Origin of the sequence: Bradyrhizobium sp. DN3 (assembly GCF_041357655.1) — a bacterium.
In the GTDB taxonomy this organism is placed as follows: Bacteria; Pseudomonadota; Alphaproteobacteria; order Rhizobiales; family Xanthobacteraceae; genus Bradyrhizobium.
In genome coordinates, this window is record NZ_JAULLN010000038.1 from 1 (window position 1) to 55,569 (window position 55,569).

The 55,569-nt window shown below is 64.8% G+C and carries 49 protein-coding genes, 1 other RNA gene and 1 pseudogene; 25 read left to right on the forward strand and 26 right to left on the reverse strand.

From position 1 onward, the window contains the following. Window positions 1–49: 49 nt before the first annotated feature. Window positions 50–892 (reverse strand): protein-disulfide reductase DsbD domain-containing protein, encoded by an 843-nt coding sequence (locus tag AAE027_RS35305; protein ID WP_370990517.1) that lies wholly within the window; start codon window positions 890–892, stop codon window positions 50–52. A gap of 141 nt (window positions 893–1,033) precedes the next feature. On the opposite strand from AAE027_RS35305, the gene AAE027_RS35310 reads away from it, so the two are divergent. Continuing rightward, on the forward strand, window positions 1,034–1,678 hold the full coding sequence (locus AAE027_RS35310; protein ID WP_091881355.1) for a YqgE/AlgH family protein: 645 nt from the start codon (window positions 1,034–1,036) through the stop codon (window positions 1,676–1,678). Between the two features lie 173 nt (window positions 1,679–1,851). Here AAE027_RS35310 and AAE027_RS35315 read toward each other — a convergent pair whose 3' ends face one another. After that, window positions 1,852–2,739 (reverse strand): TauD/TfdA dioxygenase family protein, encoded by an 888-nt coding sequence (locus AAE027_RS35315; protein ID WP_370990518.1) that lies wholly within the window; start codon window positions 2,737–2,739, stop codon window positions 1,852–1,854. Window positions 2,740–2,836: 97 nt separating this feature from the next. Then, window positions 2,837–3,616 carry an SDR family NAD(P)-dependent oxidoreductase gene (locus AAE027_RS35320; protein ID WP_370990519.1) on the reverse strand — a complete coding sequence of 260 codons (780 nt, stop codon included), beginning with the start codon at window positions 3,614–3,616 and terminating at the stop codon, window positions 2,837–2,839. Window positions 3,617–3,712: 96 nt separating this feature from the next. On the opposite strand from AAE027_RS35320, the gene AAE027_RS35325 reads away from it, so the two are divergent. Together AAE027_RS35325 and AAE027_RS35330 are read left to right on the forward strand one after the other, a co-directional pair. Beyond that, window positions 3,713–4,447 carry an SDR family NAD(P)-dependent oxidoreductase gene (locus AAE027_RS35325; RefSeq protein ID WP_370990520.1) on the forward strand — a complete coding sequence of 245 codons (735 nt, stop codon included), beginning with the start codon at window positions 3,713–3,715 and terminating at the stop codon, window positions 4,445–4,447. A 152-nt stretch (window positions 4,448–4,599) separates the two neighbouring features. Beyond that, window positions 4,600–4,974: a CsbD family protein gene (locus AAE027_RS35330; RefSeq protein ID WP_091881369.1), complete on the forward strand. Its 375-nt coding sequence runs from the start codon at window positions 4,600–4,602 to the stop codon at window positions 4,972–4,974. Between the two features lie 70 nt (window positions 4,975–5,044). On the opposite strand, the gene AAE027_RS35335 is transcribed toward AAE027_RS35330, so the two are convergent. Both AAE027_RS35335 and AAE027_RS35340 read right to left on the reverse strand, forming a co-directional pair. Continuing rightward, window positions 5,045–6,742, reverse strand: a complete 1,698-nt coding sequence (locus tag AAE027_RS35335) for an SGNH/GDSL hydrolase family protein (RefSeq protein ID WP_370990521.1) — start codon at window positions 6,740–6,742, stop codon at window positions 5,045–5,047. A 169-nt stretch (window positions 6,743–6,911) separates the two neighbouring features. Beyond that, the gene (locus AAE027_RS35340; RefSeq protein WP_370990553.1) at window positions 6,912–8,297 is read right to left on the reverse strand and encodes a lytic murein transglycosylase; all 1,386 of its coding nucleotides are present in this window, start codon (window positions 8,295–8,297) and stop codon (window positions 6,912–6,914) included. Between the two features lie 200 nt (window positions 8,298–8,497). On the opposite strand from AAE027_RS35340, the gene AAE027_RS35345 reads away from it, so the two are divergent. Beyond that, a complete protein-coding gene (locus AAE027_RS35345) occupies window positions 8,498–9,373 on the forward strand; it encodes a UTP--glucose-1-phosphate uridylyltransferase (RefSeq protein WP_091881382.1) in 876 nt (291 codons plus the stop codon). 202 nt (window positions 9,374–9,575) lie between these two features. On the opposite strand, the gene AAE027_RS35350 is transcribed toward AAE027_RS35345, so the two are convergent. Next, window positions 9,576–11,072 (reverse strand): sensor domain-containing diguanylate cyclase, encoded by a 1,497-nt coding sequence (locus AAE027_RS35350; RefSeq protein WP_370990522.1) that lies wholly within the window; start codon window positions 11,070–11,072, stop codon window positions 9,576–9,578. Between the two features lie 142 nt (window positions 11,073–11,214). Between AAE027_RS35350 and AAE027_RS35355 the strand changes: the two genes are divergently transcribed. Further along, window positions 11,215–11,478: a DUF7662 domain-containing protein gene (locus tag AAE027_RS35355; RefSeq protein ID WP_370990523.1), complete on the forward strand. Its 264-nt coding sequence runs from the start codon at window positions 11,215–11,217 to the stop codon at window positions 11,476–11,478. Window positions 11,479–11,661: 183 nt separating this feature from the next. Here the strand turns inward: AAE027_RS35355 and AAE027_RS35360 are convergent, their stop codons facing one another. Beyond that, window positions 11,662–14,538, reverse strand: coding sequence for an EAL domain-containing protein (locus AAE027_RS35360; protein WP_176945377.1), 2,877 nt, complete (start codon window positions 14,536–14,538; stop codon window positions 11,662–11,664). A 140-nt stretch (window positions 14,539–14,678) separates the two neighbouring features. After that, window positions 14,679–15,677 (reverse strand): NAD(P)H-quinone oxidoreductase, encoded by a 999-nt coding sequence (locus AAE027_RS35365; protein ID WP_370990524.1) that lies wholly within the window; start codon window positions 15,675–15,677, stop codon window positions 14,679–14,681. Window positions 15,678–15,787: 110 nt separating this feature from the next. Between AAE027_RS35365 and AAE027_RS35370 the strand changes: the two genes are divergently transcribed. Further along, window positions 15,788–15,979 carry a DUF1192 domain-containing protein gene (locus tag AAE027_RS35370; RefSeq protein ID WP_128945104.1) on the forward strand — a complete coding sequence of 64 codons (192 nt, stop codon included), beginning with the start codon at window positions 15,788–15,790 and terminating at the stop codon, window positions 15,977–15,979. 508 nt (window positions 15,980–16,487) lie between these two features. Further along, window positions 16,488–16,997, forward strand: a complete 510-nt coding sequence (gene rcdA / locus AAE027_RS35375) for a protease adaptor protein RcdA (protein ID WP_091881399.1) — start codon at window positions 16,488–16,490, stop codon at window positions 16,995–16,997. 163 nt (window positions 16,998–17,160) lie between these two features. Here rcdA and rpmE read toward each other — a convergent pair whose 3' ends face one another. Continuing rightward, entirely contained in the window at window positions 17,161–17,388 is a 228-nt protein-coding gene (gene rpmE, locus AAE027_RS35380) for a 50S ribosomal protein L31 (RefSeq protein WP_025034016.1), read from the reverse strand. Window positions 17,389–17,585: 197 nt separating this feature from the next. Between rpmE and AAE027_RS35385 the strand changes: the two genes are divergently transcribed. Continuing rightward, on the forward strand, window positions 17,586–19,445 hold the full coding sequence (locus tag AAE027_RS35385) for an ABC transporter ATP-binding protein/permease (protein WP_370990525.1): 1,860 nt from the start codon (window positions 17,586–17,588) through the stop codon (window positions 19,443–19,445). 194 nt (window positions 19,446–19,639) lie between these two features. Here AAE027_RS35385 and AAE027_RS35390 read toward each other — a convergent pair whose 3' ends face one another. The 4 genes from AAE027_RS35390 to AAE027_RS35405 all read right to left on the reverse strand — a co-directional run bounded on the left by AAE027_RS35390 (window position 19,640) and on the right by AAE027_RS35405 (window position 22,573). Next, window positions 19,640–19,846 (reverse strand): hypothetical protein, encoded by a 207-nt coding sequence (locus AAE027_RS35390; RefSeq protein ID WP_370990526.1) that lies wholly within the window; start codon window positions 19,844–19,846, stop codon window positions 19,640–19,642. A 79-nt stretch (window positions 19,847–19,925) separates the two neighbouring features. Next, window positions 19,926–20,372: a GNAT family N-acetyltransferase gene (locus tag AAE027_RS35395; protein WP_370990527.1), complete on the reverse strand. Its 447-nt coding sequence runs from the start codon at window positions 20,370–20,372 to the stop codon at window positions 19,926–19,928. Continuing rightward, complete coding sequence (locus AAE027_RS35400; protein ID WP_370990528.1) at window positions 20,372–21,400, reverse strand: peptidoglycan -binding protein; 1,029 nt, start codon at window positions 21,398–21,400, stop codon at window positions 20,372–20,374. Before AAE027_RS35400 ends, AAE027_RS35395 begins: the two co-directional genes overlap by 1 nt. Before the next feature lie 156 nt (window positions 21,401–21,556). Further along, complete coding sequence (locus AAE027_RS35405) at window positions 21,557–22,573, reverse strand: flagellar motor protein MotA (protein WP_370990529.1); 1,017 nt, start codon at window positions 22,571–22,573, stop codon at window positions 21,557–21,559. 165 nt (window positions 22,574–22,738) lie between these two features. On the opposite strand from AAE027_RS35405, the gene AAE027_RS35410 reads away from it, so the two are divergent. From AAE027_RS35410 to AAE027_RS35420, 3 genes are all read left to right on the forward strand, one after another. Then, the gene (locus tag AAE027_RS35410; protein WP_370990530.1) at window positions 22,739–23,767 is read left to right on the forward strand and encodes an SAM-dependent methyltransferase; all 1,029 of its coding nucleotides are present in this window, start codon (window positions 22,739–22,741) and stop codon (window positions 23,765–23,767) included. A gap of 231 nt (window positions 23,768–23,998) precedes the next feature. Beyond that, on the forward strand, window positions 23,999–25,192 hold the full coding sequence (locus AAE027_RS35415) for an efflux RND transporter periplasmic adaptor subunit (RefSeq protein WP_370990531.1): 1,194 nt from the start codon (window positions 23,999–24,001) through the stop codon (window positions 25,190–25,192). Window positions 25,193–25,198: 6 nt separating this feature from the next. Beyond that, window positions 25,199–28,354, forward strand: a complete 3,156-nt coding sequence (locus AAE027_RS35420) for a multidrug efflux RND transporter permease subunit (protein ID WP_370990532.1) — start codon at window positions 25,199–25,201, stop codon at window positions 28,352–28,354. 155 nt (window positions 28,355–28,509) lie between these two features. Here AAE027_RS35420 and AAE027_RS35425 read toward each other — a convergent pair whose 3' ends face one another. The 8 genes from AAE027_RS35425 to tkt all read right to left on the reverse strand — a co-directional run bounded on the left by AAE027_RS35425 (window position 28,510) and on the right by tkt (window position 38,146). Beyond that, complete coding sequence (locus AAE027_RS35425; RefSeq protein WP_370990533.1) at window positions 28,510–29,301, reverse strand: inositol monophosphatase family protein; 792 nt, start codon at window positions 29,299–29,301, stop codon at window positions 28,510–28,512. A gap of 85 nt (window positions 29,302–29,386) precedes the next feature. Next, window positions 29,387–30,469 (reverse strand): HcpA family protein, encoded by a 1,083-nt coding sequence (locus AAE027_RS35430; RefSeq protein ID WP_370990534.1) that lies wholly within the window; start codon window positions 30,467–30,469, stop codon window positions 29,387–29,389. An 8-nt stretch (window positions 30,470–30,477) separates the two neighbouring features. After that, the gene (locus AAE027_RS35435; RefSeq protein ID WP_370990535.1) at window positions 30,478–31,152 is read right to left on the reverse strand and encodes a thiamine phosphate synthase; all 675 of its coding nucleotides are present in this window, start codon (window positions 31,150–31,152) and stop codon (window positions 30,478–30,480) included. A gap of 3 nt (window positions 31,153–31,155) precedes the next feature. Further along, window positions 31,156–32,181, reverse strand: a complete 1,026-nt coding sequence (locus tag AAE027_RS35440; protein WP_370990536.1) for a class I fructose-bisphosphate aldolase — start codon at window positions 32,179–32,181, stop codon at window positions 31,156–31,158. A gap of 309 nt (window positions 32,182–32,490) precedes the next feature. Further along, window positions 32,491–33,558 (reverse strand): class II fructose-bisphosphate aldolase, encoded by a 1,068-nt coding sequence (gene fba / locus AAE027_RS35445; RefSeq protein ID WP_370990537.1) that lies wholly within the window; start codon window positions 33,556–33,558, stop codon window positions 32,491–32,493. Window positions 33,559–33,614: 56 nt separating this feature from the next. Then, a complete protein-coding gene (locus AAE027_RS35450) occupies window positions 33,615–34,808 on the reverse strand; it encodes a phosphoglycerate kinase (RefSeq protein WP_370990538.1) in 1,194 nt (397 codons plus the stop codon). 167 nt (window positions 34,809–34,975) lie between these two features. Further along, window positions 34,976–35,983, reverse strand: coding sequence for a type I glyceraldehyde-3-phosphate dehydrogenase (gap, locus tag AAE027_RS35455; RefSeq protein WP_128936571.1), 1,008 nt, complete (start codon window positions 35,981–35,983; stop codon window positions 34,976–34,978). A gap of 147 nt (window positions 35,984–36,130) precedes the next feature. Continuing rightward, the gene (tkt, locus tag AAE027_RS35460; protein WP_370990539.1) at window positions 36,131–38,146 is read right to left on the reverse strand and encodes a transketolase; all 2,016 of its coding nucleotides are present in this window, start codon (window positions 38,144–38,146) and stop codon (window positions 36,131–36,133) included. A gap of 299 nt (window positions 38,147–38,445) precedes the next feature. Between tkt and AAE027_RS35465 the strand changes: the two genes are divergently transcribed. The 7 genes from AAE027_RS35465 (at window position 38,446) to AAE027_RS35495 (ending at window position 43,714) form a co-directional block, all read left to right on the forward strand. Next, on the forward strand, window positions 38,446–38,766 hold the full coding sequence (locus AAE027_RS35465; protein WP_014439722.1) for a DUF4164 domain-containing protein: 321 nt from the start codon (window positions 38,446–38,448) through the stop codon (window positions 38,764–38,766). Then, window positions 38,763–39,146 (forward strand): cell division protein ZapA, encoded by a 384-nt coding sequence (locus AAE027_RS35470; RefSeq protein ID WP_370990540.1) that lies wholly within the window; start codon window positions 38,763–38,765, stop codon window positions 39,144–39,146. Before AAE027_RS35465 ends, AAE027_RS35470 begins: the two co-directional genes overlap by 4 nt. 278 nt (window positions 39,147–39,424) lie before the next feature. Then, window positions 39,425–39,585, forward strand: a non-coding RNA gene (gene ssrS, locus AAE027_RS35475) — 6S RNA. Window positions 39,586–39,752: 167 nt separating this feature from the next. Continuing rightward, window positions 39,753–40,349 (forward strand): 5-formyltetrahydrofolate cyclo-ligase, encoded by a 597-nt coding sequence (locus AAE027_RS35480; protein WP_370990541.1) that lies wholly within the window; start codon window positions 39,753–39,755, stop codon window positions 40,347–40,349. Then, entirely contained in the window at window positions 40,327–41,151 is an 825-nt protein-coding gene (locus AAE027_RS35485) for a TIGR00282 family metallophosphoesterase (protein WP_370990542.1), read from the forward strand. Before AAE027_RS35480 ends, AAE027_RS35485 begins: the two co-directional genes overlap by 23 nt. A gap of 358 nt (window positions 41,152–41,509) precedes the next feature. Then, window positions 41,510–43,111 carry a hypothetical protein gene (locus tag AAE027_RS35490; RefSeq protein WP_370990543.1) on the forward strand — a complete coding sequence of 534 codons (1,602 nt, stop codon included), beginning with the start codon at window positions 41,510–41,512 and terminating at the stop codon, window positions 43,109–43,111. A gap of 39 nt (window positions 43,112–43,150) precedes the next feature. Further along, on the forward strand, window positions 43,151–43,714 hold the full coding sequence (locus tag AAE027_RS35495) for a hypothetical protein (protein WP_370990544.1): 564 nt from the start codon (window positions 43,151–43,153) through the stop codon (window positions 43,712–43,714). Between the two features lie 347 nt (window positions 43,715–44,061). On the opposite strand, the gene AAE027_RS35500 is transcribed toward AAE027_RS35495, so the two are convergent. Further along, window positions 44,062–45,486: a methyl-accepting chemotaxis protein gene (locus tag AAE027_RS35500; protein WP_370990545.1), complete on the reverse strand. Its 1,425-nt coding sequence runs from the start codon at window positions 45,484–45,486 to the stop codon at window positions 44,062–44,064. A gap of 188 nt (window positions 45,487–45,674) precedes the next feature. Then, entirely contained in the window at window positions 45,675–47,423 is a 1,749-nt protein-coding gene (locus AAE027_RS35505; RefSeq protein ID WP_370990546.1) for a methyl-accepting chemotaxis protein, read from the reverse strand. Between the two features lie 223 nt (window positions 47,424–47,646). Between AAE027_RS35505 and AAE027_RS35510 the strand changes: the two genes are divergently transcribed. The 7 genes and pseudogenes from AAE027_RS35510 to AAE027_RS35540 all read left to right on the forward strand — a co-directional run. After that, window positions 47,647–48,393: a YebC/PmpR family DNA-binding transcriptional regulator gene (locus AAE027_RS35510; protein ID WP_091881484.1), complete on the forward strand. Its 747-nt coding sequence runs from the start codon at window positions 47,647–47,649 to the stop codon at window positions 48,391–48,393. A 238-nt stretch (window positions 48,394–48,631) separates the two neighbouring features. Then, complete coding sequence (gene ruvC / locus AAE027_RS35515; protein ID WP_370990547.1) at window positions 48,632–49,159, forward strand: crossover junction endodeoxyribonuclease RuvC; 528 nt, start codon at window positions 48,632–48,634, stop codon at window positions 49,157–49,159. Further along, window positions 49,156–49,773, forward strand: coding sequence for a Holliday junction branch migration protein RuvA (ruvA, locus tag AAE027_RS35520; RefSeq protein WP_370990548.1), 618 nt, complete (start codon window positions 49,156–49,158; stop codon window positions 49,771–49,773). Before ruvC ends, ruvA begins: the two co-directional genes overlap by 4 nt. 155 nt (window positions 49,774–49,928) lie before the next feature. Continuing rightward, window positions 49,929–50,963 (forward strand): Holliday junction branch migration DNA helicase RuvB, encoded by a 1,035-nt coding sequence (ruvB, locus tag AAE027_RS35525; protein WP_370990554.1) that lies wholly within the window; start codon window positions 49,929–49,931, stop codon window positions 50,961–50,963. A 199-nt stretch (window positions 50,964–51,162) separates the two neighbouring features. Beyond that, window positions 51,163–51,351: a DUF6869 domain-containing protein gene (locus AAE027_RS35530; RefSeq protein WP_370990549.1), complete on the forward strand. Its 189-nt coding sequence runs from the start codon at window positions 51,163–51,165 to the stop codon at window positions 51,349–51,351. A 105-nt stretch (window positions 51,352–51,456) separates the two neighbouring features. Continuing rightward, window positions 51,457–52,377 carry a metallophosphoesterase gene (locus AAE027_RS35535; protein WP_370990550.1) on the forward strand — a complete coding sequence of 307 codons (921 nt, stop codon included), beginning with the start codon at window positions 51,457–51,459 and terminating at the stop codon, window positions 52,375–52,377. Between the two features lie 131 nt (window positions 52,378–52,508). Beyond that, window positions 52,509–52,598: pseudogene (locus AAE027_RS35540) on the forward strand (acyl-CoA thioester hydrolase); the annotation flags it as partial. Here the strand turns inward: AAE027_RS35540 and AAE027_RS35545 are convergent. From AAE027_RS35545 to AAE027_RS35555, 3 genes are all read right to left on the reverse strand, one after another. Further along, window positions 52,571–54,274 (reverse strand): recombinase family protein, encoded by a 1,704-nt coding sequence (locus AAE027_RS35545; RefSeq protein ID WP_370990551.1) that lies wholly within the window; start codon window positions 54,272–54,274, stop codon window positions 52,571–52,573. The pseudogene AAE027_RS35540 and the gene AAE027_RS35545 overlap by 28 nt on opposite strands. After that, entirely contained in the window at window positions 54,271–54,459 is a 189-nt protein-coding gene (locus AAE027_RS35550) for a hypothetical protein (RefSeq protein ID WP_130216364.1), read from the reverse strand. The genes AAE027_RS35545 and AAE027_RS35550 overlap by 4 nt, the downstream gene beginning before the upstream one ends. Window positions 54,460–55,032: 573 nt before the next feature. Then, the coding region (locus AAE027_RS35555) for a TCP-1/cpn60 chaperonin family protein (protein WP_479714260.1) at window positions 55,033–55,569 on the reverse strand (537 nt) is incomplete at its 5' end.

Here is a 55,569-nt window from a genome sequence, read left to right on the forward strand (position 1 = left end):
GTGGGCGCCCGCGCGCCGTCCACCAGGGCCCCCCGGGGGGGGCACGCCGCTACTCCAAATTCGTATTGAACTCGTACGACTTGTCCGGCCCGATCAGCGTGAACTTCAGCGCCGCACCGTCGGGCTTGGCGCCCGGCGGCAGCCCCTCGAGCTCGAAGGAGAATCGCTTTACATCTGCCGGGCTGGGCTGGACCGGGGCCGGAATCGGCAGCGCCCAATCGGGCGTCGGCCCTTCCACGAACAGATTGACGTTGCGCGCGTCCGCCGGCGCGACCACGTCGACGACCACCTTGGTGGCGCCGTCACGCTTGACGTCGCGGATGGTGAGCGGGTTGGGGTCGCCGATATTGGCGGGTTTGGGGACGGTGTCGAGCGCTGCGCGCAGATTGGCGTCCTCGGTTGAGGCGACGCTGTTGAAGCCAAGCTCGGCGCGGGCCTCGACGGGGATGCAGAGCTTCTCGCACACGGCATAGTTGATCTCGGCGCGCAAGGTCACCGGCTTGTCGGCGGCCTTGGCGACGATGCGCAGGGGCAGCACGATCTGGTCGCGATAGCCGATCGAATGACCGCCCGCGCCGTCGTCGAACTTCAGCGGCGCCGGCCACATGACCGTCACCGCCTCGACATTGTCCGACTTGGAGAAGTCGAACCGCGGCGGAACGCCGGAGTCGCCGGGCGTACGCCAGTAGGTCTTCCAGCCTGGCTGGAGCTGGAAGGCGATACCGCCAAGCAGGACGGCGCCGCTGCGTGACCCCGCGACCAGCCGCACTGCGGAATGTCCGTCGCGTTGCCAGGGCGAAGCGTCGTCGGCACGGGCTGCGATGGCCAGCGACGACGCAAGCAGGGTTGTCGCGACGCCAATCGCCGCACGCAAGGGAACTATGCTGGACATGGCACGTCTTTACAGGGTGGCCCCGGGGCAAACCATTGAATTGCTTGTGATGGATGCATCTGAATCAAGTCTCTGCAAGCCTTGATTTGACAGCCGTCGGGCCCGACATCAGGATAGGAATTGAACCCGGAGTGCTTCACCATGGCTCCTACAGGCAAAAGGACGGGCGAGAGCACCCGCAGCGCAGGCCCCGCGCTCCCCAATTCGGCCGGCTATCTCGACGGCCGGCTCCTGATTGCGATGCCCGTGATGGGCGATCCCCGTTTCGAGCGCTCCGTGATCTATCTCTGTGCCCATTCTGCCGAAGGCGCGATGGGCATCATCGTCAATCACCCCGCCGGCTCCATCGACTTCCCCGAGCTCCTGATGCAGCTCGGCATCATCAAGAAGGGCGAGCACATCAAGCTGCCGGAAAATGCCGAAAGCATGAAAGTGCTGCGCGGCGGCCCGGTCGACACCGGGCGTGGCTTCGTGCTGCATTCCAGCGACTTCTACATTGAGAACGCGACGCTGCGGATCGACGAGGGCGTGTGCCTCACCGCGACCGTCGACATCCTGCGCGCGATCGCCAACGGCTCCGGCCCCAAGCACGCCATCCTCGCGCTCGGCTATGCCGGCTGGGCGCCGGGTCAGCTCGAGACCGAGATCCAGAGCAATGGCTGGCTGCATTGCGACGCCGACACTGACTTGATCTTCGGCGACGACGTCGACGACAAATACAACCGCGCCTTGCAGAAGATCGGCATCGATCCCGGCATGCTCTCCAACGAGGCCGGGCACGCGTAGCTTGGCGCGGCATCCTCGCGGTGTCGCGCCTCATCCTCCGCTGTCATGCCCCGGCTTGACCTGGCTTGACCGGGGCATCCAGTACGCCGCGGCGTATCGGCTCTATCACAACCATCTCGGTGTACTGGATCGCCCGGTCAAGCCGGGCGATGACACCGGTTGCGGAGTAGATCCTACTCCGCCGCCTGCTGCTGCACCGTCGGCTCGGTGCCGGCCACCGTCGCGCGGCGCATGTCGCGCGGTTGCGACTGGTCGTAGCGGCGGACGCGGTGCATGGTCTGGCGGTTGTCCCACATCACGAGATCATGCAGCTTCCATTTGTGGACGTAGACGAACTCTGCTTGCGTCGCGTGCTCGTTCAGATCGCGCAGCAGCAGCCGGCCCTCCGGCACGCTCATGCCGACGATCTTGCCGGCATGCGATGAGAGATACAGCGATTTGCGGCGATGCACGGGGTGCGTGCGCACCAGACGCTGCAGCACCGGCTTGAACATCTCCTTCTCGTCGTCGGTATATTCGGTGAAGCCGAGCGATCCGCGCGAATACATCAGCGAGTGCTCGCAGACGAGGTCCTCGATCTCCGCCTTGGTCTCGTCGTCGAGCGCGTCATAGGCGGCGCGCATGTCGGCGAATTCGGTGTTGCCGCCCTTCGGGTTCACCACGCGCGCGGACAGCAGCGAGAACTTTGCCGGAATCGGGCGGAACGAGCTGTCGGAATGCCACAGGCAATTGCCGAGGTTGAACAGATGCGCGCGGCTGTCCTTCGCCAGCGGCTTGCCGTCCTTGCCGAGATTCGAGACATCGTTCAGCCCGGACTGCAGCCGATAGTCCTTCTCCTTGGTAACGGTGCCGCCGCGCGCATCCTCGCGCTGGCCGAAATTCAGCGCGAACGCCATCTGCTGCTCGTCGGTGATGTCCTGATCGTGGAAGACCAGCACCGCGTATTTGTCCATGGCGGATTCGACCTCGCGCGCCTCCTCCGGCGTGAGCGGCTTTCGCAGGTCGAGGCCCGACACCTCACCGACGAAATGCTTCTGAAGCTGCCGGATGGCGATCGTCATGGCGTTTTCTCCCGCATCTGCGAGCGGTTTCCCCGCTCCGGTTGCGAAAAAAATGACTCCCGCGTCCGGCGATGTCAACGCGCCGCGCGCATGGCTCTCACGCGTTGCGCGCCATCAGCCCGCCGTCGACAGGGATCACCGCGCCGGTGAGGAAAGAGGCGGCCGGCAGGCACAGGCTGAGCGTCATATGCGCAACCTCTTCAGGATCGCCGTAACGGCCGAGCGCAGTGCGGCGCTTGGCGTAGATCGTCTTGTGCTCCTCGGAGATGCGATCGGTGATTGCCGTGCGGATCGGACCGGGACAGATGCAGTTGACGGTGATGCCCTCTCGGCCGAGCTCCACCGCAAGCGAACGGGTGAGGCTCGCGACGCCGCCCTTCGCCGCCGAATAGGGGCTATGCAATGCAGTGGCGCCGAGCGCCTCGGTCGAGGCGATGTTGACGATGCGCGGGCTCTTCGACTTGCGCAAATGCGGCAGCGCGGCGCGGATGACGCGCGGATGCGCCGTCAACATCACGGCGAGGCCCTTGGCCCATGCGTCCTCATAGGTCTCGTCGTCGATCGCGACACGCACCGAGATGCCGGCATTGTTGACGACGATGTCGAGCCCGCCGAAATGCGCCGCGACATCGCCGACCACGCGCTTGATCTCGCCGGCATCGGCAACATCGAGCTTCCACGCCTTCGCTGTCCCGCTGCTTGCCGAGATCTCCTTGGCGACCGCATCGGCGCCGCGCTCGTCATAATCGGTGACGGCGACGTTCGCACCCTCAGCGGCGAACACGCGCGCGGTTGCGCGTCCCATGCCGCTGGCTGCGCCGGTGAGGAGGACGGTCAGTCCCTTCACGGACCGGCTGAGCTGTTTGAATTCAGACATGCTGCTTCCTCGCGCCCTGCTTGTTCTTGTTATGATTGACAAGGCTGGCATCGATCCGCAGACAGGTCAAACAAGCAAAACAAGAGGGAGGCCGCAATGAACGAGCTCGATTTCTCAGGCAAGCAGGTGCTGGTGGTCGGCGGTTCCAGCGGCATCGGCAACGGCATCGCGCAGGCCTTTCTCGCCAGGGGTGCGCATGTCGCGGTTTGCGGCACGCGTGCTCGGCCTGCGGAATATTCCATCGAGGAAGGCTCCGATCTCACGGGTCTTGCCTACGCGCAGCTCGACGTCAGCGATGCCGGTGCGATCGAAGCGTTCAAACCGCCCTTCGAACGGCTCGACATCCTGGTGCTCGCGCAGGGCGCAGTGATCTATCGCCGCGGCGAATTCGAGATGGCGGGTTTCCGCAAGGTCGTCGAGGTCAACCTGATGAGCCTGATGGCGTGCGCGACGCGGTTTCATTCCATGCTGCGGGATGGGAAGGGCTCGCTGATCATGGTGTCCTCGACCGCGGCCTATCATTCCACCATGGGCAATCCAGCCTACAACGCCTCGAAGACCGGCGCGGTCGGATTGACGCGCACGCTGGGCGAGGCCTGGGCCGAGGACGGCATCCGCGTCAACGGCATCGCGCCCGGGCTCGTCGACACCAAGATGACGAAGGTAACCACCGACAATCCCAAGCGGCTCGAAGGCGCGCTGGCGCGCATTCCGCTGCGGCGATTGGGCACGCCGGCCGACATGGCGGGCGCGGCGCTGTTCCTGGCTTCGCCATTGTCGTCCTACATCGTCGGCCAGACGTTGGTCGTCGATGGCGGCCTAATCTTGTAGCCTGGATGAGCGAAGCGACATCCGGGACTTTGCTTGCGCCGTTCCCGGGTATCGCTGCGCTCACCCGGGCTACGCGTCCTACACTTTCTTAAGCGCAAGGAACTGCGCTGCTTCTGATCGGTTACTTCGGCTGATCACCGAGGAGGATTATCATGGACGCGGATCGGATCATTGGATCAGCCAAGGAAATGGCGGGCGGCGTGGAAGGCACCGTGGGCGAGATGGCGGGAGACGCAAAAACGCAGGCCTCAGGCAAGGCACGGGAAGCCGCGGGGACAGTGCAGAATCTATACGGCCAGGCGAAGGACGCAGCGCGCGAAGCCGCAGACACGGCGACCAGCTACGCCAAGGATGCCTATGAGGCGAGCGGCGATACGTTCCGCGACGGCTCGCAGGCGATTGCGCGGAAGGTGCATGACAACCCGCTCGGCGCGCTGCTGATTGCCGGCGGCATCGGCTTCGCGCTCGCGCTTCTGATGTCGCGCCCCGCGCGCCGCCCGCCGCCGCGCTGGCGCTATTACGGCTAACAGCCAAGCCAATCATTCCGGGGCGCGCGCTACGCGCTCCGGAATGACATCTCAAATCAAAAGAGAAAAATTACCGGAACATTTCGGCCGATCGCCCGACATTACCCGGCGGCCGCGGGATCGCGGGGTTCAGATTCGGATTGCGGGGGCCTGGGGGCGGCGCCAGTTGACGCGGTGGCTGCGGCGAGCCGAAGCCGAAGAAATCCCGGAATGACGGCGCTGCCTGTGCCGGCTGCTGCGGCGGGAGCTGCGGCTTCTTCGGCGCGAGTTTTGGCGGCGCGACCGCGGCGGCCGCTCCCGGTGAGCCGTGAGCAACGCTGCTCTCAGGCGTCGTCGCCGCCATCGGCGTATCGCCCTTGGCCTGCTCGCGGCCGACTTCGCGGCGCGGCCAGGCATAATCATCGGCACGGCCGGCCGGAGCGGTCAGCGGCTCGCCTTTCACCATCGTCTTCGCAGCGAGCGCATCGACGGCGGCGGGACGCGAGCCCGGCCCGCCCAGCAATTGATCGGTCGAGATCGAGGCCGCAACCAGCGGAACGATCGGGCCGGCCAGCGGCCGCGGCGCGGGCTTGCCGGGCTCGGCGCTGGTGTCGGGCGTCGCCGGCTCGCTCGGCAGCGCGATCGGGCCGGAGCGGCCCGCAAGCAGGCGCGTGATCTCGCGCTCGACATAGTGCGCGAGCTTGCGCGCGCCGGGTTTTGTGAAATAGACGCCATCAGAGCTGCGGAGCTGGCGAATCTGGCCCTCGAAGTCAGGACCCTTCTGAAGGAAGCGGCCGGCTTCATCGACAAAACCGTCCCAGACATCGACATAGGTGATGCCGGCCTTGGCTGCGCCTTCACGGTACAGCGAATCCAGGAATAGCATGTCCGCCGTGCCCTTCTGCCCGCGGATGGCGGGTAGGCCGACCCAGAGCACCGGAACGCCCTTGGCCTTGAGGACGTTGGCCAGCTCCTCGATCTTCTTGCCGTAGAGCTCGATCCAGCGCTCGTCGCGGAATTCGTAGAGACCATTCGGATTGCGCGCCGTCTTCTCCGGCGCGGCGGCCGCCGGCGTATCGGCGTTGTCGGCATCATCCTGCGGCAGGTCAGGATCCGCTGCGGGTTTGTCCTCAGGCTTGGCGGCGGCGTCGGGCTTGGCATCGCCGGGCTTGCCCGCTGGCTTGCCGCGCGCGCCCTTGTCGTTCTTCTTGTCCTTGTCAGAAGCCTTGTCCGACTTGTCGGCCGCAGGCTCGCGGATCGCGATGCGGTCGTTGAGGCCGAGCATGACGACGATGATTTCGGGCTTTTCGGTTTCGAGGATGCCTTTCGCCGCAGCCGCCCAATCCGAGGGCTCACCCTTCGGCTGGTACTTGATCAAGCCCGAGGTGGTCTTGTGCTTTCGGATCACGCCCATGTCGGGCTGCTCGGTGTAGGCGTCCTCGAGACCATAGGCGAGCCAGTCGGCCATGGCGTCGCCGATCACCAGCACGTTCTTGTCGGGGACGGTGTCGCGCTTGGCGGGCGCCGGCGCGCGCGAAAAATCCTGGCGCGGCGCCTGCGGCTGTTGCTGCTGGAATGGTGCGAAGAAGTCGCCGCCGAACCAGCCACCTCCACCGCCGCCGCGTGGTGGCGGCGGGGCCGCGCGCTGCGGCGGGCCGCCGAAGCCGGGGAAGTTGAAGAACTGCGCCGAGGCCGGGCCCGCGACCGACACCAGGATCGCAAGCGCCGTCCCCAGCGCGATCAGCGGGCCGGTCTCGGTCAGCGCCTTGAACAGGGACTTCTTCGACATGCGATCTCGGACACGCGCAACAGAATTGGAAGTGGCTTGGATATAATAACGGAATCAGGCGCCAAACGGGCAGATTCTCTCGCAGATTCTTCCGCCATACACCGGGGAACAGTCACCCAGGTCAAGGCTGCCTGCCAAAATCCCTGTTCAGGGTTACTTTCGGCGCGATTTACCGCCCGCGCAGCCGGTCCAGCACTTCGGACGACGCAAATCCGTCGGCGGGCACCCCGATCGAGGCCTGGAAGTTGCGCAGGGCCTCCCGGGTCTGGCCGCCGAACTGGCCATCCGGGGTGCCCTTGTAAAAGCCGCGCTGGGCCAGCAGCTGCTGCAGTTCCAGCCGCTCGGTACGCGACAGCTCCCGCTCCTGGCGCGGCCAGGGCTGCACGAAGGGCTGCCCCCCGCGCAGGCGGTCGGCGAAATGGCCGATCGCCAGCGCATAGGCCTCGGCCGGGTTGTACTTCATGATGACGCGGTAATTCTGCAGCATCAGGAAGCCCGGTCCCTGCGCGCCGGCCGGCGCGAGCAGATACGCCTTCTCCGCCGGATGCGGGAAGGACTGGTTGTTCGGACGCTTGAGCCCGAGCTTCTCCCACTGCGCGATCGTCATCGCCTTGGCGCGATCGGCCAGCATGTAGTTGAATCCCTCCGGCACAACGACTTCAAAGCCCCAGGTCTGGCCGGCCTGCCAGCCGTCCTTCTTCAGATTGTTGGCGGTGGATGCGATCAGGTCGGTGGGATTGTCGACGACGTCGCGCCGGCCGTCGCCGTCGCCGTCGACGGCAAAGCGCTTGAACGCGGTCGGCATGAACTGGGTCGGGCCGAAGGCGCCGGCCCAGGAGCCGCGCATCTGCTCAGGCCTGAGATCGCCGCGGTTGAGGATCTCCAGCGCGGAGAGGAATTCGTCCTTGAAATAGGCCTGGCGACGTCCGATGCAGGCGAGCGTCGCGGTCGATTGCAGCACGCTGCGGTCTCCCATCTGCGTCGAGTAGTTGGATTCGATGCCCCAGATCGAGGCGATGATGTAGCGGTCGACGCCGGTGGCCTTTTCGGTGGCGTCGAACTGCGCCTTGTATGTGGCGAGGATCTCGCGGCCCCTGGCGAGGCGGTTGTCGTTCACGAGGATGTCGAGATAGTCCCAGATCGACTTGGTGAACTCCGGCTGCGAATCCATGAGGTCCATGATGCGTAGGTCGGGTGAGAGCCCGGCCGTGAAGCGCTGGAAATTCTCCTGCGTGATGCCGCGCCGTGCGGCATCGGGCCACATCGCGGCGACGCAATTGTTGAAATTGCCGGCGGCCTCGCGGATCGCGGCCGCCGTCATCAGCGGATGGCCGGAGGCGCCGTCCTCGCCGCTCCAAGGTTGCGCACCGCCATTGCCGGGCGGGGCCTGCGAGGGGGCGGGATTGGGGCCGGAGAAGATGCCGCCGAACAGATTGGAGAGGCCGTTCTGCGCTTGCGCGTGCGCGCAAGCCGGCAGCAGCAAGGCCGCCGCAATCATCGTCGCGGCGGTCACGGAGCCAACCCGTCCTGCCAGTCGTGCCACTGATTGCATCATCTCCCACCCGTCGGCCTGAAATTCCGCCATCAGGAGGCCTGGTAGGCGTTGCCAATAGCTTAACAAAGGTGAAATTTTGGTGACGGCGTTTTTCTTAACTCTGACGGGGCGAGGCCCCACATCCGCCTTTGTTGGCGGCTGCAAACAGGCTAGCAAGATGCCATTGCTCCGTTCACGTCCTCAGGTATTCGATCGATCCCATGAAAATTCGCAAAGCCGTATTCCCCGTCGCCGGCCTCGGCACCCGCGTCCTGCCCGCCACCAAGGCGATGCCGAAGGAAATGCTGACCATCGTCGACAAGCCGCTGATCCAGTACGTCTATGACGAGGCGAGGGAGGCCGGCATCGAGCACTTCATCTTCGTCACCGGCCGCAACAAGAATGTCATCGAGGATCATTTCGACCGGATGTTCGAGCTCGATGCGACGCTGGCTGCGCGCGGCAAGAAGGGCGAGCAGGAGATCCTGGCGCAGAACCAGCCCGATGCCGGCGCCGTCAGCTTCACCCGCCAGCAAGCGCCGCTCGGCCTCGGTCACGCGGTCTGGTGCGCGCGCGACATCGTCGGCAACGAGCCGTTCGCGGTCGTGCTGCCGGACGAGCTCGTGCTCAACACGCCCGGCTGCCTGAAGCAGATGATCGAGATGGCGGCTTCGCTCGGCGAGAAATCCAATTTGGTCGCGGTCGAGGCGGTGCCCGACCATCTCACCCATCAATACGGCATCTGCGGCGTCGGCAAACGCACCGGCAAGATGTTCGAGGTCGACGGCATGGTCGAGAAGCCGGCCAAGGGCACTGCGCCCTCCAACCTCTCGATCACCGGTCGCTACATCCTCCAGCCGGAGATCTTCAAGATCCTGGAAACCCAGGAGCGCGGCGCCGGCGGCGAGATCCAGCTCACCGACGCCATGATCGGCCTCGCCAAGTCGCAAAAATTCTACGGCGTCGAGTTCGAGGGCGAACGCCACGATTGCGGCTCCAAGCCAGGCTTCCTCCGCGCCAACATCGCCTACGGCATGAAGCGCCCGGAGCTGCGCGATGGGCTGATCGCCGAGATGAAAAAGTATCTGGGGCAGTAGCTGCTCCGCGTCGTCCTGGACAAGCGCAGCGCCGATCCAGGACCCATTACCCCAAGACGGCGTTTGGCGAAGACGCGTGGTGATCAGCTCGCGCCACGACTCCTTCTTGGGGCAATGGGTCCTGGCCCCTCGTGCGCAATTGCGCACTAGGCCAGGACGACACGAGAATTAGGCACGCTACTCGCCGCCGATGACAGTCGCCTCACGCCACCAGCGACAGCTGCGGCAGGCTCGCGACCACCGACTGATTGCGCCCGCCGGCTTTCGCGGCATAGAGCGCCTTGTCGGCGGCGGCGACCAGGATCGACGGGTCCATGCCGGCGGTGGGGACGAGGCTGGCGATGCCGCAGGAGACCGTCGTGCTCGCCTGATCGTCGGACCAGCCCTGCACCTTGAGGCGAATCGTCTCGGCGACCTTGAAGGCGTCGGTGGCCGAAATGTTCGGCAGCAGCACGGCGAATTCCTCGCCACCATAGCGCGCGGCGCAGTCGCCGGCGCGGCTCACCGCGTCGGAGATGCAGATGGCGATGCCGACCAGCACCTGGTCGCCAGCCTGATGGCCGAACGTGTCGTTGTAGGCCTTGAAGTGATCGGCATCGATCATCAACAGCGCGACCGGCGTCTTCTGGCGCATGGCGCGGCGCCATTCGACGTCGATGACGGAATCGAACTTGCGACGGTTCTTCAGGCCGGTGAGCGCGTCCGTCGTCGCCATCTCCTCGAGCTTGCCCTCGGCCTCGGCGCGCCGGCCGATCTCGCGCGCGAGCACCAGCGTCGAGGCCAGCATGAACAGGATCAGCGCTAGCACCACGGCGCCGATGCGATAGGCCTCCCTCTGCCAGAGCTCGAACACGGCGGTCAGCGGCTTGCCTGCCACCACGAACATCGGACCTGTGCTGGTGCTGCGCACGTAGAGACGCGGGGTCGGGTCCACCGGACCCTGGCCGGCGTAGGATCCGCCGGCCTTGAGATTGTCGGCCTTCCAGTTCTGGCGCTCGTTCAAATTCCTGCCGATGATTTCGAGATCGAACGGCCGCCGCATCATGATGGTGCGGTCGCGCTTCAGCACGGTGATGGTGTCGTCGCGGTCGAGGTTCAGCCGCTCGAACAATTCGTGGAAATAGCTGAACCGGATCGAGCCGGCGACGACGCCCATGAAGCCGCCGTCGGTATCGCTGATGCGCCGGCTCAGCACGATGGAATAGGCGCCGCGAAACAGCATCGGACGGCTGATGAAGAGCCCGATGTCGGGGCTGTCGCGATGAACCCTGAAATAGTCCTCCTCGCTCCTGACCTCCGGCAGCGGATCGAGCGTGGAAGCGTCGATGGTCAGCCGGCCCTCGGTGTCGAACACCTGGATGGCGCCGAAATGCTTGGCGGTTATCGCATGGTCGAACAGGATCAGTTGACGGATCGGCTTCGACACCGTTGCGAGCTCCGGCAGCAACATGCTGCTGGCGACCGCCTTCAGTGACAGGTCGTAGATCTCGATGTTGCGGTTGACGTCGGACTCGATGGTCGTCGCCAAATTCTCCAGCGTCTGGCGGGCGAGCGCCTCCTCGCCGCGGCGCATGTCCAGCATCACGTTGACGCAAATGGCGGAGAAGCCGATCACCGTCACCACCGACGAGATGATCAGCAGCTTCGCCGAAATCCGCCACGGCCGGCGGGCCGTGACTTCGCGCCATCCAGACAGCATCGCTCGCTCCCGATCCTAGTGGATGCGCCCGAAAGCTTGAGTAGTGTTTAAGGCGGGACGGCGCTGCCGCAATGAGTTAAGAATCGGTTTATGCGGCGCACGGTTTTGGGCAGCCTCATGCAAGCGGGACGAGAGGACGATTGTGAACGACTACGGCGCGTTGCGCGACTATTTGATGCGGCAGAAGCAGGACGAGTTGGTGCTGAGCTTCGAGCAGATCGAGGAGATCATCGGCGCGGCCCTGCCGCGCGCGGCGCATCGCGCCTCCTGGTGGGACAGCCTGCGCAGCCCCGACATCCAGATGCCGCAACGCGAAGCCTGCCTCGCCGCCGGCTTCGTGGCGACGCGCATGCCCGACGGCCAGAGCGTGCGGTTCAAGAAGCAGAAGAGCGACCGGCGGCGATAGTGCGGCGGCACGCTGTCACCCTCCCCTGGAGGGGGAGGGTCGGCTCACATTGAGCGCAGCGAAATGTGAGTCGGGGTGGGGTGACGGTCTCTCCACCGATGCAGTGCCCGAGTGGAGAGATCACCCCACCCCGCTCGCGCTCCGCGCGATCGACCCTCCCCCTCCAGGAGAGGGTAAGAGAGCCTAGCTCGCCGCTTCCAGCCGCACTTCCGTGAGTAGCCGCATCGCGGCATCCGCGTCCATCGGCTCGCCGAAGGCGAAGCCTTGGGCGTATTCGCAGCCCATCTGGTAGAGCTCGACCGCGTCGGAATCGGTCTCGGCGCCCTCGGCCACCACGTCCATGCCGAGATCGTGCGCGAGCGCGATGATCGATTTCAGAATCACCGGGCGGGTGCCGCGGCTGGTGGTGCGCACGAACGACTGGTCGATCTTGATGGTGTCGAACGGGAAGCGCTGCAGATAGGCCAGCGAGGAATGGCCGGTGCCGAAATCGTCGAGCGAGAGCCCGGTGCCGAGCTCGCGGATCCGCGTCAGCATTTGCGCTGCGTGCTCCGGATTCTCCATCACCAGCGATTCCGTCAGTTCCAGCTTGAGCGTGCCGCGCGCCACCGAGGAGCGTGACAGCACGGTGCGGATGTCGTGGATCAGATCGTGGCGCAGCAATTGCCGCGACGACACGTTGACGGAGGCGAAGATCGGCTCGCGCGAGCGCATCGCGCGCTGCCACACCGCGAGCTGCTTTGCGGTCTGGTCGAGCACGAACATGCCGAGGTCGACGATCAGCCCAGTCTCTTCTGCGATGGTGATGAATTCCGACGGCGCCATGCGCCCGAGCTTCGGATGGTCCCAGCGCGCCAAGGCCTCGAAGCCCGCGATCGAACGATCCTCCAGCCGCACGATCGGCTGGTACAGGATCGTGATCTCCTTCCGCTCGATGGCGCGGCGCAATTCGCTCTCCAGCGTCAGCCGGTCGGTCTTCCGCGCACGCATCGCCGGCTTGTAGACGTCGATGCGATCGCCGCCGATGCGCTTGGAGTGATACATCGCAAGCTCGGCGTCCTTGATGATCTCATCCGTCAGTTGGGTCTGCGGATCAGACAAGGCGAGGCCGATCGAAGCCGTGAGGAATATCTCGCGGTCGTTGAACGCGATCGGCGCGCGGATGGTCTTGCGGATGGTCTCGGCGAAGGCGGTGATGCGGGCAGGGTCCTGCTCCGACAGCAGGATCAGGCCGAACTGGTCACCGGCGAGCCGGGCCAGCGTGTCCTGCGGCTTCAGGATGCGGGTGAGGCGGCGGGCGAGCGTCAGCAGGATGGAATCGCCGACCGCGATGCCGACGGAATCGTTGACCTGCTTGAAGCGGTCGAGGTCGATCACCATCAGCGTCGGCCGCAGCGTCGGCATGGTCTTGGCGAAATGCGCCACCGCACCCAGCCGGTCCATGAACAGTTTGCGGTTGGGCAGGCCGGTGAGGTTGTCATGCACGGAATCGTGCAGCAGACGTTCTTCCGCATTGCGCAGCTCGGTGACGTCGGTGAGGGTGCCGACCACGCGCGAGACCTCGCCGTCCGACCCGACCACCGGGCGCGCCTTCAGCGCGAACCACATGAAGTGGCCGTCCGGGGTGCGCAGGCGGAAATCCTGCACCAGGCGGCCGCGGCGCTGGTCGAGCACGCTGTCGAGCGCGGCGCGGAAACGGTCCTGGTCGAGCGGATGCAGTACTTCGAGCCAGGACGCGGCCGGCCCCTCCAGCGTGCCGCGCTTGAGGCCGAGCAGGGCTTCGGTCTCGGGGCTGGTGAAGACTTTGTCGGCGGATACGTCCCAGTCCCAGATCAGATCGCCGGAGCCGGCCAGCGCCAGTGCGCGCCGCTCGATGTCGGAGACGACGCCGGTCGAGGCGCCGCCGCCGGCGAAGGCATGCTGCATCACCGTGAAGCCGATCAGCATCACGATCAGCACGAGGCCGCCAAGCAGGGCCGGGCCGACGATGTCGTTGGTGACGGAGCCGGCGACCGTCATGCCGGCCGCGACCACCCACACCACCAGCAGGAACCAGGTCGGAATCAGCAGCACCGCGCGGTCGAAGCCATGGGTGGAGAGATAGACGATCAGCGCGAAGCCGGCGAAGGCGATCAGCACCAGCGAGATGCGCGCGATGCCGGAGGCCACCGCGGGATCGAACAGCGCCAGCGCGACGAGCGAGCCGAGGAACGCCAGCCAGCCCACGGTGATATGCGAATAGCGCACATGCCAGCGGCTCAAATTGAGATAGGCAAACAGGAACACCAATAGCGTCGCCGCCAGGATCGCTTCACCGGCCGCGCGCCAGATGCGCTCGGCGTTGTTCGACATGTCGAGCACCTTGCCCCAGAAGCCGAAATCGACGCCGATATAGACCAGCACCGCCCAGGCCAGCGCCGCGGCTGCCGGAAACATGATGCTGCCCTTCACCACGAACAGGATGGTCAGTACCAGTGCGAGCAAGCCGGAGATGCCGATCACGATGCCCTGATAGAGCGTGAAGGAGTTGACCTTGTCCTTGTAGGCTTCCGGCTCCCACAGATAGAGCTGCGGCAGCTTGTCGGTGCGCAGCTCGGCGACGAAGGTGACAACGGCTCCCGGATCGAGCGTGATGCGGAAGACGTCGGCGGTTGCGCTTTCCTGACGTTCGGGCCGGTCGCCGATCGAAGGCGTGATGGTGGCGATACGCGACAGGCCGAGGTCGGGCCACAGCAGCCCTGAGGAGACGATGCGGTAATGCGGGGCGACGATCAGGCGGTCGAGCTGGTCGTCGGTGTTGTTGGCGAGCGCGAACACCACCCAGTTCTGGCCACCTTCGCGGGCGCGCACCTCGATGCGGCGGACGATGCCGTCGGTGCCGGGCGCGGTCGAGACCTGGATGCGATCGGCGTCGCTGCGCTGATGCTCGAGCACGCCGGTGAGGTCGATCGCGGGCGCGTCACTGCGAACGCTGACAGCGTCGAGCGCGCGTGCAGGGGACGCGGCAACGAGCATCATGAGGCCCAGCGCGATGGGCGCGAGGCACCTGAGCAGACGCAAGGTCAGTTCTCCGCGTTCGACGCAAACTTCGAGTGCAAGGCGATTTCAGACCGGACGGAACGGGTTCGGTGCGTCGCGATAGATGCCACGAAAGCGAGGAAAATCAAAGGGTTTCCGCCCTGTCCCTGTGGGCCGGCGGCCTACACCTCCAACACAATTTTGCCAATATGTGCGCTGGTCTCCATGCGCCGGTGGGCGTCGGCTGCCTTTTCCAGCGGGAAAGTGCTGTCCATCAGCGGCTTGATGCGGCCTTCACGCAAAAGCGGCATCACTTTCGCCTCAATCGCGGCCACCATCGCCGCCTTGTCCGCATTACTACGGGGCCGCAGCGTCGAGCCGGTATGGGTCAGGCGCTTCACCATCACCTTGGCAATGTTGACGTTGACCTTCGGCCCGTTGAGCGTCGCGATCTGGACGATGCGGCCGTCGACCGCGGCGGCATCATAGTTGCGATCGACATAGTCGCCGGCGACCATGTCGAGGATCAGATTGACGCCGACCTTGTTGGTCTCTTCCTTGACCACGGCGACGAAGTCTTCGCTCTTGTAGTTGATGGCGCGGTCGGCACCCAGCTTGAGGCAGGCATCGATCTTGTCCTGCGATCCCACCGTAACGAACACCTTCGCGCCGAACGCTTTGGCAAGCTGGATCGCCATGGTGCCGATGCCTGAGGAGCCGCCATGGATCAGCAGCGTCTCGCCGGCCTTGAGACCGCCGCGCTCGAACACGTTGTGCCAGACCGTCATCAGGGTTTCCGGCAGCGCGCCGGCTTCCTTGATCGACAGCGCCGGCGGCACGCTCATGGCCTGGGCGTCCTGGGCGATGCAGTACTGCGCATAGCCGCCGCCGGCGACGAGCGACATCACCTTGTCGCCGATCTTGTGCCGCTTGGCATTGCTGCCCACGGCCACCACTTCGCCGGCAATCTCCAGGCCCGGCAGGTCGCTGGCGCCGGGCGGCGGCGGATAGGCGCCGGAGCGCTGCGCGACGTCGGGCCGGTTGACGCCGGCGGCCTCGACCTTGACCAGGATCTCGTCGGGCCCGGGCTGCGGCACGGTGCGTTGTTCCGGCACCAGCACCTCCGGTCCGCCGTGCCGGGAGATGGCGACCACGGTCATTTGCGCGGGCAGCTTGTCCATGATGTGTCCTTGAGCAAAGGTGCGGGATGGAATGAGGCCATTGCTTAGCCAGCGCGCTCCAAGCTGGCAACCTCGGCCTGCTAGATCGCGCGAACGCAGGAGGAACGACGATGCCGACGGAAGACGACGACCGCCCGCGCAAGAAGATCAGCCATGAAATCGGACAGGATCTCTCACTATTGTCGGTGGAGGAGCTGACCGAGCGCGTGACGCTTCTGAAAACCGAGATCGCAAGATTGGAAGAAGCCGCCACCAAGAAGCGCGCCTCGCGCGATGCGGCGAACAGTTTTTTCAAGTCGTAGTTGCCACAGCCGTCGTCCCGGCGAAGGCCGGGACCCATACTCCGTGCAAGCAGTTTGGCGAAGACTCGGAGTTACCAGCTCGCGCGACAACCACTCCCTGTGGTTATGGGTCCCGGCCTTCGCCGGGACGACGTGGAGAGTTTGTTCCCCCGCACACTCGGCCACTGGCCGAGATGGCTAACGAACTCTCAAAAATTTAGCTCGTTTACGGTCGATTAAGCTTTCGGGTTTATGACTGGAACCGTCCTCGTTTGGACACCGAGTGGCTCCTGTCCACTCTGTTTGACGCCTCCCTGTTATCAACTTTCAAAGCCGCCGGTCTCCGGCGGCTCTTTTTTTGCCTCCACCTCGCTTTTTGCGTCTCCTTGCGGTTGAATTGCTGGCAATGACCCGCGGAAACCATATCCGCGCTTGTCGCTGGACTCCGCGCTCCCAGCGCGCAATGATTTGTTCATCATAAGCCGGCGCCAAGCCGGAGAGTCAGACAGTTGCGTAAGGGGCGTTAACCATGGAACGTTTGCAGGCCGACGGCGCTCTCGTTCAACTCAGCGAGCGGTTCACCAATTCTGCGGCGTTCAGCGTCCTGTTCCGCGAGGGCATGGACCTCGTCGAGGAAACCGCCGCCTATCTCGACGGCGCCGGCCGCACGGAGGCCAAGGCACTCGATCGTGCCGTCAGCCTGACTTATGCGACCGAAAGCATGCGTCTCACCACGCGCCTGATGCAGCTCGCCTCGTGGCTGCTGCTGCACCGCGCGGTGAAGGAAGGCGAGATGACACTGAGCCAGGCCAATCGCGAGAAGACCAAGGTCAAGCTCTCCGCCGCCGATCCCGGCCCCGCCGACACCATCGAGAAGCTGCCCTCGCAGCTCCAGGATCTGATCCACCGCTCGATGAGCCTTCAGACCCGCGTCCGCCGTCTCGACACCACCATCCACACCCCGCCGGCCGAGCACGTCCCGATCGGCAACCCGCTGGTGCCGCACCTGAACGCGCTGAAGGCCGCGTTCGAGCGGTAGAGTCTCCGCCCGCGTCATTGCGAGCGAAGCGAAGCAATCCAGAATCCCTCCGCGGAGACAGCCTAGATTGCTTCGTCGCAAGAGCTCCTCGCAATGACGGCCCCCAAAACTAAAACGCCCCTGGTCTCCCAGGGGCGTTTTTCGTCGCAGCCTTGCGGCCGGATCAATCCTTTTTGAGGAAGCCCGAAAACTTCTTCTGGAAGCGCGAGACGCGGCCGCCGCGGTCCATGATCTGGGCGTTGCCGCCGGTCCAGGCCGGGTGCGATTTCGGGTCGATGTCGAGGTTCAGCGTGTCGCCTTCCTTGCCCCAGGTCGAGCGGGTCAGGTACTCGGTTCCGTCGGTCATGACGACCTTAATCGTATGATAGTTCGGGTGAATTTCGGCTTTCATGGCAATTCCTCGGCGCCCGGGCGCCTCTTGGGTGGCTAGCGAATGACGGATTTGGCCGGCTCTATACCTCACGAACCCCCGCAAAACAAGCCATATGCCGGCTGGTGAACCGGGCTTGCCCCTAAGGGACATCCCGGATTTGCCACTCCCGTTGCACCAGCCTATTGGGAGCAAACGAATGCAATGGGTCGGATCTCATGAGCGCAGTGGAACGGCTTGATGAACAGTATGTTCAGCCTGAAATGAATTCCCAAGTGAATTCCGCCGATACCCCGTCGATCGAGGCCGATCTGATCGAGCAGCCCGCCAAGGGCCGCGCCAAACTCCGGCCGCTGCTCGCGCTCGCGCCTTATGTGAGCCGCTATCGCGGCCGCGCCGCACTGGCCTTCGTCGCGCTGACGATCGCGGCACTGACCACGCTGCTGGTGCCGGTCGCGGTGCGCCGGATGATTGATTTCGGCCTGACGCCCGAGGGCATCGAGCTGATCAACAGCTACTTCTCGGTAATGCTCGCGGTGGTCGCCGTGCTCGCGATGGCGAGCGCCGCGCGCTACTACCTCGTGATGACGATCGGCGAGCGCATCGTCGCCGACCTCAGGCGCGACGTCTTCGGCCACCTGTTGTCGCTCTCGCCGACCTTCTTCGACTCCGCGCGCAGCGGCGAGCTGATCTCGCGTCTCACCGCCGACACCACCCAGATCAAATCCGCCGTCGGCGCCTCGGTGTCGATCGCGCTGCGCAATCTCATGATGTTCCTTGGCGCCGCCGCGATGATGGTGATCACCAGCCCGAAATTGTCGGGCTTCGTGCTGCTGGCGATACCCTTGATCGTGCTGCCGCTGGTGGCGTTCGGACGCTGGGTGCGGCGGCTGTCGCGCAATGCGCAGGACACGCTCGCCGACGCCTCCGCCTATGCGGGCGAGCTGGTCGGCGCGATCCGCACCGTGCAGGCCTATACCAGCGAGCAGTTCGCCGAAAAGCGCTTCGGCGGCAATGTCGAGCAGGCCTATGAGGCGGCGCGTACCTCGACCCAGGCCCGCGCCGTGCTCACCGCCATCATCATCTTCATCGTATTCGCAAGCGTGGTCGCGATCCTCTGGATCGGCTCGCATGACGTGCTCACCGGTGCGATCACGCCGGGCCGGCTCGGTCAGTTCGTGCTTTATGCGGTGTTCGCCGCGGCGGGCCTCGGCCAGCTCAGCGAGGTCTGGGGCGAGGTATCGGCGGCCTCGGGCGCGGCCGAGCGCCTGTTCGAGATCTTGCATGTCAGTCCTGAGATCACCGCGCCTGCGTCGCCGCGCGCACTGCCGGTGCCGCCGCGCGGCGAGGTCGGGTTCGATCGGGTCAGCTTCGCCTATCCGGCGCGGCCCGATGTCAAGGTGCTTGACGCGGTGTCGTTCACCGTGCGCCCCGGCGAGAAGGTTGCGATCGTCGGCCCCTCCGGCGCCGGCAAGAGCACCATCCTTCATCTGCTGCTGCGCTTCTACGATCCGCGCAGCGGCGCGATCGCGCTCGATGGCGTGCCGGTCAGGTCCGCCGACCCGCGCGATGTCCGCGCTCGCATCGCGCTGGTGCCGCAGGAATCTGTGGTGTTCGCGGCATCCGCTCGCGAGAACATCCGGTTCGGTCGTCCCGATGCCACTGATGCCGAGGTCGAGCGGGCCGCCGAGCTCGCGCATGCCGCCGAGTTCATCCGCCGCCTGCCCGAAGGCTTCGAGACAGCGCTCGGCGAGCGCGGTGTGACGCTCTCCGGCGGCCAGCGCCAGCGCATCGCCATCGCCCGCGCCATCTTGCGCGATGCGCCGCTGCTGCTGCTCGATGAAGCCACCTCCGCGCTCGATGCCGAAAGCGAGACGCTGGTGCAGACCGCGCTGGAAGAGCTGATGCGCCACCGCACCACGCTGGTGATCGCACATCGCCTCGCTACCGTGCTGTCCTGCGACCGCATCCTGGTGATGGATCAGGGCAGGATCGTCGAACAGGGCACGCATGCCGAGCTGGTCGCCGCGAACGGCCTCTATGCGCGGCTGGCGAGGTTGCAGTTCGAGGGGGCGTGAGGCGTTCGGAACGTTGCCAAAATCGCGACAGTGAGAGTGTTGCGAGCACGTTCTACAATCTCGTCATTGCGAGCGAAGCGAAGCAATCCAGAATGTCTCCGCGGAGAGACTCTGGATTGCTTCGTCGCAAGAGCTCCTCGCAATGACGTCTGGAGAGAGCTTCGCGCCACAACTGGGTGAGCGTCCAGCAGACATTACCGGCACTTCGGCGAGAGCGTCGGCACATTCGCCCACGGCCAGTTCTTCCAGCTGCCGTCCTCGCCGACGCAGGCCGATGCTGCAGGGCCGCTCGTATCGAGTTGCGTCGCAAAGCGCTGGTCGACATAGGTCGTCGATAGATATCCGGCGACGATGACGCCCAGAAAGACCGAGGAACCCTTGGCCAGATCGCGCAGCTTCATCGATCGTCTCCGTCCGCTTGTCGTCGCTGCTCTAGCTACAACGACTAACGGACGTCGCAGGATCCAAGCGTGACACGCCTCACGCCCGCCACGCCATCTTCAGCACCGGCCGCCCCGAGGTCGGGTTCACGTCATCGCCAGCATGGGCAAAGCCGTTGCGTTCGTAGAAGCGGATGGCGCGGGCGTTGTCCTTGTTGACGAGCAGCGTGACTCCAGTCGGAGACAGGCGCTTGGCCTCATCCACCAGCAGCCTTGCTGCGTCCGAGCCCCAATGGGCGGGATCGACCACGAGCTGGTCGAGATAGCCGTCACCGTCGATGGTGACGAAGCCGGTGAGGGTACCCTCCTGTTCGGCGACGACGATGGACGCCTTCGGCACCAGGTCCTTGCGCCAGCGCTCGCGCCACCAATCGAGGCGGGCGGCGAAGTCGATCTGCGGATAGGCCTGCTGCCAGGTGCGATGCCAGAGGTCGATCGCGGCCGCTTCGTCCTCGGGTCGGTAGGGGCGGAGATGGAGGGCGCTCACTACCGCTCCGTCAGCTTCAGCTCGATGCGGCGGTTGCGCTTGTAGGCCTCTTCCGTGTTGCCGGTATCGAGCGGCTGGAATTCACCAAAACCGGCGGCGACGAGGCGCTGGGCGGGCACGCCGAGCGAGATCAGGTATTGCACCACCGAGATGGAGCGGGCGGCGGACAGGTCCCAGTTCGACTTGAAGTTCGGGCCGTTGACCGGGCGCACGTCGGTATGGCCATCGACGCGCAGCACCCAGGGAATCTCGGTCGGGATCTTCTTGTCGAGGTCGATCAGCGCGGTCGCCAAGGTGTCGAGCTCGGCGCGACCCTCGGGCAGCAAGGTCGCCTGTCCGGTGTCGAAGAACACTTCGGACTGGAACACGAAGCGGTCGCCGACGATACGGATGTCGGGGCGGTTGCCGAGGATGGCGCGCAGGCGGCCGAAGAACTCCGAGCGGTAGCGCGACAATTCCTGTACGCGCTGCGCCAGCGCCACGTTCAGGCGCGAGCCGAGATCGGCGATCCGGTTCTGCGATTCCTTGTCGCGCTTCTCGGAGGCATCCAGCGCCTCTTCCAGCGCCGCCAATTGCCGCCTGAGCGCGCTGATCTGCTGGTTCAGCACCTCGATCTGCGCCAGCGCCCGCGCCGAGACCGCTTTCTCGGAGTCCAGTGCCTTGCCGAGCTCGGCGGTCTTGCCTTGCGCGTCGCTGCCGGCATTGGCGAGACCTTCATAGAGGCCCTTCATGCGGTCGCGCTCGGATTCGGCCGAGGCAAGGCCGGCCCGCAGTTGCGAGACCTGATCGTCGAGCGAGAGCTTGCCGAGCTTCTCCAGCGACAAGAGCTCGTTGAGCTGCGCGATCTTGGCGTTGAGCTGCTCCAGCGCCTTGTCCTTGCCGGTCACCTCCTGCGACAGGAAGAACTGCACGACCAAAAACACCGACAGCAGAAACACGATCGACAACACCAGCGTCGACAGCGCGTCGACGAAGCCGGGCCAGTAGTTGAAGGCGCCTTCATTGCGGCGGCCGCGGGCAAGAGCCATGATCGTCTCCGTTCTCTTGTGTCCCGGACGCGCTGCAGCGTAAAACGCTGCTGCGCAGAGCCGGGACCCAGAATCACTCGTCGAATGGACCCCGGATCAGCGACGCATCACTTCGTGCTGCATCGCGTCCGGGGCACGAGATCTTTCGTCCTGTTCTCAACTCTTCTCGGGCTGGCGCGCAATGCGCTCCAACAGGCGCCGGATCTCGCGGTTCTGTTCGCCCTGGCCGTCGGCCCATTCGCGGATCATCTGCTGCTCGGTGCGCATGTGCGAGACCAGCGCCTGGATGGCTTCGGCGAGGCTCGCCATCGCCGCGGTGGTGCCGCGGTTGGAGCTGCCTTCCTCGAGCACGGAGCGCAGCCGCTCGACCGCGGCCTGGAGCTCGCTGCTGGCCACGCCACCGCCGCCGGAAGCGACCGCCACTTCGCCGCTGCCATATTCGCGCACGGTGGTGGCGAGCCAGTCTTCGAGGTCGGTGTAGAAGCGGTTCTGCGCCTGGCTCGATTGCAAATCGAGGAAGCCGAGGATCAGCGAGCCGGCGAGGCCGAACAGCGAGCTCGAGAACGAGATGCCCATGCCGCCGAGCGGGGCGGCGAGCCCCTCTTTCAGCGTGTCGAACAGGGCGCCGGAATCACTGCCGACCTTGAGCCCGTCGATCACCTTGCCGACCGAGCCAACCGTCTCGATCAGGCCCCAGAAGGTGCCGAGCAGGCCGAGGAAGACGAGCAGGCCGGTCATATAGCGGGAGATGTCGCGGGCCTCGTCCAGGCGGGTCGCAATCGAATCGAGCAGATGCCGCATCGTGGTCTGGGTGATCGACATCCGCCCCGAGCGCTCGCCGCCGAGGATCGCCGCCATCGGCGCCAGCAGCTTCGGGTGCCGGGCTGGCGCCAGGCCGGGATCGGCGATGCGGAAATTATTGACCCAGGACACCTCAGGGTAGAGCCGGATGACCTGGCGGAAGGCCAGCACGATGCCGATGAACAGCACCGCCCCGATCAGGGCGTTGAGGCCGGGATTGGCGAAGAAGGCCTGGATGATCTGCTTGTAGAGCACCACGCCGACCAGCGCACACAGCACCAGGAAGACCAGCATCCGCACCAGGAAGACGCTGGGCGAGGACAGTTTGGTGTACTCGATATCCATGGTGGAGCGGGAAGTGCCAGACCGCATGCCGGTATCATCCATTACGAAGCTTGCTTGCGGGCGCACTATGGCACAGCGCCAGCCCAAAAAAAGCGCCGGATGCGCCGATTTCGGGGACAGCTTGGGGAACTTGGACCGAAAGCCGCGCTTTGATAGGCCGGTGTCTGCAAGAGCTCGCCATTCGGGGGCCGCATGAGCGTCGTTTCCGCGATCATCGGGACTGCCGAACGTGTGCCGTTGCCGGACGTGGTGATGCGTGCCGCGATCCAGCGCCTGTGCTCGCGCACGGCGACGCGCCTGTCCAAGCTGGGGGCAGCCGACGATGCCGCCTTCGCCGGGCGGATGATGCTGCGGCCGATCGCCGAGGACGCGGATGCTGCCCGCGGCCGACACGACGAGGTGCCGGCTTCCTTCTTCGCGCAGGTGCTCGGCCCCAACCGGAAATATTCGTGCTGTTTCTACAAGACCGATGCGACCAACTTGCAGGAGGCGGAGGAGGAGGCGCTGCGCCAGACCGTCGAGCATGCTGGTCTTGCCGACGGGCAGACCATCCTCGAGCTCGGCTGCGGCTGGGGCTCGCTGTCGCTGTGGATCGCGCGGCAGTTTCCGCACGCGAAGGTGACGGCCGTGTCGGCCTCGCAGGCGCAGCGCGCTTATGTCGAGGAGGAGGCGCGGCGGCGCGGGCTGTTGAACCTGCGCGTCGTCACCGGCGACATGAACGTGTTCGCGCCCGAGGGGCAGTTCGACCGCATCGTCTCGGTCGAGACGTTCGAGCACATGATGAACTGGCGCAAGCTGATGACGCGCCTGCGCGCGTGGCTCGCGCCCGACGGGCGCTTCTTCATGCATGTGGTCTCCCATCGCTCCGGGTCCCATCTGTTCGACCCGGCCAATCGCGAGGACTGGATCGCGCAGCACGCCTTCACGGGCGGGATGATGCCGAGCCATCACCTCGTCAGGCAATTCGACGACATCTTCGCAATCGAGAAGGAATGGTGCTGGAGCGGCACGCATTACCAGCACACCGCGAACGACTGGCTCGCCAATTTCGATGCGCATCGCGCCGCCATCGAGACCTCGTTGCGCAAGGCCTATGGCGAGGAGACCGCACTTTGGATGCGGCGCTGGCGCTGGTTCCTGCTGGCGACGTCGGGGCTGTTCGGCTACGCCGACGGAACCGAATGGGGCGTCAGCCATTACCGGATGAAAGCCGCCGCCTGATTGCGATGTTCCGTCGCAGCACGCGGCGATGGAGCCAGACTCACAATCAAGTGAGTCCACAAAAACCATCAAGATTCAACACGATACGCCGTGTGACAATGAGCCGCCCGCGTCATGCGTTGCATCGCAGCAGGCGCATTCTATTTTGGCGGCATCGGCCGCGTGCAAAGAGCCCAGAACGGGCCCGCGCGGAGCGTGATTAGTTACAACAAAATCGGGGCGACTCACTTCATGTCAGGACTTCGTGCGCGATCGGCATGCGTTGCAATGATGCTCGCGGCCTTAGCGCCGCTGCTGGTGGGCTGCGACGAGTCCAGCTCCGCCATATCCGCCGCTCCGCCGTCCGACCCTGACGTCAGCATCGTCGTCATCAAGCCGCAGCCGCGCGCCGTGGTGCGGGAGCTGCCGGGCCGCATCGCGCCGACGCGCGTCTCGGACGTGCGGCCGCGCGTCTCCGGCATCGTGGTCGAGCGCCTGTTCCGCCAGGGCAGCGAGGTGAAGGCGGGCGATCCGCTCTACCGCATCGATCCACGTCCGTTCGAGGTCGAGGTATTGGCCAACGAGGCCGCGGTCGCCAAGGCCGAAGCTGCTGCGATGCAGGCGCACCAGCAGGCACGCCGCATCGCCACCCTTACCAAGGATCGCGCCGCGCCAGAGGCCGAGAACGAAAAGGCCATCGCCGCCGAGCGGCAGGCCCAGGCCGAGGTCGATGGGCGCAAGGCGGACCTCGCGCGCGCAAAACTCAATCTCGATTACGCTACCGTGCGCGCGCCGATCGACGGCGTCGTCGGTGCGGCGCTGGTCAGCGAGGGCGCGCTCGTGGTGCAGAACGAGACCAATCTCGCCAGCATCCAGCAGCTCGATCCGATCTATGCCGACTTCACCCAATCGGTGACCGAGCTCAACCAGCTCCGCCGCGCCTTCGAAACCGGCGATCTCGAGCGTATCGCGCCCGATGCCGCCAAGGTGCGCCTCGTGCTCGATGACAACACCACCTATTCGCTCGACGGCAAGCTGCTGTTCTCCGACGCCAAGGTCGATGCCCACACCGGCCAGGTGACACTGCGCGGCGAATTCCGCAATCCCAAGCGCGAGCTCCTGCCAGGCATGTATGTCCGCGTCCGCATCGACCAGGGTCTGGACGCCGACGCGATCGCGGTGCCGCAGCAGGCGATCCAGCGCAATGGCGGCGGCGGCAGCGAGGTCTTCGTCGTCAAGGACGACAACCACATCGCGGTGCAGGCGGTGCGCACCGGTTCGGTGCAGGACGGATTCTGGTTCGTCACCGAAGGCCTGAAGGCCGGTGACAAGGTCGTGGTCGAAGGCTTCCAGAAATTTGCGGCCGGCGACAAGGTTAAACCGCAATCCTGGTCGGAGGCGGACGCGACCGCGGACAACCGGCACGCTCAGAAGGTCACGCGGTAACGCGCCATGCCGAGTTTCTTCATCGACAGGCCGATCTTCGCCTGGGTGGTCGCGCTATTCATCTGCTTGATCGGTGCGATTGCGGTTCCGCTGCTGCCGATCGCGCAATATCCGATCATCGCGCCGCCCTCGATCTCGGTCTCGACCAGCTATCCCGGCGCCTCGCCGGAGAACCTCTACAACAGCGTCACGCGACTGATCGAGGAGGAGCTCAACGGCGCCTCCGGCATCCTCAATTTCGAATCGACCAGCGATTCGCTCGGCCAGGTCGAGATCATCGCCAATTTCCAGCCGGGCACCGATACCAGCGCCGCCTCGGTCGAGGTGCAGAACCGCATCAAGCGCGTCGAGGCGCGCCTGCCGCGCGCGGTGATGCAGCAGGGCATCCTGATCGAGGAAGCCTCCAGCGCGGTGCTTCAGATCATCACGCTGAACTCAACCGACGGCAGCCTCGATGAGGTCGGCCTCGGTGACTTCATGATCCGCAACGTGCTCGGCGAGATCCGCCGCATTCCCGGCGTCGGCCGCGCCACGCTCTACTCGACCGAGCGCAGCTTGCGCGTCTGGGTCGATCCGGCCAAGCTGGTCGGCTATGGGCTGACCGCCGACGACGTCAACAAGGCCATCGCCGCGCAGAACGCGCAGGTCGCCTCGGGCAGCATCGGCGCCGAGCCGTCGACGTCGAGCCAGCGCACCTCCTCGCTGGTGCTGGTCAAAGGCCAGCTCTCGTCCCCGGACGAGTTCGGCGCCATCATCCTGCGCGCCAACGCCGATGGTTCGACCGTGCGCCTGCGCGACGTCGCGCGCATCGAGGTCGGCGGCCTCAGCTACCAGTTCAACACGCGCCTCGACGGCAAGCCGACCGCCGGTCTGTCCGTGCTGATGTCGCCGACCGGCAATGCGCTGGCGACCGCGAGTGCCGTCGAAGAGAAGATGAAGGAGCTGTCGCGCTTCTTCCCGGCCAACATCACCTACGAGATCCCGTACAACATCACGCCCGTGGTCGAGGCTTCGATCAAGAAGGTGCTGTCGACGCTGGTCGAGGCCGTGGTGCTGGTGTTCGTGGTGATGTTCTTGTTCCTCCAGAACATCCGCTACACCATCATTCCGACCATCGTGGTGCCGGTGGCGCTGTTAGGGGCCTGTTCCACGCTGCTGCTCGCCGGCTACTCCATCAACATGCTCTCGATGTTCGGCATGGTGCTCGCGGTCGGCATCCTCGTCGACGACGCCATCGTCGTGGTCGAGAACGTCGAGCGCATCATGGCGGAGGAAGGCCTGCCGCCGAAGGAAGCGACCCGCAAGGCGATGTCGCAGATCACCGGCGCCATCATCGGCATCACCTTGGTGCTGATGGCGGTGTTCGTGCCGATGGCGTTCTTCCCGGGCTCGGTCGGTATCATCTACCGCCAGTTCTCCGTGACCATGGTCGCAGCGATCGGCTTCTCCGCCTTCCTCGCGCTGTCGCTGACGCCGGCGCTGTGCGCGACCCTGCTCAAGCCCGTCGCCGCCGGTCACGGCCATGCCAGGAAGGGCGTGTTCGGCTGGTTCAACCGCGTGCTCGAAGGCGGCAAGGAGGGCTATTCCCGCACCGTCGGCTTCTCGCTGAAGCGCACCGGCCGCCTGATGCTGGTCTATGTCGCGCTGCTGGCCGGTCTGTCCTGGGCCTTCGTCAACCTGCCTGGCGGCTTCCTGCCCGTCGACGACCAGGGCTTCGTCACCACCGACGTGCAGACGCCGTCGGATTCGTCCTATGCCCGCACCGAGGCGGTGATCGAGAAGGTGGAAAAATATCTGGCGCAGCGGCCCGGCGTCGACAACGTCACTTTCCTCACCGGCTTCAGCTTCTCCGGCCAGGGCATGAACACCGCGCAGGCCTTCATCACCTTGAAGGACTGGTCCGAGCGCGGGCCGAAGGATTCCGCCGCGGCGATCGTCAACGACATCAACCGCGATCTGTCGTCGTCGATCCGCGACGCAAAAATCTCCGCGCTGCAGCCGCCGCCGATCGACAATCTCGGCAATTCCTCGGGCTTCTCGTTCCGCCTCCAGGACCGCGGCCAGAAGGGCTATCCGGCGCTCATGCGCGCCGCCGACCAGCTGATCGCGGAGGCCAATGCGAGCCCGGTGCTGCAGAAGGTCTATATCGAAGGCCTGCCCGAGGCCGGCGTGGTCAATCTCGTGATCGACCGCGAGAAGGCCGGCGCCTTCGGCGTCACCTTCGAGGACATCAACAACACGATCTCGACCAATCTCGGCTCGAACTACATCAACGACTTCCCGAACCGTGGCCGCATGCAGCGCGTCGTGGTGCAGGCAGATAGCCGCGACCGCATGCGGACCGAGGACATCCTCAACTACAACGTCAAGAACAGCCGCGGCCAGCTGGTGCCGTTCTCGTCGTTTGCCACGGTGGAATGGGCGCGCGGGCCGACCCAGATCGCCGGCTTCAACTACTATCCGGCGGTGCGCATCTCCGGTGAAGCGAAACCCGGCTTCACCTCGGGCGACGCGATCGCTGAGATGGAGCGGCTCGCCGGCAAATTGCCGCGCGGCTTCGGCTATGAATGGACCGGACAGTCGCTCCAGGAGAAGCTCTCGGGCTCGCAGGCGCCGTTCCTGCTGGCGCTGTCGGTGTTCGTGGTGTTCCTGTGCCTTGCCGCACTCTATGAAAGCTGGACCATTCCGCTCGCGGTGCTGCTGACCGTGCCGCTCGGCATCGTCGGGGCAGTGAGCGCGGCGATGCTGCGGGGCCTGCCGAACGACGTCTATTTCACCGTCGGCCTGATCACCATCATCGGTCTCGCGGCAAAGGACGCGATCCTGATCATCGAGTTCGCCAAAGATCTGCGCAAGGAGGGCAAGCCGCTGGTGGAAGCCACCATCGAGGCCTGCCGCCTGCGCTTCCGTCCGATCCTGATGACCGGCCTTGCCTTCATCTGCGGCGTGCTGCCGATGGCGATCGCCCACGGCGCCGGCGGCGCCAGCCAGCAGGCGCTCGGCAGCGTCGTGATGGGCGGTATGATCGCGGTGGTGATCCTGGCGCTCTTGATGGTGCCGGTGTTCTTCGTCTCGGTGCAGCGCGTGTTGGGCGGGGATCGGGAGCCGAAGATGGCGAAGGAAGGCGAGGCCTACGGGCCGCCAGCGCCGGTGAAGCCGTAGGGCACACTGTCATGCCCCGCGCAGGCGGGGCATCCAGTACGCCGCGGCATCTCCGTATCCAACTGATGTCTCTGGAATACTGGATCACCCGCTCCAGTGCGCAATTGCGCACAAGGCGGGTGATGACAGCGGAATGCGGAGCGCGAGCTTCCGCCTTACGCCGCCTTCCGCAAAATCTTCACCAGCTCTCCGTGCACGAACTCGTTGCCGCACACCACGTGCCCCTTCGTCAGCGCATCGCCGGGCGTGTCGATGTCGCTCACGGTGCCGCCGGCTTCCTTCACCATGATCTGGCCGGCCGCGATGTCCCAGGGCGAGAGATTCCGTTCCCAATAGCCGTCGAGACGGCCGGCGGCGACGAAGGCGAGGTCGAGCGAGGCGGCGCCGAAGCGGCGCAGGCCAGCGACGCGGTCCTGGATCGCAGTCATCTCGCGGCGGAATTCCTCATGGTCACCGCGGCCGATATGGGGCAGGCCGCAGGCCACCACGCATTCGTTGAGCTGGCGACGGCCGGCCACGCGCAGGCGCTGGTCGTTGAGGAAAGCGCCCTTGCCGCGCTCGGCGATGTAGAGCTCGTCATTGGCGGGATTGTAGATCACGCCCGCGATGACGGTGCCCTCACGCGCAAGGCCGATCGAGATCGCGAATTGCGGGATGCCGTGCAGGAAGTTGGTGGTGCCGTCCAGGGGATCGACGATCCAGGTGTGGCTCTTGTCGCTGCCTTCGCGGGTGCCGCCCTCTTCGCCGATGAAGCCGTAGCCGGGCCGGGCCTTGGCGAGGTCCTGGTAGAGGATCTCTTCGGCGCGCTTGTCGGCGAGCGAGACGAAATTCGCCGGGCCCTTCAGCGAGACCTGGAGATGCTCGATCTCGCCGAGATCGCGCTTGAGGCTGCGGCCGGCGCGGCGCGCGGCCTTGACCATGACATTGATAGTTGCGGAGTACAGCATGAGCTCTGGTCTTGATCGGGGGGAAATGGCGCGAAATCGCGCCTGTTTGAGGGATGGGGTGCCCTGCGAGGGCGCCAAGGTCAAGTCATTTGGTCCCGAGCCATTTCTTTGCGGCGGCTTCCGCCTTGGCCCGGTCCTCGGCCGGCAGATCGGACAATTGCTTGTCGAGCTCCGGGTCGCCCTTGCCGGCGGTCTTGGCCACCAGGTGCCATTTGAAGCCCTCGACCTTGTCCACGGCCGTGCCCATGCCGTTGATCAGCACCCAGGCCAGCCGGTTCTGCGCGATCGCGCTGCCCTGGCGCGATGCCTTGCGGAGCAACGCCACAGCGGCCGGCTGGTTCTTCGGCGTGCCTGTGCCGTTGAACAGCGCGATGGCGTATTCGACCTCGGCATCGACATTGTCGGCCAGCGTGGCGGCCTGGAGCAGCCGCACCGCGCGTTCGGGGTCCTTCGGCACGCCGGTGCCTTCCTTGTAGAAGGTCGCGAGCGCGTATTGCGCCTCGGGCAGGCCGCCATCGGCGGCCTGGCGCAGCAGCTCGGCGGATCGCTTGACGTCCTGCGGCAGGGTCTGGCCGTCCAGGTAAAGCAGAGCGAGGTTATAGGCCGCCTTGGGCTCGCCCAGCTTGGCGGCAGAGGCCATCAGTTTCACCGCTTCGCCCTTGTCGACCGGGCCGCCGCGGCCCGACATGCGCAGCATGGCGAGCGCGAACATCGCCTCGCGGTCGCCGGCATCCGCGGCGCGCTTGTACCATTCCTGCGCCTTGGCGTAGTCGCGGCGAATGCCCATGGCATTGGAATAGAGCTCGCCGAGCATGGTCATCGCCTTGGGATCGCCTCCTTGCGCGCGGGCGGTGGCGAGCTCGAACGCCGTCTTATACTGGCCGCGCTGATAGGCGCCGAACACCAGATCGACGTTGGAATTGTCGGTCGCCGGCGCGGGGATCACGGTCGCGGCCGGGGCCGGCTTGGAGGAGGGGGCCGGCTTGGGCGAGGCCGAAGGCTTCGGCGCCGGTGCGGCCTCCTTCTTGTTGGTGAGCGCGTGCGGCTTGGGCTTCGGCTTCTCGGCGGGCGGGCTCGGCGTTGTGGCCGGCGGGGTGATCTGGAGCTGCGCGGCCGCGGGCGCCGTCAGCAGCAGCGTGGCCAAAATGGTGATGCGCGGGAGCTTCATGTCGGGCGCTAGCCGTGCTCCTGGCCAGCCGGCGCCGTCGCATGGGCCTTCTTGATTGCAGCATCGGCCTCGACCAGCGCGGCCTTGGGCCCGCGCGGATCGGCCCAGATGAACTCGCCGGCCAGCACGAAATCGGCACCGCTGGCGGCGAAATCGTAGGCCTCCTCGAGCGAGGTGGCAAAGCCGACGCAGGGCGGCTCGAACAGCTCGGCCCACCAGTCCAGCCGCTCGGCGATCGCCTGGGACGACGGCCGCTGGCCGTTGGCGTCGGGCTCGCCGAACAGCACGTAGTCGGCGCCCATCTCGCCCGCGCTCATGGAATCGTGGCGCGTGGCGAGCCCGCCGACGCCGACAATGCGATCCGGCTTGAGCGAGGGCACCGCCTCTTCCAGCGCGGCGAGGCCCGTGAGATGCGCACCATCGGCGCCGCCGCGCGCCACCAGCTCGGCATGGCCGTCGATCAGCAGCGCGGCACCCGCCTTCTGCACCGGCGGCGCGAAGGCCTTGATGCGCGAGATCATCGTGCGCTGGTCGGTCTCCTTCAGCCGCAGCAGCACGGCCGCGACATCGGCAGAGGCGAGCAGCGCAGGCAGCTCGGCGACGAGCGAAGCGGGATCATCGACGACCGGCGTCGCGAGATAGAGACGCGGCGCCGGGCGCGGCGGAGGCGGTTTGTTCGACAAGATCTAGGCTGCTTTCTTTTCCAGGCTGCTTTGCCATTCGCCCTTGGCCGCAAGGCCGTTCATCCGCGCGCGGTGGCTGAAGGCACGCTGTCCGGCCGCGACGTTCTCGGCCTTGCCGGACCAGGCTTTTTGCGGCGCGGCTTGCAGCGCGCGGCCATAGGAGAAGGTCAGGCCCCAGGGCAGCGGGCCGAGCTTGTGCATGGCGTTGAGATGCGCGGTCGCCTCCTCGTCGGACTGGCCGCCGGAAAGGAAGGCGATGCCCGGCACCGCCGCCGGCACGCAGGCCTTCAGCAGCCGGATCGTCCTCTCCGCGACTTCCTCGACGGAAGCCTGCTTCGCACACTTCTTGCCTGAGATCGCCATGTTCGGCTTCAGCACCATGCCTTCGAGCGCGACGCGCTGCTCGCGCAATTCCTGGAACGTCTTGTTGAGCACGCGTTGCGTCACTTCATAACAGCGCTCGATGTCGTGATCACCATCCATCAGCACCTCGGGCTCGACGATCGGCACGATCTGCGCGGCCTGGCACAGCGCGGCATAGCGCGCCAGCGCATGGGCGTTGACGCTGATCGCGGTCATCGAGGGGATGCCGCTGCCGATGTCGATCACCGCACGCCATTTGGCGAAGCGGGCGCCGCGCTCGTAATATTTCTTCAGCCGCTCGGCGAGCTTGTCGAGGCCGACGGTCACAAGCTCGCCCGGGCACATCGGCAGGGCTTGGGTGCCTTCGTCGACCTTGATGCCGGGGATGGCGCCGGTCTCCTCGATCAGCCTGATCAGCGGCGTGCCGTCCTTGGCATCCTGCCAGATCGTCTCGTCATAGAGGATCACCCCGGAGATATACTGGCTCATGGCCTCCCTGGAGCGGAACAGCATCTCGCGATAGTCGCGGCGGTTCGCTTCGGTCGAATCGACGCCGATCGCGTCAAAACGCTTCTTGATGGTGCCGGAGGATTCGTCGGCGGCGAGGATGCCCTTGCCGGGGGCGACCATGGCAGTCGCGATCCTGTTGAGCTCAGTCAGATTCATCGAGAGGTCCTCCCAAAACGATTCTGCCCTTGCCCGTGAAAATAGACCGTTCTCGGGCAATTGCCGAGTTAACGTTCGTCGCAGGGTAAAGGGGGGCGGGAGGTCGTCGGGTAAAATGGTGGCCGGGGTCGGGCGACCCTTCACCTCGCCCCGCTTGCGGGGAGAGGTCGGATTTTACGCTACGCGTAAAATCCGGGTGAGGGGGTACAGGTCTATCGATAGGGTACGACTCGCGGAGAGAGCCCCTCACCCCGACCCTCTCCCCGTAAGAACGGGGAGAGGGAGGGATAGATCACGCCACCGCGATCGCTATGCGACGCGGGGGTCGAGCTCGCCCTTGGCGTAGCGCTTGGCCATTTCGGCGGTGGTCAGGACCTTCTTGATCTTCGAGGCCTGGCCGGCGGTATTGAACTCCTGGAGCCGCTGCTTGCACAGCTTGGTCATCGCCTCCATCGCTGGCTTCAGGTACTTGCGCGGATCGAACTCTTCCGGATTGTCCTTGAGCACTTTCCGGATCTGGCCAGTCATCGCCATGCGGTTGTCGGTGTCGATGTTGATCTTGCGCACGCCGTTCTTGATGCCGCGCTGGATCTCGGCGACCGGGACGCCCCAGGTCGGCTTCATCTTACCGCCATAGGCGTTGATGATGTCCTGGAGGTCCTGCGGCACCGAGGACGAACCATGCATCACGAGATGCGTGTTCGGCAGCTTGCGGTGGATCTCCTCGATCACGTTCATGGCGAGGATGTCGCCGTCGGGCTTGCGGGTAAATTTGTAAGCACCGTGAGAAGTCCCCATCGCGATCGCGAGCGCGTCGACCCTGGTCTCCTGCACGAACTTCACCGCCTCGTCCGGATTGGTCAGCAGCTGGTCGTGGCTGAGCTTGCCTTCGGCACCGTGCCCGTCTTCCTTGTCGCCCATGCCGGTCTCGAGCGAGCCGAGCACGCCGAGTTCGCCTTCCACCGAGATGCCGCCGAGATGGGCCATGTCGGTCACGGTCTTGGTGACGCCGACATTGTAGCCCCAGTCGCCGGGGGTCTTGCCGTCGGCCTTGAGCGAGCCGTCCATCATCACCGAGGTGAAGCCGGACTGGATCGCGGTCATGCAGGTCGCCGGCTCGTTGCCGTGGTCGAGATGCACGCAGACCGGAATGTGCGGATAGATCTCGGTCACCGCGTCCATCATGTGCTTGAGCATGACGTCATTGGCGTAGGAGCGCGCACCGCGCGAGGCCTGGATGATGACGGGCGCGTCGACCTGGTTGGCCGCGTCCATGATCGCCAGCGCCTGCTCCATATTGTTGATGTTGAAGGCCGGTACGCCGTAATCGTTCTCCGCCGCGTGGTCGAGCAATTGACGTAACGTGATCCGAGCCATCTGTCTTTTTCTCCCGTTTGGGCCTGCAAGGCCGCTCAATGTTTGCCGACTTAAGCTTAATTGACGCGCAGCACCTCGACGCCGGGCAAGGGCTTGCCTTCCATCCATTCAAGGAACGCGCCACCGGCGGTCGAGACATAGGTGAAACTGCCGGCGACGCCGGCCTGGTTGAGCGCGGCGACGGTGTCGCCGCCGCCGGCGATCGAGATCAGCTTCTTGTCCTTGGTGCGCTCGGCAGCGTGCCTGGCGGCCGCGACCGTGCCGCGATCGAACGGCTGCATCTCGAAGGCCCCGAGCGGTCCGTTCCAGACCAGCGTCGCGGCGTCGTCGATCGCGGCGTGGACGCGCGCGACCGATTGCGGGCCGACGTCGAGGATCATGCCGTCGGCGGGGATCGCGTCGAGCCCATAGGCGTGCGACGGCGCGTTGGCGGCGAAATGGTAGGCGACGGTGGCGTCGACGGGGAGGATGATCGCGCAGTTGGTGGCGCTCGCCTTCTCCATGATGCGCAGCGCGGTGGCGGCGAGATCCTTCTCGGCCAGCGACTTGCCGACCGCGACGCCCTGGGCGTGCAGGAAGGTGTTGGCCATGCCGCCGCCGATCACGAGCGCGTCGACCTTGTTCACGAGGTTTTCGAGCAGATCGATCTTGGTCGAAACTTTTGCGCCGCCGATGATCGCGATGACAGGTTTGGTCGGAGAGCCCAGCGCCTTCTCCAGCGCATCGAGCTCGGCCTGCATGGTGCGGCCGGCATAGGCAGGCAGCTTGTGGCCGAGGCCCTCGGTCGAAGCGTGGGCGCGATGCGCGGCCGAGAAGGCGTCATTGACCCAGATGTCGCCGAGCTTTGCCAGCTCCGCGACGAAGGCCGGATCGTTCTTTTCCTCTTCTTTGTGGAAGCGGGTGTTTTCCAGGCAGAGGATGTCGCCATCGTTCAAGCCGGCGACGGCCGTGACCGCAGGCTCGCCGATGCAATCGTCGGCGAAGGCAACGGGCTTCTTCACGACCTTGGACAGCGCTTCCGCGACGGGCTTGAGCGATTCCTTGGCATCGCGGCCCTTCGGCCGGCCGAAATGTGCGAGCAGGATGACCTTGCCGCCCTTGTCGGAGATCTCGCTGATGGTCGGTGCGACGCGCTCGAGCCGCGTTGCGTCACTGACGCGCCCATTCTCCATGGGTACGTTGAGGTCGACACGCAGCAATACGCGTTTGCCCTTCACGTCGACGTCGTCGAGGGTGCGGAATTTGGCCATGTCCTGAATCACTCGTTAGCTGGCGACGCTACGGCGCATCGCGCTCGGGTGGATCGCCTTCCTGCCTGGTCGTTATCTTGCCTCCCTGGCGCATACCGTACGCGATCAACGCGATCAGCAATATGGCGCCAGGGATGCCAATCCAGGCAGGAAGCATTGCGCTCCCCTTAGATCACCTTCGCGATCGCGACGGCGGTGTCCGCCATGCGGTTCGAGAAGCCCCACTCGTTGTCGTACCAGGACATCACGCGCACCAATGTGCCGTTCTGCACCTTGGTCTGGTCCTCGTGGAAGGTCGAGGAGTGCGGGTCGTGGTTGAAGTCGATCGAGACGTTCGGCGCGCTGGTGTAGCCGAGGATGCCCTTGAGCTGCTGCTCGGAGGCGCGCTTCATCGCCGCGTTGACCTCCTTGGCGTCGGTGGCGCGCTTGGCGACGATCTTGAGGTCGACGACCGAGACGTTCGGCGTCGGCACACGGATCGCGACGCCGTCGAGCTTGCCCTTCAGCTCGGGCAGCACGAGACCGATCGCCTTGGCGGCGCCGGTCGAGGTCGGGATCATCGACATCGCAGCCGCACGGCCGCGGTAGAGATCCTTGTGCAGCGTGTCCAGCGTCGGCTGGTCGCCGGTATAGGCATGGATCGTGGTCATGAAGCCGGTCTCGATGCCGACGAGATCGTTCAGCACCTTGGCGACCGGCGCGAGACAGTTGGTGGTGCAGGAGCCGTTGGAGACGACCAGATGGTCCTTGGTCAGGGTGTCGTGGTTGACGCCGTAGACGATGGTGGCATCGGCGCCGTCGGCGGGCGCGGAGACCAGCACGCGCTTGGCGCCGGCGGTCAGATGCGCGGAGGCCTTGTCCTTCGAGGTGAAGATGCCGGTGCATTCCAGCGCGACATCGACGCCGAGATCCTTCCAAGGCAGCTTCGAAGGATCGCGCTCGGCGGTCACCTTGATCTTGCCGTTGCCGAGGCTGATCGAGTCACCATCGACGGTGACGGTGCCGGGGAAACGGCCATGGACGCTATCGAAACGGAGCAGATGGGCGTTGGTCTCGACCGGGCCGAGGTCGTTGATGCCGACGACCACGATGTCCTTGCGGCCTGACTCGGCGATAGCCCGCAGCACATTGCGGCCGATGCGACCAAAACCGTTAATTGCGACGCGGACTGCCATGTTTCGTCTCCTTCAATGACCGTTGTCATCCCGCACAACGCGATTTGCGCGCCTGCGAGGGTTTTTTAGGGCGGGCGCCCGGTTCGGCCGGGCGGTGCGTGATCATATGAGAGATTACGTAGTCCTTTTTTGCGGCAAGCTCAACTCTCAGGAAACGCGCTTCAGCACAGCGTTAACCGTGGCCTCGGTAGTAATGCCGAAATGCTTGTAAAGCTCCTTGGCAGGACCGCTTTCGCCGAAGGAATGCATGCCGATAAATTCGCCGTCCTGGCCGATCACCGCGTCCCAGCCCCAGCGTACGGCGGCCTCGATCGCAATCTTCACCGGTGCGTTACCGATGATTGCGGCGCGTTTCGCCTCTGGTTGCGCTAACAACAGCTCGAGCGAAGGAACAGAAACCACCCGTGACGCGATGCCGCGCTCGGCGAGCTGCTTCTGGGCGGCGACCGCGATCTCGACCTCGGAGCCGGAGGCGAACAGCGTCACCTTGGCTTCGCCCTGGGCTGCGACCAGCTCATAGGCGCCTGCTGCGCAGGGATTGTCATTCGGTGCGGTGGTGCGGAGCTGCGGCAGGTTCTGGCGCGTCAGCGCCAGCACGGTCGGCCCGTCGATGCGGTTGAGCGCGAGCTCCCAGCACTCGGCGACCTCGATGGCATCGCAGGGACGGAACACGCGCATGTTGGGAATGGCGCGAAGCGCGGCGAGATGCTCGACCGGCTGATGAGTCGGACCGTCTTCGCCGAGACCGATGGAATCGTGCGTCATCACATAGACGACGCCGGAGCCCATCAACGCGGCAAGGCGCATCGCGGGCCGGGCGTAGTCGGTGAACACCAGGAAGGTCGCGCCGTTCGGCGCGAAGCCGCCGTGCAGGAAGATGCCGTTCATCGCGGCGGCCATGCCGTGCTCGCGGATGCCGTAATGGATGAAGCGGCCCTTCGGCGTCTTGGCCGAGAAGGCGGTCGCCGACTTCGCCTTGTTGTTGTTGGAGCCGGTGAGATCGGCGGAGCCGGCCAGGAATTCCATCGGCATCGCGGCCGCAATCGCCTCGATCGCCGCTTCCGACGATTTGCGGGTCGCGGCCGTCAGCGGCTTCTCGAGCAGTTCCTTCTTGTGCGCGCGCAGCGCCTTCGCCAGCGACGCCGGACGCTCATGGCGCAGGCGGCGCTCGAACTCGGCACGCTTGCGGCTGCCGAGCTCACCAAGCCGTCCTTCCCATTCCAGCCGCGCCACAGCGCCGCGGCTGCCGGCTGCGCGCCACGCCTTCAGCACGTCATCAGGCACGGAGAACGGCTCGAGCGAGATGCCGAGATTTTCCTTGGCGGCCTTGAGCTCGTCGGCCCCTAGCGCCTCGCCGTGCACCTTCGACGTGCCGGCCTTATGCGGCGCGCCGAAACCGATGGTGGTGCGGCAGGCGATCAGCGTCGGCTTGTTCGATTTCTTCGCGCGCGTGATGGCATCAGCAATTGCAACCTTGTCTTGGCCGTCGATCTTCTCGGCGGCCCAGCCCGCGGACTTGAAGCGTTTCACCTGGTCGACGGAATCGGCGAGCGAGGTCGGGCCGTCGATCGAGATGCCGTTGTCGTCGTAGAGCACGATCAACTTGTTGAGCTTCCAGTGCCCGGCCATCGCGATCGCTTCCTGCGACACGCCCTCCATGAGGTCGCCGTCAGAGGCGAGCACATAGGTGTGGTGGTCGACGATCTTCTTTCCGAACTCGGCGGCGAGCATCTTCTCGGCCAGTGCCATGCCGACTGCGGTGGAGATGCCCTGGCCGAGCGGCCCGGTGGTGGTCTCGATCCCCTTGGTGCGGAAATTCTCGGGGTGGCCGGGAGTGAGCGAGTCGACCTGGCGGAACTGCTTGATCTGGTCCAGCGTCATCTCGGAATTGCCGGTCAGGTACAGCAGCGAATAGAGCAGCATCGAGCCGTGGCCGGCCGAGAGCACGAAGCGGTCGCGATCGGGCCAGGCGGGCGCGGCAGCGTCGAATTTCAGGAACTGCGTGAACAGCACCGTGGCGATGTCGGCCGCACCCATCGGCAGGCCCGGATGGCCCGATTTGGCCTTCTCGACGGCGTCCATCGAGAGCCCGCGGATCGCGTTGGCCATACGGGTGTGATCGACCTGCGTATTCGCCATACGGGTGGCATCGAACTGCATCATGATGAAAATCCGTCTGAAATGAGGTGCTTGATGGTCGTGCACGCCGCGCGGGGTCGAGCCTAGCGGCCACGGGAGCTGGGGCTGGATAGCATCTCGGTTTCGGGAGTCCAAGGCAATCAAACGCCGGTTTGGCCGCAAAAATTGCTTATCGGTGCATAGTTTCGCGGCGACGTTGCGCTGGGCTAGCTTGCCACGTAAATTTCTGCTTCTAACCGCTTGCCGAACCGAGTCTTTTGCCGGACGGCGAGCCCCAGGAATAAGGCCACTGGGGAAAGGCCATAGGTTCCGCCGCTGACTGCATGAACGATCGCGTGTCCAACAGCTCTGCCATGACGGAGTCATCCGCCGTCGAGATCGAGATCGCGACCCGCAGGCTCACGGCTGCGCTCGACGCGCTCGAAAGCGCGGTGGAGCGGCGGCGCGATGCCGATCGCGACGAGAACGAGCTCGCGGCGCGGATTCAGGCGCTCGGCGCCGACCGCTCGCGGCTTGCCGACGAGCTCGACGGTGCGCTGGTGAAGGCGCGCAAGCTCGAGCGCACCAATCGCGAGATCTCCGACCGGCTGGATTCCGCAATCGTCACGATACGTTCGGTGCTCGATACCGGAGAGGACGGATGAGCCACATCAACGTCACCATCAACGGCCGGCAATACCGCATGGCCTGCGAGGAGGGCCAGGAGGTGCGGCTGCTGAAGCTCGCCGAAAGCCTGGAGACGCGCATCCAGTCGCTGCGCGGAAAATTCGGCGAGATCGGCGATGCACGCCTCACCGTGATGGCGGCGCTGACCGTGTGCGACGAGCTGGTCGACATCGGCAACCGCGTCCGTTCCCTGGAGCAGGAGTTGACCGAGCTCAGGGATTTCCGCAACGCCGCCGTCGAGCGCGCCCGGATGACGCAGACCGCGGTGGTAAATGCGCTGAACGCCGCCGCCGAACGCATCGAGAAGTCGACCCAGGTGCTGAACCGCACCGTCGGCAACGGCATCGCGATCGGGTAGCGTCTACGGATCGCAGCTGGTTTGCTCGACGTGTCCGCGCGCCTTACCCTCCCCTGGAGGGGGAGGGTCGATCGCGCGTAGCGCGAGCGGGGTGGGGTGATCTCTCCACACGGGCGCTGTTGGAGGTTGAGAGGCCGCCACCCCACCCCGCTACGCATTTCGCTTCGCTGCATGCGTAGCGACCCTCCCCCTCCAGGGGAGGGTGGCACCGTGAGGGCGGCGAAAGCGAGGCTGCCGCCGGGCTGGCGATTCGTCAGTATCGTTGTTAGATTGCGCGAGCGAGGCTGCGACGTGCGTCAGGAGCCATATATCCCCGGGGCCTTATCGATCCTTTAGGGAACTGTCCCTGGCCGGGCCCGTGGGCCCGGACATATGGTGCCCACCTACTTTCGTAGGGAACTCCGGGATCGAGTGCTTCAACGGCGTACGCGGCTTCGCACTGTTTGCTTCTGTGTCGGTCGAAACTACTGCGGCCAGTTCAGTTAGGTGTCATGCCCCGGCTTGACCGGGGCATCCAGTACGCCGCGGCCCTTGTGTGAATCACCACCGCCTCTGGAATACTGGATCACCCGCATTCGCGGGTGATGACGTGGGGGACCAAAGCGCATGTCCAACTCCAAAGCCGAACTCCGTGCCAAAGCGCTGGCGGCGCGCGACGCGCTGAGCGAGAAGAAGCGCACCACCGCCGCTGCAAAGCTCGCCAAGCGCGGGCTGCCGTTCAAGCTCCTGCCCGGCAGCATCGTCTCCGGCTATTCGCCGATCCGCAGCGAGATCGATCCGCTGCCACTGATGAGAAGGTTCGCCGAAGAAGGCGCAAAGCTGGCGCTGCCTTGCGTCACCGCGCGCGGCCAGTCGCTGATCTTTCGTCTGTTTCAACCGAACGATCGCCTGATGCTCGGCCCGCTCGGCATTCCCGAGCCGTCGCCGGCAGCAAGCGAAGTCATCCCCGACATCATGCTGACGCCACTCGCCGCCTTCGACCGTCTTGGCCACCGCATCGGTTATGGTGCTGGGCATTACGATTTCACCTTTGCGCATTTGCGCAAAACCAAGCATATCGTCGGGATCGGGCTTGCCTTTGCAGCGCAGGAGATCGAGGCGGTTCCGGCACTATCGCACGACGTCGCGCTGGATTATGTGCTAACGGAATCGGACGTGTTCGATTTCCGGAGTTCTGAAGTTGCGCATTCTCTTCGTGGGTGACGTCGTCGGCCGTGCCGGACGCACGGCGATTGCGGACCATCTGCCTGGCATGGTCAAGGACTGGTCGCTCGATTTGGTCGTCGTCAACGGCGAGAATGCCGCTGGCGGCTTCGGCATCACGGAAGCGATCTATCAGGAGTTTCTCGACGCCGGCGCCGATGCGGTGACGCTCGGCAATCACTCCTGGGACCAGCGTGAAGCCTTGGTATTCATCGAGCGCGCCGAGCGCCTGGTGCGGCCGGCGAACTATCCGCGCGGCACGCCGGGCCGCGGCGCCGCGCTGATCGAGACCAAGAACGGCAAGCATGCGCTCGTCGTCAATGCTTTGGGGCGCGTCTTCATGACCCCGTTCGACGATCCGTTCGCGGCGCTCGAGCGCGAGCTCGGCGCCTGTCCGCTCGGCGTCGCGGCCGATGCCATCGTCGTTGACTTCCATTGTGAGGCGTCCAGCGAGAAGCAGGGCATCGGCTTCTTCTGCGACGGGCGCGCCAGCCTCGTCGTCGGTACGCACACCCACGTGCCCACCGCCGACCACCAGATCCTGTCAGGCGGCACCGCCTACATGACCGATGCCGGCATGACCGGCGATTACGATTCCATCATCGGCATGCAGAAGGAAGAACCGCTGCGCCGGTTCACCTCGGGGATTCCTTCAGGGCGCTTCGAGCCGGCCGCGGGGACGGCGACGTTGAGCGCCGTCGCCGTGGAGACGGATGACGCGACGGGCCTCGCATTGCGGATCGCGCCGGTGCGCGTCGGCGGCCGGCTCGAACCGACCACACCGAAGTTCTGGTTGAGTTAGGGCGCGTACTCATAAGCTTGCGCTACACTTCGTATGAGGTCTGCGTGCCTCCGGAGTGACCAGGCCTCAGCGCGTGGATCGTCGAGGAGCGTCTGCCAATATTCCGGCGGCAGATCGGCGTCCGTGAAATGGCGGCTACGCTTCGCTATCCGCCTTACGATTGCGCTCACGCGCGGATGGAGCCTGACAGGCGTGCTTCCCTAATGCAATTTGTCCGCTCCTATTGACTCGCCTCGCGAATGGGCAAATCCTTCCAACAACGCAATTGCCATCGCCAATTTCAGCACTACGAACTTCGGCGCCTCGGACTTTATCGGCGCTATCCGACTCAATTTTCTGAATAGAAACGGAGGGGCCGATGCGCGCGCTCGCCTTGAGAACCGTCTCTCTTCTTACCCTCACTATCCTGGGCTCGATCTCTGCCACGCCTGCCGCACGCGCGGAGGACGGGACCGACGAGCAGTTTGGCAAGGTTCACTTCCAGACCTCCTGCAACGAATTGGCGCAGCGCCGCTTTGACCGCGGGATGCGCTATCAGCACTCATTCTGGTACCGGCCCGCGAAAGAGATTTTCGAGGAGACGTTGCAGGCCGATCCGGAGTGCGCGATCGCCTATTGGGGCATTGCCCTGAGCCTGCTGTATAATCCGCATTTTCCCGCGCCGAAGGAAAACCTCACCGAGGGCCTCGCCGCGCTGCAGAAGGCCAAGGCACTCGGCGCCAAGAGCGAACGCGAACGCGACTATATCGATGCGCTGCTGGCCTTCTATTCGGGCGACGAAAAGACGACGTTTGGCCAACGCGCGAAGGCCTATCTCAAGGCAACCGAAGCCGTCGCCGCGCGCTATCCCGACGATGACGAGGCGCAGATCGCCTACGCCATTACGCTGAATGTCACGGCCTCACCAAACGACAAGACCTATGCTAACCAGCTCAAGGGCGCTGCCATCCTGGAGCCGATCTTCAAGCGGCAGCCGCGCCACCCCGGCGTCGCGCATTACCTGATCCACCTCTACGACTATCCGGCGATCGCCGAGCAAGGTCTCGACGCTGCCAAGCGCTATTCCGAGATCGCGCCGGCGGCGCCGCACGCTTTGCATATGCCGTCGCACATCTTCACGCGCGTCGGCTACTGGAACGAATCCATCGAGGCCAATAGCCGTTCCGCCAAGGCTGCCAAGGAGGGCAAGGACCCCAGTGAGCAGCTGCATGCCGACGATTATATGGTCTACGCCCTGCTCCAGCTTGCGCAGGACAGCCGAGCTCGCGACGTCATCGCGGACATGGTTGCGACCACGGGTTATGCGCCGGCCGTCCGCGCCGGTCCCTACGCGATAGCGGCCAGCCAGGCGCGCTATATGGTCGAGCGCGGCGATTGGGAGGGCGCCGCCGCGCTGAAGGTTGAGCCGAGCCGGTTTGCATATGTCGATGCGATCACGTATTTCGCCCGCGCCCTTGGCGCAGCGCGCTCCGGCAATGCAGACGCCGCAACGGCGGATATCACCAAGCTGGCGGAGCTGCGGGACAAGCTGCAGCAGGACAAGGATGCGTATTGGGCCGAGATCGTCGACATTCAGCGGCAGGTCGCCACGGCCTGGCAGCTCAATGCCCAGGGAAAACAGGCGGACGCGTTGGAAGCGATGCGCCTTGCCGCCGACGCCGAAGACAAGACCGAAAAATCCATCGTGACGCCGGGACCGCTTGCCCCGGCACGCGAGCTTTACGGGACCATGCTGCTCGAACGCGGCATGGCGACGGAGGCATTGGCCGCGTTCGAAAGCACCATGCGCAAGGAGCCGAACCGCTTTGGCGCGACGATCGGCGCCGCTCACGCCGCCGAGAAAGCGGGTGACGCCGTGAAGGCACGTCAGTACTACGCGAAAGTTGTCGACATGGCGCGCAATGGCGACTCCTCGCGGGAGGACCTCGCGGCCGCACGAAAGTTCATGGCTCAGAATTAGCAATGGCTCAGAATTAGCAAAAGTGCCGTGGCAGCTTCCATGGGCCTTACAAGCAAATTCGTTGCGATCGGCGCAGCCACCGCACTGCTCTGCGCAGTCGCTGCGGTCTGGACATTGCGATCCGGCGAACCGGCACGCGCTACAGCGGCACTCGGCGAGGTCCGCCCGGTGTGGTCAGAAACCGACTGGCCTTTCGGCGCAGATCTCTGGGGGAAAGGAAAGGCATTCCGCTGCAAAGCCGAGGATTGCGGCGGCGAGGTCCAGCTCTACGTTCGCGCCAAGCTCGGGTTTTGCAATTGCGCCACCGGCGTCGCCGACGATGACGACCTCGATAAAATGGGCGACCTGGCGCTGATTGGCAAGGCAACGCCGATCGGCGCCGGTCGAGAGATCATCGTCGGTCCGATGCGCGGCCGCAGCCGGCCCTATCGCGTCGAGGGAAATCGCAACGCGCTCTCACTCGCCTTCAATCAGCGCTGCGACATGGTGGCCGCCACGGCTTTGGTTGGACCGGGCGCGCCCGCGTCACTGGAACCGGCGGTGCTGGCGTTCCTCAATAGCGACCGCATGTTGAAATGGGCCGAGATCGCGCTTGGCTTGTAACTCAGAGCAATTCGGCTTCTGTCTGCAGGATCTTCTCCGCTTGGCCTGCGCAACGTTAGCATTAAGGTCATGTGCGAGCGTGTGAGGGCTCTCCGCGCGAGATGAATGGGGTCGCAGCCGGCTACGCGGCCTACTCCCACGAGGCCGCAAAGTGCGCAATTACGCGATTTCGGAATAATCGCATTATGCCCCTGTTTTGCCCGACGCGTCAACCGCGTCGCGACTTCTTCGGGCCTGCCCGCGTAAGCCTTTGATTTCGCTGCGCCCGGCTACTGTGCATGGGGTTGTTTTTCAGCTTTTGATTTGAGGGCACCGGAGCGTCGTTGCGCAAGGCGCCTCGCGGGCCGTCAGCTCTGGCGAAAACCCATCCGGAAGGCGCCCCAGTGCTTGCCGCGGACCATGATCGGCGAGGACAGATCCTTCATCAGCACGAACTGCCCGCCGCCCATGTCGCGGCGGTAGGTCTGGAGCAGGAACGGCTTGGTGTTGGCCGCGACCTTCTTCACCGCGCGATCGGTGAACAGGCGGCGATTGCGGCAATTGGCGTTGTTCCAGACCGGGTCCTTGCCCTGCGGCAGACGGTAGTTCGGATTATGGGTCGGCAGATAGCCGCCCTTGGCCCAGGCGACGCAGAACACGATGCGGGGATCGGATTTCTGAATCGGGTCCTGGATCGCGGGCAGCACGCGGTCGGTGAACTCGACGTATTTGGTGAGGTATTGTTTCGGATCCGTGCCGGGGATTTCGCGGTACGTCTCGTCCATGAGCTGGTCGAGCGTGATATCGCCGCGATCGATCGCGGCTTCGAACTCGGCGGAGATTCGCTTGGCGGTGTCGACGACGACGCGGATCAGCGGCGCATCCGACGTCTCCACCCCGCTGTCGGCGATCAGCGCGATCAGGCCTTCGGACGTGTCGAGCAGCTTTGCGACCCGCTCGTCGGCGTTCTTGAGATCGCGCGAGGACAGATCGACGCCCTTGGCGAGTTCGTTGAGCTCGCTGATGACGGTGTCGCAATGTCCGAGATTGGAGGTCGCCGCGCGTGTGACGCTGTCGATCTCCGCTTCCACGGAGGCAAAGCCCTGCTGGACGCGTGAGATGATGCCGGAGATCTGCTGGGCACCTTCGCCTGCGGTCTTCGCGCGCTGCGAGGCGTCGCTGCTCTCGCTGATCAGGCCCTCGATCTGGCCGTCGAGATCGCGCACGGTGTCGGAGATCTGATGCGTGGCCTGGCGGGTGGCTTCCGCGAGGTTCTTCACTTCGCTGGCGACCACGGCGAAGCCGCGGCCGGCATTGCCGGCGCGCGCCGCTTCGATCGTGGCGTTCAGCGCAAGCAGATTGGTCTGTTTCGCAATCGCCTCGATCGAGCCTGATACCTTTGCCACCTGCGCCAGCGCCGAGCCGACGGCGCTCAAGCGCGCTTCGATGCGCTCCACCGCGGCGACGAGCTCGGAAATGTGGCTGACCGCGGTGTCGACTGCGCTGCGCGACTGCACGATCTCGCCGACCGCCGCGGACGTGGTCGTCTGCACCGCCTGCGATGCATTGGCGATGTCGTGATTGGCCGAGACCATCGTCTCGGCCGTCTTCTGGAGGTGGTGGAACCGTTCCGACTGGTTCGCGACGCGGTTTGCGACTTCCTGGACGTTACCGGCGATGTCGGCGAGCTCCACGCCGAGGCCGCCAATGCGATCGGCGAGCTGGTCGATCAGTCGTTCGGCCAGCGTCCGGTTGGAGCCGGTGTCCATGACTGCAACTTGTGCGACGGACATGTTCGATGAATCCTCCAGTCAGAGCCGTTCGCCGGCTCACGGCGGCATTCCCATTCCAACGATGACTTTAAGGGATGATTCGCCGCCGCCGTCTTGCCTGAGCGTGCACGAGGGCCAATTCGCCTTAATTCTTTGGTTGGAGGCATGGTCTTGTAGAAAGACCGCTGCACAACTTTTCCGATCATGCTCTAGAGCTTGTAAGCAGTGCGGAATCCACCCCAGTGCCGGCCCTGCACGCGGATCGGGACATCGATCTCCCGCATCATGACCGTGTTCCCGTTGCCCATGTCGCGTGCATAGCTTTGGACCAGGTACGAGCGCAGGTTGCGTGCCGCGGCCAATCCGGCCGGATCGTTGAATATCCGCCGGTTGCGGCTGTTGGCCGTGTTCCAGGTGACATCGCCCGGCCGCTGCGGATGCGAATAGATCTTGTTGTGTACCGGCAGGAAGCCGTTGCGGTCGACCATGGCGCAGAACGCCATGCGCGGCTCCTTCGCCAGAAAGGCTTCCTGGAACGGAGGCAGCGCCCGGTCGGCCCAGTCGAGATACTTCGTGCGATATTGCTGCGGATTGGTCGCGGCAATTTCCACATAATCGGTGTCGAAGAGGTCGTCGATGCTGACCTCGCCGCGCGCGACCGCCTGCTCGAATATCCTGGTCAGCGCGTTGCCGGCTTCCATGGCGCGGGTGACGAACTCCGTGTTCTCCTCATGGATCGACCACAGCCTGTCTTCGATCTTCTCGCGGAGCTCGGTATTGGGATTGACGAATTGCGCGCGGGCTCCGGCCTTGGATTGCTCGACCACGCGCAGGCGGCAGGCGCCGACGTGTTCGAGGATGCCTTCGATCAGCGCTTGCGGCGCAAGCCGGCCTGCGTCTGCGCCGCCGATCAGCACGCCCTCCATCGCGATTTCATAGACCGGCATCACGCCGCGCGCGGTTTCGAACTTGAGATGGCAGGGCAAGCGCTCGGTCTTGCGGCGGTCGTCGTGCTCGCTCTGGCGGAGCAGCACGGCGCAGCGCGATTTCAGCTTCTGCGCGAAAGTGGTGACGGCGCGTCCGGCGCTGGCGACATTCTCGCCGTGGGTCTCGGCCGCCTTGGTCGCGGCATCGATCTCGGCCGCGCTCTCGCCGACCGAGACGATGAATTCCGACGCGCTTGTCGCATTGCCGGAGACTTCGCCGGTGGTGGCGTTCTGCTCGGCGACCGCGCCGTTGACGGTCGCGAACACCGGGCGGATCGCCTCGATCGCCTGCGAGATGCGATGCACCGCATCCGCGGAGCCGGCGGCGTCGCGCTGGAGCGCGTCGATCTTCCGGGTGATCTCTTCGGTCGCGCTCTGGGTCTGCACCGCGAGGGCCTTGACCTCGGTGGCGACGACCGCGAAGCCTTTTCCCGCAGCGCCGGCACGGGCGGCTTCGATGGTCGAGTTGAGCGCGAGCAGCGTCGTCTGCCGCGCGATCTGCGCGATCAGATTGACGACATTGCCGATGGCGGCGGAGGATTCGCGCAAGCGATCGACGTTGGCGCGGGCTTCCTGCGCCGCGGCGCTGGCCTCGTCGGCGAGCTTGCCGGCCTCGCGGACCTGCGCCCCGATTCCCAGCGCGGACTGCGTGAACTTGTCGGCGGCATGGGCGAAGGTGGAGGCGGTCGATTGCGCCGCGTTGGTGCGGCCGGTCAGGGCGTCGGTGCGGTCGCGAATGGCGGCAAGGGTTGCGGCGGTCGCCTCGGCGCCGCCGGCCACCGAATTGGCGGCGCGCTCGAGCTGGCGGATCATGGCGCCCAGCTCGAGTTCCAGCAATTCCAGGATCTCCCTGGCGGAATCGCCGTCCGTGGCGGGGGCAGGCTCGAAATTGGCCACCGGCTGCGCAGCCTGCGGGGCTGCCGCGGGCGCAGCCATCTCCGGCAGACGCTTCCGAAATAGTCCGAACGCCATCACGTCTCTCTTGTCGGGGAACGGGCGGACGCTATTTTCGCAGGCCGAAATGAAATCAGGGTTAACGATGCCCGACCTCTAGGCACGGACCATTACGGTGGCTACCTCTACAGTGCTACCTTAAAGTACCAGAGCCCTTTGATTCCGGCGGGTTGGCGGCCTATAACGCCGCGCTTCCCACCCCATCGGCGAACGATTCCAAAGACCATTCAAGAGACCACGCATGGCCGGACATTCCCAATTCAAGAACATCATGCACCGCAAGGGGCGGCAGGATGCCCAGAAGTCGAAGCTGTTCGGCAAGCTGGCGCGGGAAATCACCGTCGCGGCCAAGCTCGGCACCCCTGATCCCGCCATGAACCCGCGCCTGCGCGCCGCCGTGATCGCCGCGCGCCAGGAGAACATGCCGAAGGACAATATCGAGCGCGCCATCAAGAAGGCGCTCGGCAGCGATGGCGAGAACTATGACGAAATCCGCTACGAGGGCTACGGCCCCGGTGGCGTCGCCGTCATCGTCGAGGCGCTGACTGACAACCGCAACCGGGCCGCTTCCGACATCCGCTCCTTCTTCACCAAGTCCGGCGGCAATCTCGGCGAAACCGGCTCGGTCTCCTTCATGTTCGACCGCACCGGCATCATCGAATACGACCGCAGCGTCGCCTCCGACGACGCCGTGCTGGACGCCGCGATCGAGGCCGGCGCCGACGACGTGATCTCGAGCGAGAGCGGCCACGAGATCTACGCCTCGACCGAAGGCTACCGCGACGTCGCCAAGGCGCTGGAAGCCAAGTTCGGCGAGCCGCGCAAGGCAGCGCTGATCTGGAAGCCGCAGAACACGGTCGCGGTCGACGATGAGACCGGCGAGAAGCTCTTGAAGCTGATGGACCTGCTGAACGAGCACGACGACGTCCAGAACGTCTACGCCAATTTCGAGGTGTCGGACGCGCTGATGGCGAAGATGGGCGGGTAGGCCGTCCTTCTAGCCTTTTCCTCCGCTGTCATCGCCCGCGCAGGCGGGCGATCCAGTATTCCAGAGACGCCGGCGAGATGCGGAGAAGCCGCGGCGTACTGGATACCCCGCTTTCGCGGGGTATGACGGCGTGTATTGTGGCGCACAACTCCCGCCTCACTGACCGGCTCCCCACTTCCCCTGTTACTTCCGTTCTGTTTCTGTTTCCCTCAGTCCGGCCAGCCGCTATCACTGGCCCATGACTGCGCTTCCGATTCGTGGCCCCGTTCGCATCATCGGCATCGACCCCGGCCTGCGCCGCACCGGCTGGGGCGTGATCGAGGCTGAGGGCAATCGCTTGATCTATGTCGCCTGCGGTTCGGTGGAACCGGCGGACGATTTGCCGCTGTCGAACCGTCTGCTCGCGATTCATCAGGGGCTCGCGGCCGTTCTGTCCGATCACAAGCCGATGGAGGCCGCGGTCGAGCAGACTTTTGTGAATAAGGACGGCGTCGCGACGCTAAAACTCGGCCAGGCACGCGGCGTTGCCATGCTGGCGCCGGCGATGTTCGGCATCAGTGTCGCCGAATATGCGCCGAACCAGGTCAAGAAGACGGTGGTCGGCGCCGGTCACGCCGACAAGCAACAGATCGCGATGATGCTCAAGATTTTGCTGCCCAAAGCCGAGCCGCCGTCGGCAGACGCCGCCGACGCACTCGCCATCGCCATCACCCACGCCCATCACCGCCAGAGCACCGCGCTCAGGCTGAAGGTGGTGGGGATATGATCGGCAAGCTCAAGGGCCTGATCGATTCCTACGGCGAGGATTTCGTCATCCTCGACGTCGGCGGCGTTGGCTATCAGGTGCATTGCTCGTCGCGCACGCTGCAGCATCTGCCGTCGCCGGGCGAAGCGGCCGTGCTGTCGATCGAGACCTATGTCCGCGAGGACCAGATCAAATTGTTCGGCTTCCGCACCGACCAGGAGCGCGAATGGTTTCGCCTGCTCCAGACCGTGCAGGGCGTCGGCGCCAAGGTCGCGCTGGCTGTGCTCGGCACGCTGGCGCCAGCCGATCTCGCCAATGCCATTGCGCTGCGCGACAAGGCTGTGGTGGCGCGCACGCCGGGCGTTGGCCCCAAGGTCGCCGAGCGCATCGTCACCGAATTGAAGGACAAGGCGCCGGCCTTCGCCAATGTCGATCCGCACGTCGTGCATCTCGCGGGCGCCGTCGACGACCAGCGCGCGCCGCGCCCGGTGGCGGATGCGATCTCGGCGCTGATCAATCTCGGCTACGGCCAGCCGCAGGCGGCTGCGGCCATTGCGTCCGCGTCGCGCAGTGCCGGTGAAGGCGCTGAGACGGCGCAGCTCATTCGCCTCGGCCTGAAGGAACTCGCGAAGTGAGCGCGTCAATGGTTAGTCTCGTAGGGTGGGCAAAGCGCAGCGTGCCCACCACCTTTGGAGCGATTGGAAACATGGTGGGCACGGCGCGAAGGGCGCCTTTGCCCACCCTACGATCTGATGGAGTTCGCTGAGTGAGCGACCCCAAGGCCAACCGCATGCTCTCGCCCGAGCGCCGCAGCGACGATGTCGGCGACACCGCGCTGCGCCCACAATCGCTGTCCGACTTCGTCGGCCAGCAGCAGGCGCGCAAGAATCTCTCGATTTTCATCGAAGCCGCCCGCAAGCGCGGCGAGGCGCTGGATCATGTGCTGTTCGTCGGCCCGCCCGGCCTCGGCAAGACCACGCTGGCGCAGATCGTGGCCAAGGAGCTCGGCGTCGGCTTTCGCGCCACATCAGGGCCGGTGATCGCCAAGGCCGGCGATCTCGCTGCGCTGCTCACCAATCTCGAAGAGCGCGACGTGCTCTTCATCGACGAAATCCATCGCCTCAGCCCGGCGGTGGAAGAGGTGCTCTATCCCGCGATGGAGGACTTTCAGCTCGACCTCATCATCGGCGAGGGGCCGGCCGCGCGCTCAGTGAAGATCGAGCTGTCGAAATTCACTCTCGTCGGCGCCACCACGCGCGCAGGCCTGCTGACGAATCCGCTGCGCGACCGCTTCGGCATTCCGGTCCGGCTGAATTTCTACACGATCGAGGAGCTCGAAAGCATCGTCAGCCGCGGCGCACGCGTGCTCAATGTCGGCATGAGCGCGGACGGCGCCAACGAGATCGCGCGCCGCGCCCGCGGCACGCCGCGCATCGCGGGCCGTCTGCTCCGCCGGGTGCGCGATTTCGCTTCGGCCGCCGATGCCGACAAGATCGACCGCAAGATCGCCGACCATGCACTTAGCGCGCTCGAAGTCGACGCCGCGGGCCTCGATGCCATGGACCGCCGCTACCTCACGACCATCGCGATGAACTATGGCGGCGGCCCGGTCGGCGTCGAGACCATGGCCGCTGCCTTGTCGGAGCCGCGCGATGCGATCGAGGACATCATCGAGCCCTATCTGATTCAATGCGGCTATCTCCAGCGCACCCCGCGCGGCCGTCTGCTCACCTCGCACGCCTTCCGCCATCTCGGTCTCGCCGAGCCCACGCGCGATACGGCACAATTTGGCCTGTTCGGCACCGACCAGTCCGAAGACGACTGATTGCCTGCGACGGTGAACCCACCGGTTCAATCCCATCACTAATCCGAACGCGCGGCGAACGGCATCGCCGCTCACGCACACGGATTGGAGCGGGAAGAAATGGGGCCGACGAACGACACCGGATTGCTCGAGGTCATCGCGGCCGCGCCGCGATCAGGTCGAGCTCATCCTGGAGATCCTGAAGATCGAAGCCAACCCGGTGCTGCTGTCCCTGCTGGCCGCGGGCCCCCTCGAAGACGTGATCAGCGCCGGGCCGATCGACCGCATCGAGCGTGAGGCGCGTGTCAATGAACGTTTTCGCGATCTGCTCGGCGGCGTCTGGTACTACCGCGCGCCCGACGACGTGAGGACGCGGCTGGATGCCCTGATTGGCGAGAGCCGCTGGTAACCTCTGTGCAGGCGTCTGCACCAGGATGCAGACGGTCTGCACGAACGCACCCCAATTCCGCTTCAATCGGGTCGCATCGAGAAGCAGCATCACCATCGAGCGTCCATGATCACTCGCCGCCATCTCATCCGTTCCATTGGCGCCCTGTCCGCCCTCGGCGCCTCGACTGCGGCCTATGGTGTCGGCGTCGAGCCGATGCTGCGGCTCCGCGTTACCCGCTATCATCCGATGCCGCGGCAGTGGCGGGCGGATCTTCCGCTGAAGATCGCTGTCATCGCCGACATCCATGCCTGCGATCCCTGGATGCCGCTGGACCGGATCGAGGCCGTCGTCGACCGCACCAACGCGCTGAAGGCTGATATCATCGTGCTGCTCGGCGACTATGTCGCCGGCCTGCACCAGGTCACGCGTATCATCCCGTCGAGCGAATGGGCCAGAGTGCTGGCCGGCCTCAAGGCGCCGCTCGGCGTCCACGCCGTCATGGGCAACCACGATTATTGGGACGACAAGACCGTGCAGCGGGCCGGACTTGGCCCGACCATCGCGCATCGCGCACTGGAAGCAGCCGGCATCCCCGTCTACGAGAACGATGTCGTGCGCCTCACCAAGGACGGCCGACCGTTCTGGCTCGCCGGTCTCGGCGATCAGCTCGCCTTCCTGCCGGCGCGACGCTTTCGCAGCATGGTGCATTTCGGTGCCGACGATCTCAACGCAACGCTCGCCAAGGTCACGGACGACGCGCCAATCATCCTGCTCGCGCATGAACCCAACATCGCGCCGCGTGTGCCCGCGCGCGTCGCGCTGCAACTGTCCGGCCACACCCATGGCGGCCAGGTCCGCCTGCTCGGCTGGTCGCCGGCGGTTCCGGCGCAGCATGGCATCCGGCTCGCCTATGGCCATGTCCGGCTGAAATGCGACGTCATCATCTCCGGCGGCCTCGGTTGCAGCATCATGCCGCTCCGCGTCGGCGTGCCGCCCGAGATCGTCGAGGTGACGCTGGGGCGAACCGCACCGGTTGTGTCCTAAAGCGTTTTCGAGCGAAGTGGACACCGGTTCGCGTCGAGAAAACGCGACAAACAAAAAAACCACCACGCTTGCGCGACCGCCTGTTTTTGCGCAAAACGGGCGGGTTACAGAGAAGCGAAGAGGCTCGCGACGTGACAGCTCATCTCGACGGCGAGATCCGCGGCGGCCGCCACCACATGCAGGTCCGTGTCTATTACGAGGACACGGATTTCTCTGACTTGCCATTATCGTAGTAGGCAAACGAACTGCTTTCTTCCGCCGTGCGGCGGCCTTCTGGGAAAAGCTTCTTGCCGTAAAGGGCAACGCTGTTGAGGTAGGGCGTATATTCGTAGGGCATTCGCTTGCGAACCGGATGCACCACGATGCAGTCAATCAAGTTGCGGAAGGCGACACGAGTTTCGATCGCCTTAGGATTGGTTTTGAGCGCTGTGACAAGCCTTCTAACCTCCAAACGGTATCGGTCACCGAATTTCGGGTGGTCGAAGGGGATGACATTTTCGCCGCCACCGCCCAGCAGCCGCATGCGCTCTTCTACGCTTTCCCGTTCCAAGTCACACTCATCGATCCGCTTGAGCAACTCATCCGGCTTCCGACGGCTATTTGCGATGGCATATGACAGACGTTCGATCTCGGTAGTCAACACGCGGCGCCGACGATCTAGCTTGGCGTATTCGCTGCTCTTGTTCCGATCGTTTTTGCGCTCCTCCTTCCAAGCATGCATAGCCTCTTCAATGGCTCTTGGCGAAAGCAATTTCACTTCGATCTTGGCAGAGGCATCTTCGAGCAAAACGTCCATGTCAAAGCTGCGGGTATGCTCGCAGGTGCCCCGCTGATGCGCGTTCGCGCATGCAGCGCGAGGTGCGCCGTTACGGGAGGATTGAGCGATTCGCATATGGCCATTGCAGACCCCGCACCGGAGCACCCCGGCAAGCGGGTGCTCGTTATTACGCGGGATCACGATGCGACGCCGCGGCTTGCCTGTTGGCCCGAACATGTGCACGGCGCGCACGCTACGAACCTTCTGCGCTCGATCCCAGAGCACTTGCGGAACGATCCGCAGCTCGGGCTTTTTGACTATGATGTGCCGTTCCTCCGGATTGCGGCGCTTCTGCTTCTTCTGCGTTTCCGGGTTGATAATCGTCGAGCGAACGTTCCAATGTATCTCGCCGATGTATAGATCGTTACCGATAATGCCGCGACCATGCCGACCGCCCGTGATGCACTGATGATTCCAGGTGGTGCGTCCCGCCTTGTTCTTGTGACGAATTGCCCCTGGTGAGGGCACGCCTTCGCGGGTGAGATCAGCGGCGATACTTCGAGTCGAGCGGCCAGCCGCATATTCGGTGAAGATGCGGACCACAACCTTCGCTTCGTCCTCATCGATCGTCCGCTCGCCGGGCGCGCCTGGTTTCGGCCGATACCCATAGGCGTATGAGCCAGGAATTCTTCCGTTAGTAACAGCGTTGTCATGGCCGCGCCGAACCTTCTCGGCGAGCTGCGGCTTGTAAATCGTATTGTAGAGACTTGCGATGCTGATGTCCGTGGCTGTCGCATAGACGCCTCTCTGATCCATTAACTCAACGCCATTGAACTCGAAAACCTGCTTGAGACGCTGGATAGTTGCGGGATCGCGTGACAAGCGGTCAAAGTGCTCTACGACGACCACGTCAAAGTCATGTTTTCGCACACCGTTGAGCAAGCGCTGATAGCCGTCCCGTGCACCTTCGGTAAGGCCAGATTTTGCGGCATCCACAAACTCCCCGATAATATCGAGGTTGTTGCGCAATGCGACCTTCCGGCAGAGCAATAGCTGACCGTCAATCGAGGTCGCCTTTTGCATGTCGCTGGAATAGCGGGCGTATAGTACGGCCGTTTTCTTGGATGACCTTGTCGTCATGCCGGTCCTCTATCGGCTGCTGCCGAGCCGTCATTTTCATCCCGTGCGATCTGGCGTCCGATGGCGCGCGCCAGCTCAAACCAGATTTCCTCATTGTCGGGATTATCCCAGCTCTGAGGATGGGAGGGGTCAAGCGCTCGAATGATCGCCCGTTGTTCTCGGAGCGATCGGATGCGGGTACGCATTTGCAAACTCGCCAGCAGAAGCTAACGTAAATTTCCGCGCTGCGCCACAGCCAAGCCGCAGTGATTGCTCGCAGCGCTTCCCTCATCCTGACTTCCGCGGCATCGAATGAAAATGAAATTCTTCAAGTGTCGCAGCGCGCGTGAGGGCATTCCTGGCGATCAGGCGCGTAGTCGGGAGCAGATTTGCTAAGCAAAGCGGAGTAAAAATACTTGCGGGTGACGGTGGCGTAAGTCTGTTGTTCGGTGCCGTGCCTAGCGGAGCCGTTCTCAGGCCACGCGGCCTCTCGTAGTGGCTGCTGCGGAACGTCGGCTCGCCCACCAATGAAATCTGGCTGCTGGTGGTGAAGTAGACCTTAAGACCGAAGCACTGCGCGGGGGCCCGTCCGGCATCTGACGCCAATGGATCCATTCGATACTTGGCAACTAGATAGGGCTATTCAACGATCCGGGGGTGCCGGGGCCGCGCGTAATGCGAGCCCAGAATAACGTGGTAGAAAGATTGCAAGAGCAAACAAAAACCCCGGCATTGCTGCCGGGGTTCTCGCGTTTGGTGGTCCGCGTGATGCGGCTGGATCAGAAGTCCATGCCACCCATGCCGCCCATGCCGCCGCCAGGAGGCATCGCAGGGCCGCCGGCGTTCTTCTTCGGCAGCTCGGCAACCATCGCTTCCGTTGTGATCAGCAGCGCCGCCACCGAGGAGGCGTTCTGGACTGCGGTGCGCACGACCTTGGTCGGGTCGATGATGCCCTTGGAGACCAGGTTGCTGTATTCGCCTGTCTGCGCATCGAAGCCGTAAGAGTACTGATCCTTCTCCAAGACTTTGCCGACCACGACCGAGCCGTCTTCACCGGCGTTGAGCGCGATCTGACGGGCCGGCCAGGACAACGCCTTGCGTACGATCTCGACGCCGGTCTTCTGGTCGTCGTTCTTGGTGCGCAGGCCCTTAAGCGCGTCGGCGGCACGGAGCAGGGCGACGCCGCCGCCCGGGACGATGCCTTCCTCGACAGCCGCGCGGGTCGCGTGCATCGCGTCATCAACGCGATCCTTGCGCTCCCTCACCTCGACCTCGGTCGCGCCGCCGACGCGGATCACCGCGACGCCGCCGGCGAG

Excerpts from the sequence above, each read along its gene's own strand:
- AAE027_RS35305 (WP_370990517.1), bottom strand. The coding sequence starts at position 892 with ATGTCCAGCATAGTTCCCTTGCGTGCGGCGATTGGCGTCGCGACAACC.
- AAE027_RS35310 (WP_091881355.1), top strand. The coding sequence starts at position 1,034 with ATGGCTCCTACAGGCAAAAGGACGGGCGAGAGCACCCGCAGCGCAGGC.
- AAE027_RS35315 (WP_370990518.1), bottom strand. The coding sequence starts at position 2,739 with ATGACGATCGCCATCCGGCAGCTTCAGAAGCATTTCGTCGGTGAGGTG.
- AAE027_RS35320 (WP_370990519.1), bottom strand. The coding sequence starts at position 3,616 with ATGTCTGAATTCAAACAGCTCAGCCGGTCCGTGAAGGGACTGACCGTC.
- AAE027_RS35325 (WP_370990520.1), top strand. The coding sequence starts at position 3,713 with ATGAACGAGCTCGATTTCTCAGGCAAGCAGGTGCTGGTGGTCGGCGGT.
- AAE027_RS35330 (WP_091881369.1), top strand. The coding sequence starts at position 4,600 with ATGGACGCGGATCGGATCATTGGATCAGCCAAGGAAATGGCGGGCGGC.
- AAE027_RS35335 (WP_370990521.1), bottom strand. The coding sequence starts at position 6,742 with ATGTCGAAGAAGTCCCTGTTCAAGGCGCTGACCGAGACCGGCCCGCTG.
- AAE027_RS35340 (WP_370990553.1), bottom strand. The coding sequence starts at position 8,297 with ATGATGCAATCAGTGGCACGACTGGCAGGACGGGTTGGCTCCGTGACC.
- AAE027_RS35345 (WP_091881382.1), top strand. The coding sequence starts at position 8,498 with ATGAAAATTCGCAAAGCCGTATTCCCCGTCGCCGGCCTCGGCACCCGC.
- AAE027_RS35350 (WP_370990522.1), bottom strand. The coding sequence starts at position 11,072 with ATGCTGTCTGGATGGCGCGAAGTCACGGCCCGCCGGCCGTGGCGGATT.
- AAE027_RS35365 (WP_370990524.1), bottom strand. The coding sequence starts at position 15,677 with ATGGACAAGCTGCCCGCGCAAATGACCGTGGTCGCCATCTCCCGGCAC.
- AAE027_RS35370 (WP_128945104.1), top strand. The coding sequence starts at position 15,788 with ATGCCGACGGAAGACGACGACCGCCCGCGCAAGAAGATCAGCCATGAA.
- rcdA (WP_091881399.1), top strand. The coding sequence starts at position 16,488 with ATGGAACGTTTGCAGGCCGACGGCGCTCTCGTTCAACTCAGCGAGCGG.
- rpmE (WP_025034016.1), bottom strand. The coding sequence starts at position 17,388 with ATGAAAGCCGAAATTCACCCGAACTATCATACGATTAAGGTCGTCATG.
- AAE027_RS35385 (WP_370990525.1), top strand. The coding sequence starts at position 17,586 with ATGAGCGCAGTGGAACGGCTTGATGAACAGTATGTTCAGCCTGAAATG.
- AAE027_RS35390 (WP_370990526.1), bottom strand. The coding sequence starts at position 19,846 with ATGAAGCTGCGCGATCTGGCCAAGGGTTCCTCGGTCTTTCTGGGCGTC.
- AAE027_RS35400 (WP_370990528.1), bottom strand. The coding sequence starts at position 21,400 with ATGGCTCTTGCCCGCGGCCGCCGCAATGAAGGCGCCTTCAACTACTGG.
- AAE027_RS35405 (WP_370990529.1), bottom strand. The coding sequence starts at position 22,573 with ATGCGGTCTGGCACTTCCCGCTCCACCATGGATATCGAGTACACCAAA.
- AAE027_RS35410 (WP_370990530.1), top strand. The coding sequence starts at position 22,739 with ATGAGCGTCGTTTCCGCGATCATCGGGACTGCCGAACGTGTGCCGTTG.
- AAE027_RS35415 (WP_370990531.1), top strand. The coding sequence starts at position 23,999 with ATGTCAGGACTTCGTGCGCGATCGGCATGCGTTGCAATGATGCTCGCG.
- AAE027_RS35420 (WP_370990532.1), top strand. The coding sequence starts at position 25,199 with ATGCCGAGTTTCTTCATCGACAGGCCGATCTTCGCCTGGGTGGTCGCG.
- AAE027_RS35425 (WP_370990533.1), bottom strand. The coding sequence starts at position 29,301 with ATGCTGTACTCCGCAACTATCAATGTCATGGTCAAGGCCGCGCGCCGC.
- AAE027_RS35430 (WP_370990534.1), bottom strand. The coding sequence starts at position 30,469 with ATGAAGCTCCCGCGCATCACCATTTTGGCCACGCTGCTGCTGACGGCG.
- AAE027_RS35440 (WP_370990536.1), bottom strand. The coding sequence starts at position 32,181 with ATGAATCTGACTGAGCTCAACAGGATCGCGACTGCCATGGTCGCCCCC.
- fba (WP_370990537.1), bottom strand. The coding sequence starts at position 33,558 with ATGGCTCGGATCACGTTACGTCAATTGCTCGACCACGCGGCGGAGAAC.
- AAE027_RS35450 (WP_370990538.1), bottom strand. The coding sequence starts at position 34,808 with ATGGCCAAATTCCGCACCCTCGACGACGTCGACGTGAAGGGCAAACGC.
- gap (WP_128936571.1), bottom strand. The coding sequence starts at position 35,983 with ATGGCAGTCCGCGTCGCAATTAACGGTTTTGGTCGCATCGGCCGCAAT.
- tkt (WP_370990539.1), bottom strand. The coding sequence starts at position 38,146 with ATGATGCAGTTCGATGCCACCCGTATGGCGAATACGCAGGTCGATCAC.
- AAE027_RS35465 (WP_014439722.1), top strand. The coding sequence starts at position 38,446 with ATGAACGATCGCGTGTCCAACAGCTCTGCCATGACGGAGTCATCCGCC.
- AAE027_RS35470 (WP_370990540.1), top strand. The coding sequence starts at position 38,763 with ATGAGCCACATCAACGTCACCATCAACGGCCGGCAATACCGCATGGCC.
- AAE027_RS35480 (WP_370990541.1), top strand. The coding sequence starts at position 39,753 with ATGTCCAACTCCAAAGCCGAACTCCGTGCCAAAGCGCTGGCGGCGCGC.
- AAE027_RS35490 (WP_370990543.1), top strand. The coding sequence starts at position 41,510 with ATGCGCGCGCTCGCCTTGAGAACCGTCTCTCTTCTTACCCTCACTATC.
- AAE027_RS35495 (WP_370990544.1), top strand. The coding sequence starts at position 43,151 with ATGGGCCTTACAAGCAAATTCGTTGCGATCGGCGCAGCCACCGCACTG.
- AAE027_RS35500 (WP_370990545.1), bottom strand. The coding sequence starts at position 45,486 with ATGTCCGTCGCACAAGTTGCAGTCATGGACACCGGCTCCAACCGGACG.
- AAE027_RS35505 (WP_370990546.1), bottom strand. The coding sequence starts at position 47,423 with ATGGCGTTCGGACTATTTCGGAAGCGTCTGCCGGAGATGGCTGCGCCC.
- AAE027_RS35510 (WP_091881484.1), top strand. The coding sequence starts at position 47,647 with ATGGCCGGACATTCCCAATTCAAGAACATCATGCACCGCAAGGGGCGG.
- ruvC (WP_370990547.1), top strand. The coding sequence starts at position 48,632 with ATGACTGCGCTTCCGATTCGTGGCCCCGTTCGCATCATCGGCATCGAC.
- ruvA (WP_370990548.1), top strand. The coding sequence starts at position 49,156 with ATGATCGGCAAGCTCAAGGGCCTGATCGATTCCTACGGCGAGGATTTC.
- ruvB (WP_370990554.1), top strand. The coding sequence starts at position 49,929 with ATGCTCTCGCCCGAGCGCCGCAGCGACGATGTCGGCGACACCGCGCTG.
- AAE027_RS35535 (WP_370990550.1), top strand. The coding sequence starts at position 51,457 with ATGATCACTCGCCGCCATCTCATCCGTTCCATTGGCGCCCTGTCCGCC.
- AAE027_RS35545 (WP_370990551.1), bottom strand. The coding sequence starts at position 54,274 with ATGACGACAAGGTCATCCAAGAAAACGGCCGTACTATACGCCCGCTAT.
- AAE027_RS35550 (WP_130216364.1), bottom strand. The coding sequence starts at position 54,459 with ATGCGTACCCGCATCCGATCGCTCCGAGAACAACGGGCGATCATTCGA.